Annotated in this window: 54 protein-coding genes and 1 tRNA gene (2 of these 55 only partly in view); 33 read left to right on the plus strand and 22 right to left on the minus strand. The window is 49.6% G+C overall.

The annotated features are described in order from the left end of the window. Positions 1-2,020 carry the 3' portion of a S9 family peptidase gene (locus Q1A54_RS09385; protein WP_299987025.1) on the plus strand. 179 nt of this gene lie to the left of the window's left edge, so only the last 2,020 of its 2,199 coding nucleotides appear in the window; the start codon falls outside the window, past its left edge; the stop codon is at positions 2,018-2,020. Between the two features lie 553 nt (positions 2,021-2,573). Here the strand turns inward: Q1A54_RS09385 and Q1A54_RS09390 are convergent. Beyond that, entirely contained in the window at positions 2,574-3,572 is a 999-nt protein-coding gene (locus tag Q1A54_RS09390; protein WP_299987026.1) for a zinc-binding dehydrogenase, read from the minus strand. Positions 3,573-3,700: 128 nt separating this feature from the next. Here Q1A54_RS09390 and Q1A54_RS09395 point away from each other — a divergent pair, with 128 nt between their 5' ends. Continuing rightward, positions 3,701-4,204 carry a GNAT family N-acetyltransferase gene (locus Q1A54_RS09395; protein ID WP_299987027.1) on the plus strand — a complete coding sequence of 168 codons (504 nt, stop codon included), beginning with the start codon at positions 3,701-3,703 and terminating at the stop codon, positions 4,202-4,204. Between the two features lie 57 nt (positions 4,205-4,261). Here the strand turns inward: Q1A54_RS09395 and Q1A54_RS09400 are convergent, their stop codons facing one another. Continuing rightward, entirely contained in the window at positions 4,262-5,494 is a 1,233-nt protein-coding gene (locus tag Q1A54_RS09400) for a S8 family serine peptidase (protein ID WP_299987029.1), read from the minus strand. A 418-nt stretch (positions 5,495-5,912) separates the two neighbouring features. Here Q1A54_RS09400 and Q1A54_RS09405 point away from each other — a divergent pair, with 418 nt between their 5' ends. After that, complete coding sequence (locus tag Q1A54_RS09405; RefSeq protein ID WP_299987031.1) at positions 5,913-6,680, plus strand: peptidylprolyl isomerase; 768 nt, start codon at positions 5,913-5,915, stop codon at positions 6,678-6,680. 84 nt (positions 6,681-6,764) lie between these two features. On the opposite strand, the gene Q1A54_RS09410 is transcribed toward Q1A54_RS09405, so the two are convergent. Further along, positions 6,765-9,236, minus strand: coding sequence for a prolyl oligopeptidase family serine peptidase (locus Q1A54_RS09410; RefSeq protein ID WP_299987033.1), 2,472 nt, complete (start codon positions 9,234-9,236; stop codon positions 6,765-6,767). Between the two features lie 281 nt (positions 9,237-9,517). On the opposite strand from Q1A54_RS09410, the gene Q1A54_RS09415 reads away from it, so the two are divergent. Continuing rightward, on the plus strand, positions 9,518-9,934 hold the full coding sequence (locus tag Q1A54_RS09415) for an STAS/SEC14 domain-containing protein (protein ID WP_299987035.1): 417 nt from the start codon (positions 9,518-9,520) through the stop codon (positions 9,932-9,934). Between the two features lie 79 nt (positions 9,935-10,013). Next, complete coding sequence (locus Q1A54_RS09420; protein ID WP_299987037.1) at positions 10,014-10,298, plus strand: (2Fe-2S) ferredoxin domain-containing protein; 285 nt, start codon at positions 10,014-10,016, stop codon at positions 10,296-10,298. Positions 10,299-10,455: 157 nt separating this feature from the next. On the opposite strand, the gene Q1A54_RS09425 is transcribed toward Q1A54_RS09420, so the two are convergent. Beyond that, a complete protein-coding gene (locus Q1A54_RS09425) occupies positions 10,456-10,992 on the minus strand; it encodes a ferritin (protein WP_196118466.1) in 537 nt (178 codons plus the stop codon). Positions 10,993-11,176: 184 nt separating this feature from the next. Continuing rightward, complete coding sequence (locus tag Q1A54_RS09430; RefSeq protein ID WP_299987039.1) at positions 11,177-11,560, minus strand: hypothetical protein; 384 nt, start codon at positions 11,558-11,560, stop codon at positions 11,177-11,179. A gap of 111 nt (positions 11,561-11,671) precedes the next feature. Here Q1A54_RS09430 and Q1A54_RS09435 point away from each other — a divergent pair, with 111 nt between their 5' ends. Next, the gene (locus Q1A54_RS09435; RefSeq protein ID WP_299987041.1) at positions 11,672-12,046 is read left to right on the plus strand and encodes a cupin domain-containing protein; all 375 of its coding nucleotides are present in this window, start codon (positions 11,672-11,674) and stop codon (positions 12,044-12,046) included. Between the two features lie 15 nt (positions 12,047-12,061). On the opposite strand, the gene Q1A54_RS09440 is transcribed toward Q1A54_RS09435, so the two are convergent. From Q1A54_RS09440 to Q1A54_RS09450, 3 genes are all read right to left on the minus strand, one after another. Further along, positions 12,062-13,096 carry a hypothetical protein gene (locus Q1A54_RS09440; RefSeq protein ID WP_299987043.1) on the minus strand — a complete coding sequence of 345 codons (1,035 nt, stop codon included), beginning with the start codon at positions 13,094-13,096 and terminating at the stop codon, positions 12,062-12,064. A 177-nt stretch (positions 13,097-13,273) separates the two neighbouring features. Next, positions 13,274-14,011, minus strand: coding sequence for a LytTR family DNA-binding domain-containing protein (locus Q1A54_RS09445; protein WP_299987045.1), 738 nt, complete (start codon positions 14,009-14,011; stop codon positions 13,274-13,276). Positions 14,012-14,121: 110 nt separating this feature from the next. Then, complete coding sequence (locus Q1A54_RS09450; protein ID WP_196118454.1) at positions 14,122-15,231, minus strand: histidine kinase; 1,110 nt, start codon at positions 15,229-15,231, stop codon at positions 14,122-14,124. 575 nt (positions 15,232-15,806) lie between these two features. Here Q1A54_RS09450 and Q1A54_RS09455 point away from each other — a divergent pair. The 4 genes from Q1A54_RS09455 (at position 15,807) to Q1A54_RS09470 (ending at position 18,447) form a co-directional block, all read left to right on the plus strand. After that, positions 15,807-16,310 carry a DUF2306 domain-containing protein gene (locus Q1A54_RS09455; RefSeq protein WP_299987048.1) on the plus strand — a complete coding sequence of 168 codons (504 nt, stop codon included), beginning with the start codon at positions 15,807-15,809 and terminating at the stop codon, positions 16,308-16,310. Between the two features lie 78 nt (positions 16,311-16,388). Next, positions 16,389-17,456: a DUF5700 domain-containing putative Zn-dependent protease gene (locus Q1A54_RS09460; RefSeq protein WP_299987050.1), complete on the plus strand. Its 1,068-nt coding sequence runs from the start codon at positions 16,389-16,391 to the stop codon at positions 17,454-17,456. Positions 17,457-17,464: 8 nt separating this feature from the next. Continuing rightward, positions 17,465-17,896 (plus strand): hypothetical protein, encoded by a 432-nt coding sequence (locus Q1A54_RS09465; RefSeq protein ID WP_299987052.1) that lies wholly within the window; start codon positions 17,465-17,467, stop codon positions 17,894-17,896. 17 nt (positions 17,897-17,913) lie between these two features. Next, complete coding sequence (locus Q1A54_RS09470; RefSeq protein ID WP_299987053.1) at positions 17,914-18,447, plus strand: hypothetical protein; 534 nt, start codon at positions 17,914-17,916, stop codon at positions 18,445-18,447. A gap of 83 nt (positions 18,448-18,530) precedes the next feature. Here Q1A54_RS09470 and Q1A54_RS09475 read toward each other — a convergent pair whose 3' ends face one another. Beyond that, a complete protein-coding gene (locus Q1A54_RS09475; RefSeq protein WP_196118439.1) occupies positions 18,531-18,866 on the minus strand; it encodes an MGMT family protein in 336 nt (111 codons plus the stop codon). A 214-nt stretch (positions 18,867-19,080) separates the two neighbouring features. Here Q1A54_RS09475 and Q1A54_RS09480 point away from each other — a divergent pair, with 214 nt between their 5' ends. The 4 genes from Q1A54_RS09480 to Q1A54_RS09495 all read left to right on the plus strand — a co-directional run bounded on the left by Q1A54_RS09480 (position 19,081) and on the right by Q1A54_RS09495 (position 26,128). Beyond that, a complete protein-coding gene (locus Q1A54_RS09480) occupies positions 19,081-20,169 on the plus strand; it encodes an efflux RND transporter periplasmic adaptor subunit (RefSeq protein WP_299987054.1) in 1,089 nt (362 codons plus the stop codon). Positions 20,170-20,248: 79 nt separating this feature from the next. Continuing rightward, complete coding sequence (locus tag Q1A54_RS09485; protein WP_196118434.1) at positions 20,249-23,365, plus strand: efflux RND transporter permease subunit; 3,117 nt, start codon at positions 20,249-20,251, stop codon at positions 23,363-23,365. A 53-nt stretch (positions 23,366-23,418) separates the two neighbouring features. Next, the gene (locus tag Q1A54_RS09490) at positions 23,419-24,753 is read left to right on the plus strand and encodes a TolC family protein (protein WP_196118432.1); all 1,335 of its coding nucleotides are present in this window, start codon (positions 23,419-23,421) and stop codon (positions 24,751-24,753) included. 115 nt (positions 24,754-24,868) lie between these two features. Then, positions 24,869-26,128 (plus strand): MgtC/SapB family protein, encoded by a 1,260-nt coding sequence (locus tag Q1A54_RS09495; RefSeq protein WP_196118430.1) that lies wholly within the window; start codon positions 24,869-24,871, stop codon positions 26,126-26,128. Here Q1A54_RS09495 and Q1A54_RS09500 read toward each other — a convergent pair. Both Q1A54_RS09500 and Q1A54_RS09505 read right to left on the minus strand, forming a co-directional pair. Beyond that, entirely contained in the window at positions 26,040-27,224 is a 1,185-nt protein-coding gene (locus tag Q1A54_RS09500) for a bifunctional 3-deoxy-7-phosphoheptulonate synthase/chorismate mutase type II (protein WP_299987057.1), read from the minus strand. The two genes, Q1A54_RS09495 and Q1A54_RS09500, sit on opposite strands and share 89 nt — an antisense overlap. 55 nt (positions 27,225-27,279) lie before the next feature. Further along, positions 27,280-28,098 carry a prephenate dehydratase domain-containing protein gene (locus Q1A54_RS09505; protein WP_196118428.1) on the minus strand — a complete coding sequence of 273 codons (819 nt, stop codon included), beginning with the start codon at positions 28,096-28,098 and terminating at the stop codon, positions 27,280-27,282. A gap of 589 nt (positions 28,099-28,687) precedes the next feature. On the opposite strand from Q1A54_RS09505, the gene Q1A54_RS09510 reads away from it, so the two are divergent. The 5 genes from Q1A54_RS09510 to Q1A54_RS09530 all read left to right on the plus strand — a co-directional run bounded on the left by Q1A54_RS09510 (position 28,688) and on the right by Q1A54_RS09530 (position 31,613). Continuing rightward, positions 28,688-28,879, plus strand: a complete 192-nt coding sequence (locus Q1A54_RS09510; RefSeq protein WP_076671102.1) for a cold-shock protein — start codon at positions 28,688-28,690, stop codon at positions 28,877-28,879. A gap of 136 nt (positions 28,880-29,015) precedes the next feature. Further along, on the plus strand, positions 29,016-29,243 hold the full coding sequence (locus Q1A54_RS09515; protein WP_007653367.1) for a hypothetical protein: 228 nt from the start codon (positions 29,016-29,018) through the stop codon (positions 29,241-29,243). Between the two features lie 52 nt (positions 29,244-29,295). Continuing rightward, positions 29,296-29,751: a cold-shock protein gene (locus Q1A54_RS09520; protein ID WP_196118426.1), complete on the plus strand. Its 456-nt coding sequence runs from the start codon at positions 29,296-29,298 to the stop codon at positions 29,749-29,751. 195 nt (positions 29,752-29,946) lie between these two features. Continuing rightward, complete coding sequence (locus Q1A54_RS09525; protein WP_196118424.1) at positions 29,947-30,558, plus strand: TetR/AcrR family transcriptional regulator; 612 nt, start codon at positions 29,947-29,949, stop codon at positions 30,556-30,558. A 764-nt stretch (positions 30,559-31,322) separates the two neighbouring features. Next, complete coding sequence (locus tag Q1A54_RS09530) at positions 31,323-31,613, plus strand: hypothetical protein (protein ID WP_299987062.1); 291 nt, start codon at positions 31,323-31,325, stop codon at positions 31,611-31,613. A 112-nt stretch (positions 31,614-31,725) separates the two neighbouring features. Here the strand turns inward: Q1A54_RS09530 and Q1A54_RS09535 are convergent. From Q1A54_RS09535 to mltG, 4 genes are all read right to left on the minus strand, one after another. After that, positions 31,726-31,810: transfer RNA gene (locus Q1A54_RS09535), tRNA-Ser, on the minus strand. Between the two features lie 174 nt (positions 31,811-31,984). Next, on the minus strand, positions 31,985-32,959 hold the full coding sequence (locus Q1A54_RS09540) for a YihY/virulence factor BrkB family protein (RefSeq protein ID WP_299987064.1): 975 nt from the start codon (positions 32,957-32,959) through the stop codon (positions 31,985-31,987). Beyond that, a complete protein-coding gene (locus Q1A54_RS09545) occupies positions 32,956-33,369 on the minus strand; it encodes a thioesterase family protein (protein ID WP_007653357.1) in 414 nt (137 codons plus the stop codon). The genes Q1A54_RS09540 and Q1A54_RS09545 overlap by 4 nt, the downstream gene beginning before the upstream one ends. 101 nt (positions 33,370-33,470) lie before the next feature. Beyond that, a complete protein-coding gene (mltG, locus tag Q1A54_RS09550) occupies positions 33,471-34,541 on the minus strand; it encodes an endolytic transglycosylase MltG (RefSeq protein WP_299987066.1) in 1,071 nt (356 codons plus the stop codon). Positions 34,542-34,750: 209 nt separating this feature from the next. Between mltG and Q1A54_RS09555 the strand changes: the two genes are divergently transcribed. Further along, positions 34,751-35,377, plus strand: a complete 627-nt coding sequence (locus tag Q1A54_RS09555; protein ID WP_196118245.1) for an L-threonylcarbamoyladenylate synthase — start codon at positions 34,751-34,753, stop codon at positions 35,375-35,377. Between the two features lie 151 nt (positions 35,378-35,528). Here the strand turns inward: Q1A54_RS09555 and Q1A54_RS09560 are convergent, their stop codons facing one another. After that, positions 35,529-36,419, minus strand: coding sequence for a lysophospholipid acyltransferase family protein (locus Q1A54_RS09560; protein ID WP_299987069.1), 891 nt, complete (start codon positions 36,417-36,419; stop codon positions 35,529-35,531). 162 nt (positions 36,420-36,581) lie between these two features. On the opposite strand from Q1A54_RS09560, the gene Q1A54_RS09565 reads away from it, so the two are divergent. From Q1A54_RS09565 to Q1A54_RS09585, 5 genes are all read left to right on the plus strand, one after another. Continuing rightward, on the plus strand, positions 36,582-37,166 hold the full coding sequence (locus tag Q1A54_RS09565; protein WP_196118235.1) for a WbqC family protein: 585 nt from the start codon (positions 36,582-36,584) through the stop codon (positions 37,164-37,166). Positions 37,167-37,282: 116 nt separating this feature from the next. Next, a complete protein-coding gene (locus tag Q1A54_RS09570; protein ID WP_196118233.1) occupies positions 37,283-39,886 on the plus strand; it encodes an ATP-dependent Clp protease ATP-binding subunit in 2,604 nt (867 codons plus the stop codon). A 183-nt stretch (positions 39,887-40,069) separates the two neighbouring features. Next, complete coding sequence (locus Q1A54_RS09575; RefSeq protein WP_299987071.1) at positions 40,070-41,629, plus strand: acyl-CoA carboxylase subunit beta; 1,560 nt, start codon at positions 40,070-40,072, stop codon at positions 41,627-41,629. 99 nt (positions 41,630-41,728) lie between these two features. Next, positions 41,729-42,799: a M42 family metallopeptidase gene (locus tag Q1A54_RS09580; protein WP_076422737.1), complete on the plus strand. Its 1,071-nt coding sequence runs from the start codon at positions 41,729-41,731 to the stop codon at positions 42,797-42,799. 92 nt (positions 42,800-42,891) lie between these two features. Beyond that, positions 42,892-43,686, plus strand: a complete 795-nt coding sequence (locus Q1A54_RS09585; protein WP_299987074.1) for an ABC transporter substrate-binding protein — start codon at positions 42,892-42,894, stop codon at positions 43,684-43,686. A gap of 177 nt (positions 43,687-43,863) precedes the next feature. Here Q1A54_RS09585 and Q1A54_RS09590 read toward each other — a convergent pair whose 3' ends face one another. The 4 genes from Q1A54_RS09590 to Q1A54_RS09605 all read right to left on the minus strand — a co-directional run bounded on the left by Q1A54_RS09590 (position 43,864) and on the right by Q1A54_RS09605 (position 47,960). Continuing rightward, on the minus strand, positions 43,864-44,385 hold the full coding sequence (locus tag Q1A54_RS09590; protein WP_299987076.1) for a hypothetical protein: 522 nt from the start codon (positions 44,383-44,385) through the stop codon (positions 43,864-43,866). A 13-nt stretch (positions 44,386-44,398) separates the two neighbouring features. Next, positions 44,399-45,628, minus strand: coding sequence for a 3-phosphoshikimate 1-carboxyvinyltransferase (locus Q1A54_RS09595; protein ID WP_299987078.1), 1,230 nt, complete (start codon positions 45,626-45,628; stop codon positions 44,399-44,401). Beyond that, the gene (gene aroB, locus Q1A54_RS09600; protein WP_299987079.1) at positions 45,625-46,662 is read right to left on the minus strand and encodes a 3-dehydroquinate synthase; all 1,038 of its coding nucleotides are present in this window, start codon (positions 46,660-46,662) and stop codon (positions 45,625-45,627) included. Before aroB ends, Q1A54_RS09595 begins: the two co-directional genes overlap by 4 nt. Positions 46,663-46,829: 167 nt before the next feature. After that, a complete protein-coding gene (locus Q1A54_RS09605) occupies positions 46,830-47,960 on the minus strand; it encodes a bifunctional 3-deoxy-7-phosphoheptulonate synthase/chorismate mutase type II (RefSeq protein ID WP_299987081.1) in 1,131 nt (376 codons plus the stop codon). 173 nt (positions 47,961-48,133) lie between these two features. On the opposite strand from Q1A54_RS09605, the gene Q1A54_RS09610 reads away from it, so the two are divergent. After that, positions 48,134-49,324: a proline dehydrogenase family protein gene (locus Q1A54_RS09610; protein WP_299987902.1), complete on the plus strand. Its 1,191-nt coding sequence runs from the start codon at positions 48,134-48,136 to the stop codon at positions 49,322-49,324. A 168-nt stretch (positions 49,325-49,492) separates the two neighbouring features. Here Q1A54_RS09610 and Q1A54_RS09615 read toward each other — a convergent pair whose 3' ends face one another. Beyond that, positions 49,493-49,732, minus strand: coding sequence for a hypothetical protein (locus Q1A54_RS09615; RefSeq protein ID WP_051017693.1), 240 nt, complete (start codon positions 49,730-49,732; stop codon positions 49,493-49,495). Between the two features lie 99 nt (positions 49,733-49,831). Here Q1A54_RS09615 and Q1A54_RS09620 point away from each other — a divergent pair, with 99 nt between their 5' ends. From Q1A54_RS09620 to Q1A54_RS09640, 5 genes are all read left to right on the plus strand, one after another. Continuing rightward, on the plus strand, positions 49,832-50,404 hold the full coding sequence (locus Q1A54_RS09620; RefSeq protein WP_299987085.1) for a sigma-70 family RNA polymerase sigma factor: 573 nt from the start codon (positions 49,832-49,834) through the stop codon (positions 50,402-50,404). A 52-nt stretch (positions 50,405-50,456) separates the two neighbouring features. After that, positions 50,457-51,554, plus strand: coding sequence for a serine protease (locus Q1A54_RS09625; RefSeq protein ID WP_299987087.1), 1,098 nt, complete (start codon positions 50,457-50,459; stop codon positions 51,552-51,554). A gap of 249 nt (positions 51,555-51,803) precedes the next feature. Further along, the gene (locus Q1A54_RS09630; RefSeq protein WP_299987089.1) at positions 51,804-52,400 is read left to right on the plus strand and encodes a fasciclin domain-containing protein; all 597 of its coding nucleotides are present in this window, start codon (positions 51,804-51,806) and stop codon (positions 52,398-52,400) included. A 206-nt stretch (positions 52,401-52,606) separates the two neighbouring features. Beyond that, entirely contained in the window at positions 52,607-53,143 is a 537-nt protein-coding gene (locus Q1A54_RS09635) for a hypothetical protein (RefSeq protein WP_007653261.1), read from the plus strand. Positions 53,144-53,339: 196 nt separating this feature from the next. Further along, positions 53,340-53,924, plus strand: a complete 585-nt coding sequence (locus Q1A54_RS09640; RefSeq protein ID WP_299987092.1) for a DUF4142 domain-containing protein — start codon at positions 53,340-53,342, stop codon at positions 53,922-53,924. A gap of 44 nt (positions 53,925-53,968) precedes the next feature. On the opposite strand, the gene Q1A54_RS09645 is transcribed toward Q1A54_RS09640, so the two are convergent. Further along, the gene (locus tag Q1A54_RS09645) at positions 53,969-54,532 is read right to left on the minus strand and encodes an arylesterase (protein ID WP_299987094.1); all 564 of its coding nucleotides are present in this window, start codon (positions 54,530-54,532) and stop codon (positions 53,969-53,971) included. Between the two features lie 329 nt (positions 54,533-54,861). Between Q1A54_RS09645 and Q1A54_RS09650 the strand changes: the two genes are divergently transcribed. Beyond that, a complete protein-coding gene (locus tag Q1A54_RS09650) occupies positions 54,862-56,973 on the plus strand; it encodes a carboxy terminal-processing peptidase (protein ID WP_196118217.1) in 2,112 nt (703 codons plus the stop codon). 241 nt (positions 56,974-57,214) lie between these two features. Further along, positions 57,215-57,671: the 5' end (the start) of a gamma-glutamyltransferase gene (ggt, locus tag Q1A54_RS09655; protein ID WP_299987905.1), read on the plus strand. Its footprint extends 1,133 nt past the window's final position; only the first 457 of its 1,590 coding nucleotides appear in the window; its start codon is at positions 57,215-57,217; the stop codon falls past the right edge of the window.

Here is a 57,671-nt window from a genome sequence, read left to right on the forward strand (position 1 = left end):
GCCGAAAGAGCTCACAGCACACGGCCACACCCGCATCGACAACTACTATTGGCTAAACGAGCGTGAAAATCCGGAAGTAATCGCCTACCTGAACGCAGAGAACGACTACACCAAGCAGGTGATGGCCGACACGGAAGCACTGCAGGAGAAACTCTTTAACGAGATTGTGGGGCGCATCAAGCAAACGGATGAGTCAGTGCCTTACAAAAAGAACGGCTACTTCTACTATACCCGATTCGAAGCTGGCAAAGAGTATCCGATTTACGCCCGCAAGAAGGGCAGCCTCGACGCCAAAGAGGAAATCATGATCAATGCCAATGAGCGTGCCGAGGGCAAGAGCTACTACTCAGCTGCCGGCATGAATGTAAGCCCTGATAATCGTCTGCTGGCTTTTGGCGAGGACACCGTGAGTCGCCGCCAGTATACCATCCGCTTTAAAAATCTGCAAACAGGCGAAATATTGCCTGACCGTATACCTAACACCACCGGTGGCGCTGTATGGGCCAACGATAACAAGACCGTGTTCTATACCATGAAAGATCCGGCACTCCGTTCTTTCAAAATCTTCCGCCATACCCTGGGCACACCTACCTCGCAGGACAAAGAGGTATACCACGAAGCCGACGAGACCTTCAGCACTTTTGTATATAAAACCAAATCCGAGAAATACATCATCATCGGCTCGGGCAGCACCCTGTCGCAGGAGTACCGTTTTGTGGACGCCGCCAACCCAACTGCCAGTTTCAAGATCATTCAGCCACGGGAGCGCGGACTGGAGTACAGTGTAGACCACTTCGGCGACAGCTTCTACATCCGCACCAACAAGGATGGCGCAACCAACTTTAAACTGATGAAGACACCGGTTGGCAAAACGACCAAGCAGAACTGGACAGAGGTGATCCCGCATCGCGCAGACACGTACCTGGAAGGCACCGAGATCTTCAAGGACTACCTAGTACTGCAGGAACGTAAGAATGGCCTGACCCAACTGCGCATCAAAAAATGGAATGACCCCAAAACAGACTACTATGTGGACTTCGGGGAAGAAGCCTACACTGCTGGTATCAGCATCAATCCTGATTTCGACAGCAAGGTACTGCGCTACGGCTATAGCTCCCTCACCACGCCGAGCTCCACCTTCGATTACAACATGGAGACAAAGCAGAAGACACTGCTAAAAGAACAGGAAGTGGTGGGTGATTTTGATAAGAACAATTACGAAGCCAAGCGCATCTACGCCACTGCCAAAGACGGCACCAAAATTCCGGTGTCGCTGGTTTACCGCAAAGGTCTGCAGCTCGACGGCAACAACCCAACTCTGCAGTACGCTTACGGCTCCTATGGCATCAGCATGAACCCCGGTTTCAGTTCTGTGCGCCTCAGCCTGCTCGACCGTGGTTTTGTGTATGCCATTGCGCACATCCGGGGTGGTCAGGAAATGGGCCGCCAGTGGTATGAAGACGGCAAGCTGATGAAAAAGAAAAACACTTTCACAGACTTTATTGATGTGTCAGAATACCTGATCGAGCAAGGCTATACCAACCCAGATAAGCTGTTCGCGCAGGGTGGTAGTGCCGGTGGTCTGCTGATGGGCGCTGTCGTGAACATGCGTCCGGATCTCTACAAAGGTGTACACGCAGCCGTACCGTTTGTGGATGTAGTTACCACCATGCTCGACACCAGCATCCCGCTCACCACCGGCGAGTTTGACGAGTGGGGAAATCCAGCAAATAAAGATGCCTATGACTACATGCTCTCTTACTCACCTTATGACAATGTGGAGGCTAAGGAGTATCCGAATATGCTCGTTACAACTGGTCTGCACGACTCGCAGGTACAGTATTTTGAACCGGCCAAGTGGGTTGCGAAGTTGAGAGAGATGAAGACAGATGATAACCTGCTCCTCCTCCAAACAAACATGGAGGCTGGTCACGGCGGCGCATCCGGTCGCTTCCAGCCATACCGCGAAACAGCCCTGCAATACGCTTTCTTCCTGAAGCTGGCGGGGGTTAATGAGTAATGAAAAGTGAGTAATGATTAATAAGAAATAAATAAAGAATTCAGATTTAAATAGAAAAGCCCGCTGCATTTAGCCTTGCAGCGGGCTTCTTGTTTTGTAGCTGTCATTTCGCCCTGGAGGTAGGGGCCACTACTGTTTGCAACCTGTGAAAGAAATGTTTTCTGGCTATTAAGGCTGAATACAGGAAGCAAAACTGTCCCCTTGAGGGGACCATAGGGGTGTAAAAGGCTGCTGTTTTGCTATTTGATTTCTGCTCTGAATGGTCTTCGGCCTATAAAACACTCCTGTTTACCTACAGTCCCAATCTTCGAACTCGCCTTTTCGTTTGTCCTTAAGGGGACAGTATTATTTGGCAAAATCTTGCTTTAAATCTTTGCAGACCCTTATTAGCATCTTTCGAACAATAGTGGGTAAGGGCCCTCTATTTGGGTGAAATCTGGAATAGTACTCCTATTCTGAAAAGATCCAGATCTCTCCTGTCGTCGAGATGACAGAAAAGTCGAGAGGATAGGTATAACTCAGCTGAAAGTGCGGTTGGTAATTGTGAAAAAAACTAACTCACCTTCACCACGATCTTACCGAACTGCTTGCCAGCTTCCATGTAGCGCATGGCCTGTTCGGTTTCTTCCAGCGGGAACACGATATCCACTACAGGTTTCACTTTCTTCTCTTCCACAAAAGCGATCATTTCAGCGAAGTCCTGGTTGGTGCCCATCGTGCTGCCGTGTATGGCAAGTTGCTTCCAGAATATTTCAGCTGGGTTTATCTGCCCGATCATGCCCGTGGTACCACCATAGATCCCGATGCGGCCACCTGGCTTGGCCAGCTTTACAAGTTGTACAAAGCCTTCGCCTGCAGCTCCGTCAATGCTCACGTCGAATCCACCTACTTCAGCCTTCAGCTCCTTGCCCCAATTCTCTTTTTTATAATTAATGCCGCCAGTCGCACCCAGCTCTTTGGCTTTTTCGATTTTCTCGTCGGATCCAGATGTCACCCATACCTCTGCTCCCGCCGCTACGGCAAACTGCATGGCAAACAACGCCACACCGCCACCTGCACCCGTGATCAGTACCCGCTCACCGGCTTTGAGTCCGCACTTGGTAAACATAGCACGATAGGCCGTCACACCTGCCAGCGGCAGCGCTGCCGCTTCCTCAAAACTCAGATGTGCTGGTTTGCGGTGCAGGTTTGAAGCTTTCACTTTCACGAAATCGGCAAAAGCGCCATCCTGTGGCATACCCAGCACTTGGTACTCCTTGCTGTGGACATGCGGGTTGTCGCCCCAGTCTGTTGAAGGGTCAATCACAACCTCTTGCCCTACCCAGCTTTGGTCCACACCCTCCCCTACTTCCGTCACGATACCGGCACCGTCCGATCCTAAGATGGCTGGGTATTCTTTGGTGAAATAACGGCCGTACTGTATCCAGACGTCGCGGTGGTTCAGAGCGGCGGCTTTCACCTGCACAATGGCTTCACCGGGACCGGCAATGGGCGTTTCTTTCTCTATCAGCACAAATGGACTGTTGATAGCTTCGAGGTAGATGGCTCTCATAGTATTTGGTTTAAGGTATATGTACAAAGTTAAAACTTCTGCTTTAAGCTGAAAACCTGCCGGGGCAGGCATTGGCTTTTTATACGGGAGCGCCTATCTTCGTTGTCCACACAGTAACATCACAGCGCATGAAAAGCAAGTTTAGTATACAGGAAGCAACCACTGCCGATATACCTACCATTCACCGTTTAGCCGAAGCCATCTGGGAGCCTACCTACCGGTCTATACTTTCGCGGGAGCAGATTGACTATATGTTTGGAGTGATCTATACCCATGAAGCCCTCGAGCGACAAATGAAGGAGAACCAGACCTTTATTATACTGTACGACGGTGCTGAACCTATAGGCTTTGCGGCATATTCCCTTAAGGAGTCCGATGGACCGGTTTACAAGCTCAACAAGATATACCTACTCCTATCCCGGCAGGGTGAGGGACTGGGCAAGCAGCTGCTTGATGCAGTAGAAGAGCGTGTCGGGAAAGCCGGCGCCCGCTACCTGGACCTGAATGTGAATAAATACAACAAAGCAAAAGCTTTTTATGAGCGTTGCGGCTACTACGTGCACCTCGAAGAAGACATTCCGATCGGCCCTTACTGGATGAATGATTATGTGATGCGTAAACAATTGCCATAAAAAAAACGGGCAGCCTCGCAGCTGCCCGTTTCAATTCACCTTAATTAACGATTCGGATTATTTGATCGCGATTGGATCTGGATTTCCGTCTGGGTCGTTTTTCACGGTGCCGCTAGTCTTAATTGGTCCGTGCAGCAAAAGACCCGCTACGTGCGGAGATGCCATAGAAGTACCACTGATCGTATTATAGCCACCACCTTTCCAGGTAGAGTTGATGCTCACACCAGGTGCGCATACGTCCACTGGCGGGTTGCCATAGTTAGAGAAGCTGGCCCATGAGTCAGAAGAGTTCATGGCAGACACCGTGTAGATGTTGGCATGGTTAGCACGGGCTGGAGATGAGTTGTTAGCGTGCGTAGACTCGTTACCGGCAGCAAGCGCAAACTTGATACCTCTGCTAGCCGCAGCTACTACTGCATCGTCAAGCGCCTGAGAAACCGGACCGCCCAAGCTCATGTTGGCTACGTCGCCGGACTTACCAGCAGATGCTACATAGTCAACACCGCCAATTACGCCAGAGTAAGAACCGCTACCACGCGAGTCAAGTACTTTCACGGCAACAACAGTGGCGCCGTGCGCTACACCGATCACACCAATTGAGTTATTAAGAGCAGCAATAGTACCAGCTACGTGCGTACCGTGGCCGTTGCCATCGTCAGCAGAGCTGGCATCTTTACCTGAAGTAAAGAAAGTTCTGCTGCGGTTAACATCTACGTTCAAGTCTGGGTGGTCTAAGTCGATACCAGAGTCAATTACCCAGGCAGTTTTTCCAGTAGCATCACCATAGCCTACACGTGCAATACCGTATGGTACAGTTTGGCCTGTAGAGCCACCGCCACCACCTGGTCCTTTACCTGAAGGAGGTGCCAGCATGACAATTCTGTCTGGCTCGATGTAAGCCACACGGCTATCGCGGCGAAGCGCATCCACCTGGTCATCGGTTAGTCTTGCAGCCATACCCAGGATCGCCTGGCCGTAAGCCTGCTCAATAGTTGCGTTGGCAATACCATTAGACGCAAGTAGCTCCTGCCCCATTTCGCGCACCGCGCCTACACGCTCAGCATAGATAGCAGTACCATCCAGACGCAGGTTGGCATCTTTCTTAAATACAACAATGTACTGTCCCTTGATAATAGCTCCATTCTGGGTAGAGGTCTGCAAATTCTCTGCTACTTCAGTGGCTTCAGGAGCCTCAGAGTCGCAAGAAGTGAATGAAACTGCGGCAGTAGAGAGAGCTGCCCCAAATAGTACAGAACGCAGTACGTTCTTAACGCGTAAGGTGTTTTTCATACTTGTAAAATAGTTAGGTTAGTTAAAGTTTTAAGGTTTATTATAAGGATAGTGAAAGCCAAACTATTAAATAGGAATTTTATATCCAAATAAAAGTATAATTTTTTTAAATGTTATTTTCTAAAATGCACTTGACACTATCTCCAGGCTGCACGTTGTTGCAACATCCAAATTGCACTGAAATCAGGGCCTAATTTCTTGTATACACAGCAATTTGAGCGCTTTTCAACAGATATAAGCTATTCGCTATTTTTGGAGGCGGCTTTATACGCAACTCTAAATACAAGGTTTAAATTCACGAAGCACTATCTTTAAAAAGTTTAATTTTAATAGATTTTTAACAACAATACAGTACAATTTTATTTGCACTTTATAACAGCGTTTCGCTATATTAACAGAAGCACTAACCCTATCCCTTATGAAATACTCAAAAAAAGCATTCATCTCCTCACCTCTCCTGTGGGTGATCGCATTTTTTATGGGAATGGCAGCTTGCCAACCCAAAACAGAAGAGCAGGCTACTGCTGAAGAACGTGAAACCACCACAGAGTCGAAGCTCGAACCGCTCACATCAGAAAATGTGGTGGAGGTACTGACAGCTTATGAAAAAGAGCACCCTGACAGCCTGATTCTCATCAGCACCCGCCACGGTGATATTAAGTTGCGCCTATATCCTGAGACGCCACTGCACCGCGCCAACTTTGTTCGTCTCACCAAAGCGGGCTTCTATGACCAGGGAGAGTTCTACCGTGTCGTCAAAGGCTTTGCTGTGCAGGGCGGCGACTCCGACAACCGCACCATGAAACAGGGCGCCTACAAGATTCCACAAGAGTTCAACCCGAACTACATCCACAAGCGTGGCGCCTTAGCCATGGCACGTTACGGCGACGAACGCAACCCGGATAAGGAGTCTTCCTCACACAACTTTTATATCACATTGGGAGAGCCCAGAACGCTACAGGAACTACGGGCCTATGAGGCGCAGCATAATATGAAGTATACACCGCAGCAGGTGGAGCTCTATACTACCATCGGCGGTGAGCCGGCGCTGGACCAGGAGTACACGGTGTTTGGGGAAGTGATAGAGGGTATGGATGTGATTGACAAAATAGCCGAAGAGCCGGTAGACGGACAAAAATGGCCACTTACCATTGTTCCGCATAAGATCAAGACAATAAACCAATAGGCTATACCTGCCCCAGGTATAAAGAAAATGCCCCGACCTGTATGGCCGGGGCATTTTCTTTTATAATACAGGCATGGCTATACCTTACTGTATCTGACGGTTCTTCACGTAAGTATTCAGCCAGGTATCCATTTCCCACAGCATGTGCAGAATCGATTCACGGGCTGCGTAACCATGGCTTTCGTGCGGCAGGAACACCAGACGCGTGGTGGCGCCGTGGCCTTTGAGGGCATTGTAGAATCGCTCACTCTGGATCGGGAAGGTACCGGAATTGTTATCGGCCTCACCGTGGATCAACAGGATCGGGGTTTTTACTTTGTGTGCGGCAGAGAATGGCGACATACGGTTGTATACCTCCGGGGCCTGCCAGTAAGTACGTTCTTCCTGCTGGAAACCAAACGGCGTCAGCGTACGGTTGTAAGCGCCGCTTCTGGCTATACCTGCGGCAAACAGATCAGAGTGCGCCAGCAAATTACCGGTCATGAAGGCACCGTACGAGTGACCACCTACGGCAATGCGCTTCGGATCAGCCACACCCATGCTCACCGTTTTATCAATAGCGGCTTTGGCGCTGGCCACCAGTTGCTCTACATAGGTGTCGTTTGGCTGGGCATCTCCTTCGCCCACAATCGGGAAGTCCGTGCGATCCAGTACGGCATAGCCTTGCGTTACCCAGAACAGCGGCGAACCAGAACTGATGCGGGTAAACTCGTAAGGAGAGCTCTTCACCTGACCGGCAGCCGCTGCGTTCTTAAACTCACGCGGGTATGCCCACATCAGCATCGGCAGTGGGCCATCGCCCTTCTTGTAATCCTTCGGCAGGTATAGCACGGCTGTCAGCTTCACGCCGTCGTTGCGCTCATACTGCAGCAATTCTTTCTGCACACCTTCCAGCTGCGGATATGGGTGCGGAAATTTCGTCACTTGCGTCAGATGCTTCTTGTTCAGGTCACGCACAAAGTAATTCGGCACCTCCTGCTCTGACTCGCGGCGGGTGATGATGCGCTTGCTGTTCAGGTCGATGATATCAACTGGACGCTCATAATAAGGAGCCTCGGAGCGGAACAGGATCTTCGCTTTTTTAGATTTCAGGTTGAACTCACTCAGGAACGGACGGTTGCCTTCCGGAGACCCACCTTCACTGATCATGTAAATGTTGTCACCTTTCTTGTCGGTCAGCAGCACACTGCGGCCATACTGGTTTTTGGTATACACAGGGCTGCCCGGATCACTGTAGCCGTCCTCGTAAGAACGCTCAATCAACACCGTGCCAGCCTGCGAAGGCTTAGCAGGGTTCACGCGCACGACACGCTCGGTGCGGGTCTTCCAGAGGCGTTCGTTTACCAGGGCCAGGTCATTGTTGCCCCACTGCACGCCACGGTAGCGGTATTTGGTACCAGCTAGTTTAGCGGGCTTCCCGGAGAACGGTGCATCCAGCATGAACACAATGTCACGCTCCGCCACTTCTTTGGTAGCATCGCCACCATCCTGCGCTTCTACCCAGTATAAAGTAGCAGCCTTGTCAGGTCGCCAGTTGTAGCTACGCGGGCCCTTGGCTACGTTATCAAAGCCGATTGGAATGTCTTCAGCCAGCGGCAGTTGGGCCAGTTGCTTCACCACTTTCCCATCACGGCCCCATACCTCCACATTGTAAGGGAAATAGTAGTGCGGCACCAGGTATGAGTAGGGCTTCTGGATGGTTTCTACGAGCAGGTACTGTCCGTCTGGCGACACATCGGCGCTCTTGATAATGCCGGCTTGTCCCACATTCTGCTGCTTTCCGTCCAGACTCACCAGTTTCAGTTGGGTCTGCATGTAATAGTCGAACAGGTGCTCGTCATACTTGTTCTTGAGCAGATCCTGGTAAGTACGCGAAGGGTTCGCCTTACCGATGTTCTCCTGGATGTTCGGCCCGCTTGGCACCAGGTTAGCTTTAGGCATTTCGCCGCGCTTCTCGTCCACAAACTTCACGAGCAAGGACTTGCTATCCGGCATCCACGAAAACGGACGGCCGCTGTACGCGTCGTTGAGCTGTGCTTCGGTTATGTTGCGTGCCTGGCGGTCGGCTATACCTGCCACCCACAGCTCGATGCCGTTGGCCTTGGTGATAGTAAAGGCAATCTGCTTTTCGTCGGGCGACCAGGTCACATAGGAGATCTGAGCGTTTTGCGGAATCCCGCTTACCTCGAACTCCTGCCCGCCATTCACCTGCTTCAGCTTGATGTTGTTGATAAACGAAGCGCGGCTCTGGCCATTTGTGGCGGGGTTGATGCGGAGGCCAGCCAGACGGCTTTCGGGCTGTGCCAGTTCTTCAATGCTAGGGTAACCGGCCCGCTCGAGCAGCAGCATCCAGTCGCCTTTTGAGTTGATACTCACACCCGGCGTGGATGGTGCGTCGATGATAGAGGCGATGGCCTCAGGTGGTCGCTGATAGCCGGTGGTGGCTTGGTTGCCGCCCTGCGCCAAAGCGACAGGAGCCGGGGAGCCTGCCAATAGCAACAGGCTCAGCAGCGAAGCAGCCAGTCGCTTCGAGGTTCTCAGAGTCTTGATGTGCATGTTTCTTTTAAGGTTAAGATAGGTTAGATGTGCGATTAGACAATAAGTGTATCCGAAGGTTTAACTTACTACTGTTATCAGAGAAACACTACTGTTTGATTCTTTTTTTGCTCACGCGCAGGCGCGCACTTTCCCTGCACCCCTATCATAGCCTGAAGTACTCCCGTATGAAAATAGTAGCCGTTCTATATACTTTCTCGATTTCGGACTCCAGGAAGACTACTCCTTGAGTTGTTTTGATTATATTGCATCTGGCTATACCTGGACAAAGCTATCTACACATGAAATTACAGGAGCTTAAATCTTTTACAGGCAAGACTTATCTGACCATCCACTACGATGAGCAAAACAAGTGGGTCTACAATGATTGGATCGGCTACGTAACCCCTGAAAACGTGAAGCAGGGTAGCCTTGCCGTGCTGGAAGCTATAAAGCAGCACAGCGCCGCCTGCGGACTGAATGATAACCGTCACCTGGTGGGGCGCTGGGATGATTCTGTAGAATGGATTGAGGATGTGTGGATACCTGCCGCCGCTGAAGCCGGCCTGCAGTACTATGCGCACGTAGCAAATGAAGATGCTTTTGCAGCCGCCTCTTCATCGAATATGCTAAGCCGGGTGCAAGGCCGGTTTGAGATGCGTATATTTGGGGGTATCAAAGAGGCACGCGATTGGCTTACAGCCTGCCAACAAAAATGAACGGAAGGTATACAGCTTCACGTACATGAACTATTTCACAGCTATTCCTCTTTAAGAGGAAGACAATTCACACGTATACATGAGCAAAGGATTCAACGTACCAGACAAGGTGATTTACGTCTGCACGGGTAGTAAATGCAAGAAAAAGGGTGGCAAAGATATTGGCAAGACGCTGCGCAACATGATCAAGGAGATGGGACTCAAAGGCCAAGTGGAAGTGGTGAAGACCGAATGCACTGACCGCTGCGACTTTGCCCCTGTCATGAGCTTTCAGCCTGACAACGTATGGCTGCACCACACCACGGAAGAGCAGGCTATTCAAACATTCAAGGAGCATACTCTGAAGTCAGACAAACAGGCATAGGGGATTTTAAAGCCTACAGAATACTCGACAATAGGTATGCGCAACAGGTATAACTGCCGGAAATTGCGACTCCTGTTGACTTTTCAGGTATAGAGCATATCAACAAAAAAGCCTTTGGAGCGAATCCAAAGGCTTTTGCTTTTTATAGCGAAGTTCATTAATCCTCGTAAGTGTCTTCGTACGTGATCTTCGGCACACGCTTGTCGATTTCGTACTGGCCTGTACCCTCCTCGCCTATCACATCGAAAAGCTCGAGCGCACGACGGGCCACATATTCTTCCTCGATCTGCTCTTTCAGGAACCACTGCAGGAACGTGAAGGTCACAAAGTCCTTTGACTTCATGCACTTGTCAGCCATGCGGTTGAATGACTGCGTTACGGCGATCTCCTGCTGCAGGGCTTGCTCAAACACGCTTCTGAAAGAGTCGAATTCGATTTGTATACCGGAGATGTCCGGAGATACGGCACGACCGCCCATGTCAGACACGTACTTGAAGAGGCGCAGCATGTGCTCACGCTCTTCGTCAGACTGCTTCTTAAAGTAGCCTGCACTGAAGTCGAAGCCATTGCGGTCGCACCAGGCCGACATGGCCAGGTACATAGACGAAGCCTCAGCTTCCATTTTGATCTGTTCGTTGAGTACTCTCTCTATTTCTTCGGTCAGCGAAGTTCTTAGCCTTAGTAAATCCTTCATAGGTATAGGGGTGTTTTCGTTCTAAATCCGGGGCAAACTCATGTAGAGCCTGCGTCCTTTATTTCTACCATTAAGGTAAGTATAATGTTCTGAAAATGGGTGTACGGAATGAAATATGGAAGAAGTCTAAATAAAAAAAGCACAGCTTGGGGCTGTGCTTACAGGTATAGCTCGTGTTGTGGTGCTAGGCTTCGAGTGGCGTGAGGCACTCGTGCAGCATGCGGTTCAGCTCCAGGCTAAACTTGGCACCTTCCAGCAGGTCGCGCAGGGCGTACAGCTCGGTCAGCGACAGGATAAAGCAGCGCTCACAGCCGCACACCGATACGATCTCGTAATCGGAGGAGCGGGATGGGTTGGCGGCCATCTGCTCCAGGTCAATGCTGGCAACAGCTTGCTTCAAACGTAGAAAAGTGTCTACCTTGAGCACGTTTAGCGCACCGGCGAAGTACAGCATCAGGCGGTTTCTGCGATCGCACTGGAATACGGCTCCGGCTTCGTTTGCATAGATTTCGACCATTTCAGTGGCTGCTGTCATCATCTCCCCGGGCTTTGCTGTAGCTGCTATCATGGTAGTGGCGCTTGTTGTCTTATTTTGAATGACACAAAGGTAAGCCCTATTTAGAATCAGTCCAAATAAATTTAAATGATATTCGTCAACTCTATCTAAAACAGGTATAGCATGAACCAGAAAATAGAAAAAGTAAACCTGGCAGAGAAGTTCGCCCTGATACCCGACCATTGGAATCCGCGCATTGCCGGAGAGCTAAACGGACAGCAGGTGAAGCTGGCCAAGTTCAAGGGCGCTTTTGACTGGCACCACCACGAGCACGAAGACGAGCTGTTTCTGGTCGTGAAAGGAAGTTTCGATATGGAGTTCCGGGACAGGACAATTACGGTGCAGCCCGGCGAGTTTCTGATCGTGCCCCGTGGCGTAGAGCATCGGCCAGTAGCGCATGACGAAGCAGAAGTGCTGCTCTTTGAGCCCGCCTCCACAGTCAATACCGGCAACCTGACCGATAGCGAGCGCACCCGCACTGACCTGGAGCGACTATAGTGCCAGGTATAGCCCCTACCTGATCTTCGCCTTTTTCATAATGGTTTTGAGGTTGAGCCGCACCAGGTCGCCCATGCCCTCGCATTTAAGAAACTCGTCTGAGTTATGATGCTGGGCCAGTTCCTGCTTCAGCTGCTCTATCTTTTCAGGTGTGGAAATAGTATCACCGCGCATACAGTCGATCAGGTCTTTGAGGCGGTAGCGGGCCGTGCGCAGACGCCGGAAAATAAGCGTGCGCTCCTCGTTCTGGTACTGCTTGATCACATCCGGTTTCAGCAGCGTGAGTACCAGGTCCACGATCACGTTATTGTCTTTAAAGAATTGGGGCAGGTACATTGACTTGCGCCCTTCGTAAGATTGCTGGTCAAAGTCGATGGGGCGCACGCGGTACTGCTCATCCTCAAAATCAGGCGTGATATCCACTACATAATTATAAGAGCGCATGTCGCCGAGCAAGCGTACGAAGCATCGTTCGTTAAACTTCACAAACTCCTTGGCAATCCGCACCTTGTTCGTGCCCTTCCTGTTCAGGTACTCCTTTATAAAGAGGTCGCCCGGTATACCTGCAATGTGCTCTTCAATCAGTGTATCGCCATCCACAAGGTAGTTGATGCGGTTTGGTGACAGAATATACTCCAGCTCCAGGCCATAAATGCGGGAGGCATCGGCACGCTTCACATAAAAGTAGTCGTAGTTGTCGTTGAGTTGGTTCATGATCTGCACCCGGAATGGATTGGAATTGCCAAAGGTGCAGTAATCGACCCGCGACACGTACAGGTGCTCCATCACCGACATATCGCCATCGGTTTTGAGCAGGGCGTAGATCTGTGTGAGTCCCTTGCTTAACTCCGCCTGCTCCTGCTGGTCAAACATGATTGTTTCCCAGAGTGTGTCGTGCCCCTTCTTGTCATAGTAAGGGAAAGAGTCGGTGTAGTGGATCAGGTCTTCGTAACGCACCGGCAGTTTCGTCTCCCGGTCGTATTCGTGCAGGTAGTTGCGCAGGCAAGTAGCAATCGGATAAAACTGCTTCTTTTTGGAGATGGAGTTCAAAATGAATGAATAATGAATAGTGAGTAATGAATGATTGGGGAAGAAGGCAGTTATACCTTGGAGACTTATACCTTAAACCTGCTATTCAAGTTTATGATGCAAAGCAGGAATAAATTTTCTTCTTCATCACCCCTTCTAATTATTCATAATTCATTCCTGATTATTCATCATCAGAATCTAGGATTCCAGCAGGTTGTTTTGTCCGAGCACCTGCAGCACTTCATTTTTGTAGAGGCGGCCAATCGGGATTTCGGCTTTACCTACATCGACGGTAGTGGGGGAGAAGGCCTGCACCTTGTCAAGGGAGATGATAAAAGAGCGGTGAATGCGCAGGAACTTGTCCGTCGGCAGCTTCTCCTCCAGAAACGAGATCTTCTGGTACGAGATGATTTCTTTTGTGTCGGTCTTTACCCGGATGTAGTCTTTCAGGCTCTCGATGTAGAGTATATCCGCCAGCATCACCTTCACCATTTTTTTGTCGGCCTTTAAATAGATAAAAGCGTCCCTGAAATCCGGCTCTGCGTGGCTTACCGCTGCGGGTAGGCCTGCTATACCTTTAGGCTCAGCGGGCGTCACCTTGGCTACGGCTTTCAGGAAGCGGTCGAAGGCGATGGGCTTGAGCAGGTAATCCACGGCGTTGAGCTCATAGCTGTCGAGGGCGTAGTCGCGGTAGGCGGTCGTGAAGATCACCTTGGGCGGGTTGGGTATGGACTTCAGAAAATCTATACCTGTGAGCTTAGGCATCTGGATATCGAGAAATATCAGGTCGATGTGCTCGGTTTGCAGGCAATTGTAGGCTTCCACGGCATTGCTGCAGCGGCACACCAGCTCCAGGTTGTCGAGGCGTTCCACAAAAGTCTCCAGCACATCCAGCGCCAGGGGCTCGTCGTCTACTATCAGGCAGCGTAGTTTCATGTTCTATTCAGGTATGGCTTATTCATATTGTGTGTTAGACCGGGCTGATGTGTTGGTTTATACGTTAGCCAGTCACTCCCACATGGGCAGGGCTGTTAAGTTCAAACTATTTACCCCTGTCTCAAGTCCAGCTCCAGGCGCACGGCGTAGCTCTCTGGCTCGTCCTCTACTTCCAGGCTATACCTGTTTTCGTAAAGCAGCTCCAGTCTGCGTCGCACGTTTTTCAGACCTATACCTGATGCAAAATCCCGGTTGCTCTCACTCGCTTTTTCACCGCATTTGCAGTTCTCAACCAGCACAGCCAGTGTATTTCCCTGCACTTTCACGTCTATCCGTATCCAGGCATTCTCTGTCTCGGTGCTCACGCCGTGCTTAAAGGCATTCTCCACAAAAGGCAGCAGCATCATAGGGGCAATCTGCTTGCCAGCTATACCTCCCGACTCGGAATAGGTGATATCCACACGGTCACCGTAGCGAATGCGCTCCAGGGCGATGTAGTTTTGGATGTAGTTCAGTTCCTTTTCCAGCGGCACCTTTGCAGCTGCGGCGTCATAGAGCATATAGTCCATCAGACCCGACAACTTCAGCACCACCTCCGGCGCATTTTCGGACTTACGAAGCGTGAGCGAGTACAGACTATTGAGGGTGTTGAATAGGAAATGTGGGTGGATCTGTCCTTTCAGGAACTTGAGTTCAGCCTCGAGCTTGTCCTGTGCCAGTGACTGCGTGGCCTGCTGATCGCGGTACCAATTTTTGAGCAGGTAAATCGTCGCCGAGATCGATACGAGGTAACCCAGGTTCACGGTATTGCGCACAAAACGGTAGAGCGTCAGGTTGTCGTTGGTGCAGGTGGTGGGGCAGATGAGCGGGTGAATGAGTAATGGCATCAGCACAAACTGCATCAGGATGCCGATGGCCCCCATCATCAGGAGCAGGTATACGAAAAACTCTAGGTAACGCTTCTGCAGCAGGTACTGCGGCATCAGGAAGTACATATTGAAGTAAACCAGCAGCATCTTGAACGGCAGCTCAATGAGTTCGATCATGAAGGCATTGTAGTAGTCGTCGATATAGCTGCCATAGAGCAGGCCGAAAAAACAGACGTATACTGCCCAGAAAAGCAGGTGCAGCAGCAGCCTGTTTTGAGTAATATTACGCACATCGGGCAGACTCCACTCCTTTACCTCCAGTTCGCGCGCTGCGTTCATTTTTACTTCCATGCTGCAAAGTTACGTTTTCTGCGCATCAAGTCCCTAACCGACAGGCGCTTTTAGACGAGCGGCTATACCTGCCACCCGAAGTGCAGCCATCATACCGTGTACAGCCTGCGGGGTGCTATACCTGCTGTAAAGGCATCCGAAACGGTCGCTTGTCTAAAAGTCAGAATTGTGAGTGAAGCAGTGCCTATACTTGCATCACTATCGGGGAATACAGAAGCCCCTTAGTGCTGCATAGAGATTTCTGTAGGCTGTAATAAGGCCGTTGTCAGCAGTGTAGCCTCCGGGCTCATGCCGACAGTGATTTGTTAGAGTGGTAAAAGGCGCTGCCGGTATGGTAGCGCCTTTTTCATTTCCGAGGTATATGATACATCAGAATTATCCATATATTAGTGAAGTGGTATACAGTTTGGATCGGTAACGCTGTAAATATCACTGAAATACACCCTACAAAGTGCAGCGAGTGGGAATAGGTATAGCTGCTTGCAGATAGTTGGCAGCAATGCTAATTAATAGTAACACAGAATTTTAATTATCCAGTCGAGCTTAAAATAGGTAATAACTAAAACTTATCGAAAATGTATGGCTTTGTAAATTCCAATTTAGGCTGGTTCCATTTGGCTGTTGCCTTATTGGCTATGATAGCTGGTGCTTTTGTTCTAGCTGCTAATAAAGGTACAGTACAGCATAAAAGGGTAGGCTATGTTTATATTTTTGCCATGGTTTTAGTTTGTGGGTCTGCACTTGGTATCTACAATTTGACTGGAAGATTTGGGGTGTTTCATATAATGGCTATTGTTAGCTCCCTGACATTGGCATTGGGAATGGCACCCTTGTTTCTTAGGAATCTCCCAAGAAAGTATAAAGCTGTTCATGTTTGGTTTATGTATTATTCAGTCCTAGGGCTCTATGCAGCATTTGCATCAGAGTTAAGTGTGCGGATACCAGATAAGCCTTTCTTTGCCATGGTTGGAATTGCAACTGCCACAATCTTCGGAGTAGGAACTGCTTTTATCCTGAAAAAAGAAAAGATCTGGACCAAATACTTTGAGCAGAAGCTCTACTGCCAACAAAGTGCATAATACACACTTCGGCTACGCCTTACCCACATTATAGCACGAGACGAGACGTTACCCAACACAATCACCTAATCCTTTCACATGAAAACACTCTTTACTCTACTAATCCTACTCACCTGCAGCTGTATCGCTAAGGCCCAGAAGATAGACGCCGAGGCGGCAACACGCTACTTCGAACTGACAGACAGCCTCCGTCAAGGCAGAACTGTAAGCGACGAGCTTTGGAAAAACTTTCTGAGCTTAGAGGGAAACAATCAGTATATCCGGAACCAAGGCTATAACGATAAGTACCTCAACCGCTTCCGCAAGGACATGGAAGTGGTATACATGCCACAGCACGACAGTCTGTTGCAGGAGCGACTGCAAGATCCGCAGCAACACTACAACACGTACCTGATTCACTTTAACAAAGCCAACGAGCCGCAGTTGCGGGAGTACCTGCAAAAGATACTCCATGACCAGGAGGCTTACCTTGCCTCGCTGTATGCGAAGACCTACTCGATGCTGCCAAAGCGCATGCACCACACAAGACCGGAGCTTACGCTATACTTTAACGCATTGGGCAACGACGCAGTGGCCAATCATGGCAATGTAGTCCTGACCCTGTGGGGAACCTATGTGTATGATCGGGAGAATTACGGTATCCTGGGCGGCCATGAACTCCACCACGCAGTCAGAAGCCAAAAGAAATATGCCGTGGCAGAGAAAGACGAAAACCTGCTCCTGATGCTGCAATTGCTGCTGAACGAAGGTGCCCCCGACTTGATCGACAAACACTTTACCATGTCTGAAAACATGCCGGAAGACATGAGATGGGGCAACTATCTATTGCAGCTCGGCGAGACTCAACTGCCAAAGGTAGACGAAGCGATTCGTGAGATGGCGGCAGGCACCAAAGCCTATACCAGCCAGCAAATAAAACAGCAGGTGATCGGCATGAGCGGTCATATACCTGGCTTCTACATGGCCGATGTGATCGCACGCAATGGGTTGAAGAAGAAGCTTATCTCCAACATCGACAATCCCTTTCAGTTTATTTACCTGTACAACAGGGCTGCAAAAAAGGATAAGGCAAAACCGGTGCAGTTCTCAAAGGAGTCGATTGCGTACCTGAAAGAAGTAGAGTCAAGCGCAAAACAGCTTAACTAACCCTAACTATGAAACAGTTTAACTTATTTCTCCTCATGCTCCTCCCCTTTCTGTTCGCCTGTAAAGATGAATGCGAAGGAATAGACTGCCTCTCAGATGAAGCTTTTGCTTTTACGATCAAGTCTGCTGAAAGTGGAGAGGATCTGCTGTTTGGCAGCGACGCGCAGCTTGACTTGGATGATGTGGAGGTATACTATATGCAAAACGGTGCCAGGCAGCCTGTACAGTTTAGAGCTGAGGCCAATTATGTGGTAGTGGCTTTGGCCCCGGAAGTGACGGAATACTACATCACCGCGCTAGACCAGACAGATACGATCAGACTCGCTATATCCAGCATCGGCCCGTCGGAGTGTTGTCCACGCACGCAAAAGGTTGAAGACCTCACTGTCAATAACCAGCCTCCAAATGAAGATAGCTGGGTAATCACACTACAGCGGTAGATTCTCTAATTGCATCCATGTCTAAGTACCTGAGCACTTTCTTAATTTCTCTGATTTCGGTCGGCACGATCGTGGTAGTCGCCTATCTGCTGGGCGTTACTTCCTTTTCATTTGCCTGGGTTTTGAATTTTATGCTGATGATGAGCGTGTCGTCGCTTATGCAAACATTTAAACCTAAGCTGACAGCTACTTATTATAAGCACAAAAACTGGGAAAAGCATGGTGAGGTATACAGCTGGTTAGGCGTCAACACCTTCCGGAAGCTACTGGTATGGGTTGGGTGGGAAAAGCTCCACAAGGCAGCCAACCCCGTTAAGAAAGACCTGCAAGCATTAGAGAAACTCGAATACAATACCCGACAATCAGAATGCGGGCACCTGATCATCTTCTTCATCGTCCTTGGATGCTCTGTATGGGTGGCATTCGACTACGGATTAAAGCAGTCGCTATGGTTGATTGCGTTGAATGTGGTTCTGAACGTATACCCCATCCTGGTGCAGCGTTATAACCGTCCCCGGCTGCAAAGAGCGATCAAAGTACGTGAAAGGTAATTGAGTACCGCCGCAGATACGAATGTTATGCAATAGTATGAACTAACGAAGCATACCCACCAAACAAGGCTTGCCTCCTAAACTCACATCAGCTCCCTGGCCGGGTCCCAAAACAGCTTTTCAAACTCCACCACCTGGTCATTCTCCACTTTCACCCCCTCCTGCTCCAGGCGCTCCTGCATGGCATTGGAAGCTTCGAAATGCTGCTTGCCTGTGAGCATGCCTACCCTGTTGACAACCCGGTGCGCAGGTATGGCGGTGAAAGGCTGTGAGGCGATCAGTGCCCAGCCCACCATGCGGGCTGATCCCTTTGAACCCAGGTAGCTGGCAATGGCCCCATAGGAGGTTACCCGCCCCTCAGGGATCAGCTTAACTACCTCATAGACATCCTCAAAAAAGTTTTTCTTGCTGTCACTCATACCTTTGTACAATTTCTTTTTTTCGTTTTTAAACCTCTGAAGCTGCCGTTTGTCTTACAATAGTGTCTGTTGGTAGAGTTCGTCTACCGCATGCTTTATTATACCATGATAAGCATGTAAATTTAGTCGTTTTTCGATATTGTCTATACGTTAAATACAAACCTTAATTTTATACCTTTGAGGTAAGATCACCTTAATCGAAGTTTAAACTTAAATGAACAAAACTGTCAAAACAATCCTACTCCTGGTAGTTGCCGCTGTTGTTGGTTACCTGCTGTACAATAAAGTGTTTTCTGGTAACGAAACAGCAACAGCAAGCGGGCCTACAGGTGGTCCAATGGCCCAGAAAGTAGCCGTGGATGTATTTGTAGTATCACCTACAGCCTTCCAGAACAAGATCACCTCTACCGGCTCCGTTATACCTAACGAGGACGTGGAGCTGCGCAGCGAAATATCTGGCCGTGTTACCAATATCAATTTCAAAGAAGGTAGCCAGGTAAAAAAAGGACAGTTGCTCATGACAGTGAACGACGCAGACCTGCGTGCTCAGTTAGCCAAGCTACAGTCGAACCAGAAGCTGTACCAGGACATGGAAGAGCGCCAGCGCACCCTGCTCGAAAAAGAATACATCAGCCGCCAGGAGTATGACCAGGTAAGCAACCAGCTGGCAACTGCAACAGCCGATATCCAGGCACTGAAGGCAACACTGGACAAAGCCTATGTACGCGCTCCCTTTGATGGCGTGATTGGTCTGCGTCAGGTGAGTGAGGGCAGCTATGTAACCCCAACCTCCCCTGTTGCCCGCATTGTGGATATCAGCCCTGTTAAAATTGACTTTTCTATACCTGGCCGCTATAGCCAGTCCGTAAAGGTAGGTGACAAGATCACGTTCACCTCCGAAGGCAGCGCAGAGCAGTATGAGGCCCGCGTTTATGCCATACAGCCTAATATCGACCCAGCTACACGCACCCTGCAGCTGCGTGCCCTCTACGAAAACAAGAACCAGGAAATCAAGCCTGGTGCTTTCGTAAAGGTGAGCCTTAGCCTGGAAGATATGGACGAGGCCATTCTTATCCCAACAGAGTCCATCATACCAGAAGCAACGGGCCACAAGATATTCCTGGCTAAGAACGGGAAGGCCCAGCCCAAAATGGTAAAGATTGGCCAACGCTCCGAAACGCTGATTCAGATCATTGAAGGAGTAGAGCCCGGCGACACCATTATCAGCTCGGGTATTTTGCAGACACGCCCCGGTTCTGATTTGAATATCAGAAGAGTAGTAACATCTGGAGATGCACAATAACGTCTGTTGCAGCGTTAGCATGAGTGAGGAGCACATGAACCTTTGTTCTGTCTCCTGGTCTGTATAGTAAAAGAAATTTATGGCAAGTTTATCAAATATAAGTATTAAGCGCCCGGTACTCGCCATCGTGATGAGCATCACGATCATCGTATTCGGTATCATCGGTATCACCTACCTGGGCGTGCGCGAGTATCCAAGCGTGGACCCGCCGATCGTGAACGTATCGACCAGTTATGCCGGTGCCAATGCCGAAACGATCGAGTCGGAGATCACAGAGCCGCTTGAGGAGTCCATCAACGGTATTGCCGGTATACGCACGCTTACATCTTCGAGTAGCGAGGGCAACAGTAACATTACCGTAGAGTTTGACCTGGGCATAGACCTGGAGGCAGCCGCCAACGACGTGCGCGACCGCGTATCGAGAGCGCAGCGCCGCCTGCCAGAGGATGCTGAGCCACCTACTGTATCCAAAGCCGATGCGGATGCCAACCCAATCATTTTCCTGGGTATACGCAGCGAGACACGCTCTTTGCTGGACCTTTCTGATATTGGTCAGAACGTGTTCAAAGAGCAGTTGCAGACAATACCGGGTGTGAGTGCCATCAACATCTGGGGTGACAAGCGCTATTCCATGCGCCTCTGGATGGACCCTGACAAGCTTTCTGCTCTGCAGGTTACTCCGCTGGAAGTACGCGACGCACTGGCCCGCCAGAACGTGGAGCTGCCATCAGGTAGTATCGAAGGCGCTACAACAGAGCTTTCAGTGAGAACCATGGGCCGTATCTCTACGCCTGAAGAATTCAACAACTTAGTAGTGCGTGAAGACGCCAACCGCCTGATCCGCTTCCGCGACATCGGCTACGCACAGCTGTCCCCTGAAAACGAGAAGACGGTACTGCGCTACAATGGCGTACCTATGATCGGTGTCGTGATCATTCCGCAGCCGGGCACAAACCAGGTAGAAATCGCTGACGAGTTCTACCGCCGACTGGAATTCATCAAAAAAGACATTCCGGAAGATCTGGAGCTCACCATTGGCTTTGACAACTCGAAATATGTAAGAGCTTCCATTGCGGAGGTGAAGGAAACCATTTTCATCGCCTTCGGTCTGGTAGTGGTGATCATCTTCCTCTTCCTGCGTGACTGGCGCTCTACCATCATTCCGGTAGTGGCTATACCTGTTTCGCTGATCGGTGCCTTCTTTATCATGTACCTGATGAACTTCTCCATCAACGTGCTCACTTTGCTGGGTATCGTACTGGCCATTGGTCTGGTAGTGGATGATGCCATCGTAATGCTCGAGAACATCTACTCCCGTATAGAGGACGGGCAGGAACCGATGAAGGCGGCCAAGAAAGGGGCCGGGGAAATATACTTTGCCATTATCTCCACTACCATTGCGCTGGCGGCGGTATTTATGCCGGTTGCCTTCCTCGAAGACACGACCGGTCGTCTCTTCCGCGAGTTTGGTATCGTGGTGGCAGGTTCTGTTATCATTTCCTCCTTCGTCTCGCTCACGCTAACGCCGATGATGTCATCGCGCATGCTGAAGCGCCGCGATAGGCCAAACTGGTTCTACCGCAAAACGGAGCCTTTCTTTGCAGGATTGACGAATGCCTACAGAAGCAGTCTGAATAGCTTCCTGACCTACCGCTGGGTGGCCTTTGTGCTGGTCATCTTATCGGCTGGCATTATCTGGTGGCAGTTCTCCACCATGCGCTCAGAGTTGACGCCAGATGAAGACAGAAGTGGTCTTCGTATTCAAACCACTGGTCCTGAAGGAGCTTCCTTCGAGTTTATGGACAGGTATATGAACGAGCTTTCGGCCCTTGTAAACGACTCGGTACAGGGCATTAGCAGTATGACCACCATGACGCGTAACTCCAACTCAGGTTTCATACGCCTGCGCCTGGTAGACCCACAAGACCGTGATAAATCGCAGCAGCAGATTGTAGAGGAGCTTCCCGCCCTGCTCAACCAGATACCAGGTGCCCGTGCTTTCGCTGCTGGTGACAAAGGCCTTGGTGGTGGACGTGGTGCTGGACAGCCGGTATCGTATGTGGTGCAGGCCCAGAGTATGGCCAAGCTGCGTGAGATCATCCCTCCATTCCTGGAGGCAGCCCGCCAGAGTCCGGAGTTTAACTTTGTGGATGTAAACCTGAAGTTCAACAAGCCTGAACTGCGTGTAGAGATTGACCGCGAGAAAGCCCTGTCGATGGGTGTAAGCGTACGCGACGTGGCCCAAACCATGCAGCTTGGCCTGAGCGGTCAGCGCTTCGGCTATTTTGTGCGCGGCGGCAAGCAGTACCAGATCCTGGGACAGGTAGCCCGTGAGAACCGCAGTGAGCCGCTTGACCTGCGTAGCCTCTACGTGAAGAACAATGCAGGTGAACTAATCCAGCTAGACAACCTGATCGAGCTAAAAGAAGAAAGCTCTTCGCCTCAGATCTACCGCTTCAACCGTTTTGCCGCAGCCACCTTCAGTGCCACCCTTAATAAGGGCTATACCATTGGTGATGGTATAGAGGCCATGGACGTTATCGCCAAAGATGTGCTGGACGAGACATTCCAGACTTCCCTTACCGGGCAGTCCAGAGACTTCCAGGAAAGTTCGGGCAGCTTGATGTTCGCCTTCCTGCTCGCCCTCGGTCTGATATACCTGGCCCTGGCAGCACAGTTCGAAAGCTTCCGCGACCCGATCATTATCATGTTCACGGTGCCTCTGGCCCTGGCGGGTGCTATGCTGAGCTTGTGGTACTTCGACCAGACACTCAACATCTTCAGCCAGATTGGTATGATCATGCTGGTAGGTCTCGTAACCAAGAACGGTATCCTGCTGGTGGAATTTGCCAACCAGAAAAAGGAACAGGGACTGACCAAGCTGGAAGCAGCCCGTGAAGCCGCTGTATCCCGTTTCCGCCCTATCCTGATGACGAGTTTGTCCACGATCCTGGGTACTTTGCCAATCGCATTGGCCTTGGGTGCTGGTTCTGAGAGCCGTGTTTCGATGGGTATAGCCGTGGTGGGTGGTTTGATCTTCGCCACCGGTCTGACACTGTACATCATTCCAGCTATCTACTCGTTCTTCTCATCTGCTGAAGCAAACCTTGCCCTGATGTCAGACAAAGACGAGGAGGAAGAGCTGGAACGCAGAAAAGAGCGCAAGCAGGAAAGAGAGCCTGTTCTAAGCAAATAATATCTGAAATCTAATCTTTGACGCTAAGATTTAAACTTTTGCATTCTAATATAATGTCCCCACTTAGAGTTGCAGCACTGTTCCTACTCGGAGTAGTGCTGCTCTTCCCTAACAAACTTGCCGCGCAGGAGCAGCTTTCGCTGCAAGATGCCGTTCGCATTGGGCTTCAAAACAACTACGACATCCAGATTGCCACCCGACAGGAGGCCATTGCCGAAAACAACGTGACCCGTGGCAATGCTGGCTTTCTTCCGAATGTGGACGCTCGTGGAGGCCGTACCTTTAGTGAGAACAACTCCCGCCAGTCCTTTCAGACAGGCCCGGACCGTACACGTAACGGTGCCAGCTCCAACAACATCAACGGAAGCATCAACCTGAACTGGACCATCTTCGACGGTATGGGTATGTTTATCAACTATGAACGTCTGAAAGCACTCGAGAAGTCCGGCATCTTGTTTACCCGCGAGACAGTGCAAAACACACTTGCCGCTATTTCTGACAACTATTTTGAGGTGGTGCGCCAGTCAGAAAAGATGCAGGCCATTGAAGACGCTATTGCCATCTCGCAGGCGCGGGTGGACATAGCCCAGGCACAGTACGAAGTGGGCGTGAGCGCCAAGGTGGAGATCTTGCGCGCGCAGGTAGATTTTAACACAGACCGCTCAGAGCTACTGGTGCAGCAGGAAGCGCTGCAGAATGCAAAGATCAACCTGAACCAACTGCTCAGCCGTGACCCGGATATCGATTTTGTTGTGATAGACTCGATCGTAGTAGACCCGAACCTGAGCTATAAGAATACGGATGCAGGTATGCTGGCTAACAACCCACTTCTGGAGCGTCTGAAAATTAACCGGGAGATTGCCAACTTGGATATCAAAGCCGTTCGCGCCAGCCGCTTCCCTGTGATCGGTGTGGTAGGCGCCTATAACTTCAACCGCTCAGAGAACGAGCCCCTGAATGAATTCTCGCCCCTGTTTAACCAGAACCGTGGTTATAACTATGGCCTGAGTGTTAGCCTGCCTATCTTCAACGGGCTTAACATTAACCGGATGGCACAGAATGCCCGCATAAACCTGGAATCGGCCAACCTGGAGTACCAGCGTCAGCAGAACCTGCTGGATGCCGCATTGGCAAGGGCGTATAGCCAGTACAGCAACCGCCTGCAGCTGCTGCAACTAGAGGAAACAAACCTGAAATTGGCACAGGAGAATGCCGCCATTGCCCTGGAGCGCTATCGTCTGGGTCTTTTGACGGCTATTGAGCTACGGGAAGCGCAGCGTAACCAACTTGTAGCAGAAAACCGCCTGATCGATATCCAGTTCCAGGCAAAGGCTGCTGAAACAGAACTGAAACGCATCAGCAGCACACTGCTGCAGGACAGTAATTAACCACCATACCATTAGGTATATATTGTAACCATCAGATAAAAGTATAGCCCAGGCTATACTTTTATCATTTAGGGCAGTATCTTAGCACTACACCCACTGTCACCACACCGCCTGCATGGAACAGGAACTCTTCCAAGTACTTGCTATTTCACTGGGATTAGGCCTGTTGGTAGGCCTTCAGCGCCAGCATGATAATGCACAGATTGCCGGTATACGTACCTTCCCCCTCATTACACTTTTTGGTAGCCTTACAGCCTTAATGGCTCAGCAACTTGGTGGCTGGATCGTGGGGGCCGGACTATTGGCTACTGCGGCCATTGTGGTAGCGGCTAATCTGCTGAAAAAGAGGGAGCCTATACCTGATATAGGTCAGACAACAGAGGCTGCTCTCCTGCTGATGTATGTAATCGGCGCATACCTGGTGTTCGGCAGCAAAACAGTAGCCGTAGCCCTGGGTGCCACCGTAGCGGTATTGCTACACCTGAAAGCTACCCTGCACGGAATCGTGGCCCGCATCGGCCAGCAGGACCTGACAGCCATCATGCAGTTTGTCGTGATCTCCCTTGTCATCCTGCCGATACTCCCGAATACAGAATATGGACCTTACCAGGTACTGAACCCGCACAACATCTGGCTGATGGTAGTACTGATTGTTGGCATCGGTCTGCTGGGCTATTTTGTCTATAAAATATTCGGTAACAGAGCAGGCACCTTTCTGGGTGGTGTGCTCGGTGGACTTATTTCCAGCACAGCTACCACCGTAAGCTACGCCCGCCGAACCAAAAATGCGAAGGGCAGTGGGCAAATGGCTGCGATTGTTATTTTCATCGCCTCCACAGTTTCCTTCATCCGCATTCTGACGGAGGTTGTCATTGTAGCGCCAACTACCCTGCCTGCGGTAGCTCCTCCCCTACTAGCGGTTATTGCGCTCATGGTCGTGACAGGCCTGGTAGCTTACTTCGCTAACAAGGAGGAAAGCGACCAGATGCCTGAGCAGGAAAACCCGGCGCAGCTTAAGGCAGCCCTTGTCTTCGGCGCTGTCTACGGACTCGTAATCCTGGCGACTGCTGCCGCTGCAGACTACCTGGGGGACAGCGGTCTTTACATTGTCGCCATCATTTCGGGCCTGACCGATGTAGATGCCATTACTCTCTCTACTTCCAGACTGATGAACCTGGGCAACCTGTCCCCTGAAAGTGGCTGGCGCGTGATCCTGGTGGCCGGACTTTCCAACATTGCCTTCAAAGGTGCCCTGGTTGGCTTTTTAGGAAACAAAGGATTGCTCGCTAAAATATCGCTCTTGTTTGGCATTGTGCTGCTGGGCGGACTTCTGGTGCTGTGGTGGTGGCCTGAAGGCTATACCCTGCAGGTATAAGCGGCAGCACCCCATGCTGCCTCCTCACCGACTCCTGATGGATGCGGTCGAACAGCTGCGTGATAAACTCCTCATTGAGATTCTTGCTCGAGGCAAGGCTGGCGTGCTTTTCCAGGAGCTCTGCCCATCTTTCTTCCTGGAGCACAGCCATGCCATGCTGCATTTTATACAGGCCTATTTCAGCGGCAACCTGCATGCGGTAGCTCAGCAGGTCAATTAGTTGCTCATCAATGTAATCAATGGAGTGGCGCATGTCGCTCAGATCAGCAGCCGATCTGGTATTAGCGTCCAGTGGACGACCGCGCAGCTTCGCCAGTAGTTCTGTGAGCGCCTGTGGGCTTATCTGCTGAGCAGCATCACTCCAGGCAGCTTCCGGCTTTATGTGCGTTTCTATCATCAGGCCGTCCATGTGCAGCGCCAGTGCTGTTTCGGCTATACCTGCCAGCAATTGACGGTTACCGGCAATGTGGCTGGGGTCGTTGATCAGCATCAGGTCAGGGCGCAGCTCCTTCAGAGTCATGGGCATGTTCCACTCTGGATTGTTGCGGTACACGGATTTGCCCAGCGGCGAGATGCCCCGGTGTATGGCACCAATCTGACTTATACCTGCTTTCTCCAATCGTTCTATGGCTCCCAGCCACAGTTGCACATCCGGGTTAACAGGATTTTTGACCAACACTGGTATATCCACCCCTTTCAGGGCATCTGCAATTTCCTGCACGGCAAATGGATTGGCCGTGGTGCGTGCACCAACCCACAGCACATCAATGCCATGCTGCAGACACTGCTCTACATGCAAGGTATTGGCTACTTCTGTTGCTACACGCAAGCCCGTCTCCTGTTGCACCCGCTTCAGCCAGGCAAGCCCGGGCGTACCTACTCCCTCAAAAGAGCCCGGGCGTGTTCTTGGTTTCCAGATGCCAGCCCTGAAAATACTTACTCCTGCGTCCTTCAGCTGGTGGGCGGTGGCCAGCACCTGCTCTTCTGTTTCAGCGCTGCAAGGTCCCGCTATAATGAGCGGCTGTTCGTGGGTGTTTAGTTTACCTACAGATTTCATATTCATATTAGTTTGAGCGATCGTAATTCCGTCTTTCATAGCTTTCGTTCCGGAGCTTTGGATGCGTGTTGATGGATTGAACATAATCATTCAGTTATAGCGTATGCGCTGTGTATTTCCCCAGCAATTGAATGGATACAGCAAGTGCTTCGATGTCAGAGAGCAGTTTATCCAGCTGCCCTACTTCTTCAAAGCGCAGGTCCAGATAGTAGCGATAATGCCATGGCTGACCAGGTATAGTCACCGACTCGATTTTAGCAAGATGTATGTGCCGCTCGTGCAGCAGTGTCATGGCTTGTGTAAAAGCCTCTGGATCCGATTTCAACACCAGGCAGATAGAAGCCTTATTGCAGGCAGTGACCGTCTGCGGTAACCTGTCCAATATTAAAAAGCGGGTATAGTTTTGCTTGCTCGCTTCGATCTCTTTGCCGAGCACGATCAGGCCGTTTCGGGCGATGGCCAGCGCGCTGCCGATGGCCGCTATCTCTGTGGAGCCTGTTATGGCCACATCCCGTATGCTCAGCGCCGTGTCCTCCGACTCGATCAGCTCAACCTCGGGGTAAGCTTCGAAGAAGGGCCGACACTGGTTAAGGGCCATGTAGTGGGAGTATACCTTGCGGATGCTCTGAAGCGACGATCCGGGCACCCCGCCCAGATGCTGGCGAATACGCATGATCACTTCGTCGCTGATCCAAAGTTGCTGCTCCCTGATCAGTTCCAGGTTAGGTTGTATAGTGCCTGAGATGGTATTCTCTATTGCCATGATGCCTTTGTCAGCCAAGCCGGAGGCAACTGCTGCTGTCAGTTCCCGGAAAGTAAGGCAAGGCACTATCTCGATAGGTTCGTGGCTGAACCGAAGTCTGGCAGCCTCTTCATGAAATGCTCCCGCTATACCTTGAATTGCGATTTTCATATGAATCAAAAAAAAAAGCGCCCCGAAGAAATACTCCGAGGCGCTGGTGATAACTTACTTTAAAGTATAATCAATACAGCCCCGGGCGTTTACCAAAAAAGTAAAAGCTAAAACCAAAGCCGCTATAGAAATTTTGTTGTGTAAGATGCATCTCTCGTGCTAGTCTAAAATAAAAAAGGCCCCGCTTGCTGCGGGGCCTCTGTATGGTTACATATACCTTTTCCCGCTTCAGTCCTTTGGAGGAAAAAAGTAAAAAAAGAAGGTATAAGATTTCTGTTGCTTGTTCATTTCAACCGCCAATATAGAGACTTTTCACAGAACGCCAATTTATTTTCGCTTCTTTTTGGCGAATGCAGGTCTTCTTAAGTAATTATATTTCAGAATATTTCTTCAGCCACCGCATCATATATCTGCTTTTAAAGCTTGCAGACGCACTTTATCTGATTCACAAAGATCAACAGTGTCTACAGACCCGTCTATAAAACGGATACGGCCTCGCAATTGTAAAATTTTTATCGTACATTGTAAAAAAATAAATGAACCTATATGCCTTCCACTATGTAGTAGGTATATAATTAAACAACACAGAATGAATAACGGAACAGTAAAATTCTTTAATGACCTGAAAGGTTTTGGTTTTATTAAGGAAGACAACACAGATCAGGAGTACTTTGTACACGTGACTGGCCTGGTACATGAAATCCAGGAAAACGACAAAGTGACTTTTGACCTGCAAGAAGGAAGAAAAGGACTAAACGCGGTTAACGTTAAGCGTGCTTAGTTTTCAGATATAAGTCATTTCGAAAAAAGCCTTACCTGCGGGTGAGGCTTTTTTTCATTTCGTTGTGCATGTTTTGCACCACTCCCCCGTTATTATAATGCCGCCCTGGCAATGTTTCACCTAACCCCTCCTTACGATGAATAGAAGATACCTGGTAGACACTACCACTCGCGAGTACATCTGCGTAGCCCTCCAGAAAGGACAGGACTGGACCCCAAACAATCAGGATTCCCTCCCAAAGTTCATGAACTCTCGTACAAACAAAGACCAACCCGACTTCGAGCTTGTAACCGGCGAATATAACGACAATTCATTTTTTGAAAAGTGGATTCGCAACGGCACAAATTTCCTGTTCAGGTACTAAAAAAGCCTGCATACCAGCATACCATCATTTTATAGATCATTTAACAGCATATATGGGTAGATCACAAGAAACCTTCAGTAAAAAAGAAAAAGAGAAGAAGAGACTTAAGAAAAGACAAGACAAAGAGCAGAAGCGCGAGGAGCGCAAGGCTAATTCTGACAAGGGCAAAGACGTAGAGGAAATGTTCGCCTACGTGGATGAGTTCGGCAATATCACTGATACGCCGCCAGACCCTACAAAGAAGAAAAAAGACATCAAACAGGAAGACATCCAGATCGGTGTGGCCAAGCAGGCCGAGATCGACCCGGCTGACTTGATCCGTAAAGGCACCGTTTCTTTTTTCAACGAGTCGAAAGGCTATGGCTTTATACAGGACCACGTGACCCAAGAGCGTGTCTTTGTGCATCAGAATGGCTTGGTGAATACGATCAAGGAAAATGATCGTGTAACTTTTGAGGTTGAGAAAGGCCCGAAAGGATTGAATGCTGTTAACGTTAAACTGGCGTAATCCCCTCTGGCTCAAAAGCTTCAAAATGTAGCTTAAGCCAACCGGTTTAACTTAGGTGATTATAATCTGAAAATCTCCTGCTATTGTCAGCCATTATGCTGACTGCAGGAGATTTTTTTGTCGTATACAGTTTCCCGGCCTCTGCTCTTTATAACTTTGCAGCAAGACCGGCGAAAATAAAGCACACCCTAATAAATGGATACGATAAACACCCCGAAGGCCTTGATTTTACAGGAGGCTCAGCAACAGTTTTTCAACCAAGGCTACAGTAAAGTATTGATGGCTGACCTGGCAAAACAGCTGGGCATGAGCAAAAAAACACTGTACCAGTATTTCAGAGGAAAAGAAGAGTTGCTCCATGCCGTCATCAAAAACTATTTGGAAGAACTGCAGCGTGATGTAGAAAACCTGCTTCAACAGGAAGCGTCCAACTTTGTCAGTAAGGCTGAGCAGGTGTTTCGCACGGTCGGGCAGCGCTTCGCCCGTATCAATGGGCAGTTACTCACCGACATCCGGAAGCACACCCCAAAAACCTGGCAACTACTGCAGCAGTACCGCGCCGAAGCAGCTTTTAAAAGATTCAAAACTTTGTTGGATGAGGGCAACCAAAAAGGCTTTATCCGGAAGGACGCAAACATCTCACTAGCCGTGCTGCTCTACGCCAGTGCACTGGAGAAAATCCTGGATCCTGAGTTTATCAGCCAGGTACCGCCAGAACTGATGCAGGATATTAACTATACCCCTTCTGCCGTGTATGAGGGCCTGGCAAACCTCATTTTCCATGGTTTGCTGGAGAAAAACCAATGATAGTTTACACTCGTCAATAGCAGTTGTACTCACAGCTATACCTAAACAGATTGATAACCAGCTAAAAAACAGCCTGTTCTCTTGCCACTAATTAAAATATAACTATATTTAGTAAAGTTTTTTCATTTCTCTAAAACTGCAGACTATCAGATTTAAAGCTTTATTCCTGCTCCCCCTCCTAGCCGTACTGGCCTCCTGCTCTAAAAGCGAGGAAGAAATCAAGAAGTTATACCCGCAAAAGGTGGTGATCGGCAGCACGACCCACGACTTCTACTATGACCAAGGCAGGGTCTACAGCGTTACGACTAATCGTCCTAACTTTTATGAGGAGGTGACCTACACTTATTACGATGAATATTTCAAGAAACCGGACCATCGTTTTAAAGACGAGATAGTGCAGGTTACTACTCTGCCTGACGTTGGCCCAATTGGCTGGGACAGTAGTGACTCTATCGTAAGAAAGATGAATTACATGTGGTCCCGGTCAGAAGATGGCCTCATACCTAGAGAACTGCAGTCGGTGTACCTGCATGGACGTTCGCTGCGCGATAACATTGCACATCAATACAACTCTGATAAGAGATTGACCTCTTCTGTTTACCATTACAACAACGCAAACAAGAAACATACACAAATATATGACGCTGACCCAAGGTATATCCACAAAAAGATTGTCTATACCTATGATAAACAGGGCAAGCTGCAAAAAGCCTCTTTCCTTGCCCCTAGTTCAGAGACTCCCTATTTGACTATTGAACTGGAGTTTGACGACAAGCCAGGCTATCTGCGAACCCTTCCCCCTCGAAGCCCGGTTCATGCCGCTGGAACTTCCCTACCGCAACCACAACATCACCAGGTATACAGTAAAAGACCGAGAGGGCAATATCCGGAAAGACCTCTCCTATACCTGCAGCTATAAATACAACCGGGACGGCTACCCTATCAAAATCAAAAGAACTATGCTGGATGGGCAGGAACTGGAAGGGTATATCGTGTATAAGGCTTCCATAGGAAAATCAGAGGTAGCAGAGGCCAGCTTGAACGCAGAGAAATAAACATACCTCAAGAAAAACATCCTGAAGCAAGTTAAAAGTCTTGAACAGGGCCTAAAACAAAAAGCCCATCAATCGATGATTGATGGGCTTTGCTCTTTGGTATCGCTACCAGCAGAGAGTGAGGGATTCGAACCCCCGGACCTGTTACAGTCAACGGTTTTCAAGACCGCCGCATTCGACCACTCTGCCAACTCTCTGTAATTAATCTTGCACAAAAGTATAGTGCTGCGGTGAATTTTCAAAACTATACGCAATTATTTTTCGCTTGTTTGGTCATTTCAGGTATAAGCGATTGATTTTGAAGCGGTAAATTTTTCGCTGCTTTTGGCTTATACCTTGCTTTGAGTAATGCCTTACCCCGTCCGCATCATTTAGGCTGCAGCAGAAGCGGCTTTCTCAGCAGTTTGGGCTGTCTTGCGGGTAAGTCGCTTCGTCACCGTATCAATGCTTACATTGATCTCGAACCCTAGGATCAGGATCATAGACACAAAATCAAGCCAGATCATTAAACCAATGAGGGCCCCGATGGAGCCGTAAAATTTGTTGTAAGTATCGAACGCACTGATGTAAAGCGAGAAGATCATCGATACCACAAAAATAAGGATGGTTGCTACCACGGCGCCTGCCGAGAAGAAAGGCCACTTATCCTGTATGGCAGGCACATAGTAGTAGATGAGCGAGGTTGCCAGCAGAAAGAGTAGTATAATCGCCACGTACTTCAGCATCACGATCAGGGTATAGGTATAGCTCTCCGTCACGACCTCGTAAAACACCAACACATCTAAGATCCACTGCCCAAAGAAGATCGCCGCCACTGCCAGAAACAGGATAGATGAAAGCGCTACGGTAAGCACCGTGGCAATCACCCGCTTTTTCAGGTATGGCCGCTTATAGAAGGTATGGTATTTTTTGTCGAAGGCATCCATTAGCGACATAATACCATTTGTGGACAGAATCAGGGCGAAGAGAAAACCGAAAGAGAGTAGTCCCCCACGTGGCTTGTTCACAATGTCGTCGATGGTGCCGTAGGCCACGGTATACATCTCTTCGGGCAGGAAGTCTGCCAGGAAGTTTAGTATGCTCTCGCCCAGGTCCAGCGACAATATACTGGGCATGTAAGGGATGAGCGTGAACAAAAAGATGATGGTCGGGAAGATGGCCAGCGTGAAGTTAAAGGCCATGTATGAGGCACGCTTGGTAATGGAATCCAGCCTGAGTTCGCCCAGCAACACATCGGCCACATCGTATACCGAAGACTGGCCATTGTTAAAGCGCCATCTCTTCAGGAACACGATGAATTTGCGATACGCTCTGCGGCGCTTCAGATATTGCTGGTTCAGCCTCATTCGCTATAGTATCCGTCCAACTTCTGGTGTATGAGTGCAGGTATAGCCGTCGGGCGACCTGACTTCATGTCTACAAACACCATGGTGGTCTCGCCCACATTCAGCAGCGTTTGTTCCTCGTTATACACCTCGTACTCAAACTTTATACGCGAGCCATGCGGCTTGTGCTTAAGAAAGAGCTTGATCGTGAGCAGATCGTCGTACTTAGCCGGACGGATATACTTGCACTTGAGCTCCAGCACAGGCATCATGGTGCCTGTCGCTTCCATCTCCTTATAGTGTATACCTAACCTTCTGAACACTTCCGTACGGGCCACTTCATAGTAAGCAGCATAGTTGCCATAATAGACATAGCCCATCTGGTCGGTTTCGGCGTAGCGTACGCGTATCTGTACTTCTGATTCAAACATGAATTTAATGGTTGAATGGCTAAATTGTTAAATGGTTGATCTTCTGCAGGCATTTATTACACCTGAGAATCAACAATTTAACAATACAGCAATTAAACAATTTACTTTAAAATATTCCGCTGCGTCAGTGCTCGCTGATAGCGGCGGGCATTGGCGATGTGCTCGGCATGAGTCACGGCGAAGCTGTGGTAGCCTGAGAAGTCTTCCTTGGCGCAGAAGTAAATGTACTTATGCTGTTCCGGGTTTAGCACCGCATCGATGCTGGAGATATCCGGCACATTAATCGGGCCCGGAGGCAAGCCTGCATAGCGGTAGGTATTGTAAGGCGAGTCGTGCTGCAGGTGTACGTTAAGCACGCGACGAATCGTGAAATCACGTACGGCATAAACTACGGTTGGATCAGCCTCGAGCTTCATGCCTTTCTGCAGACGGTTCAGGTATACGCCAGCTACACGTGGCTTCTCATCATTCTTGATGGTCTCGGCCTGCACTATCGAAGCCAAGGTAGAAACTTCCTTTGGAGAGAGTCCCATCTTCTCGGCCTTGGCCTTGCGTTCGGCAGTCCAGAAGCGGTCGTACTCGGTCTTCATACGCTGCATGAGTTCCGGTGCCGTGATGGTCCAGTATACCTCGTAGGTATTCGGTATGAACATACTCACTACTGTGGTGGTGTCGAAACCGAGTGTCTGCAAATACTCCTGATCGTTGAGCAGGCTGTCGATCTCTTCGGCGGATGGTTCTACAGCGGCGGCCAGTTTCTCGGCCAGCTGACTGCGCAGCCGGATATTGTTGAAGGTGAGCTTTAGCGGGGACTGCTCTCCCAGTCGCAGCACACCGATGAGCTGCCGGTTACCCCAGCCGTTCTCGATCTTATACCTGCCTGGCTTCACCAGTTCGTCGTAGTCCATGAGCTTAGCCATGAAGCGCAGCGACAGACGGTCGATGATCACACCGGTAGCCTCCACTGAGTCGAGGGCTTGTGTGTAGTCAGCGCCAGATGGGATGTATACATAGGTGTCTTGCCCTTTGGTGTCTACGTTGGCCGTATACACAATCTGGTAGGCATAGTAGGAAAAGCTCACAAACAGGAACAGCACCAGTACAATGATGCCGGGTATCCACATGCTTTTCTCTTTTTTGACGCGTCTGCGTGGAGTGACTTCGTTAGCCATAATGTAATTAAAAGTCCCGGATAAGGATGTAGGTTCCGGGCCCGTTTAGTTTAGGCTACAAAAATAACACTAATCTTGCTTATCTGACTAATTTTGAGCCAGCATCTGTCCTAAAGTCTCTATTTACCAACCTCAAAGGCTATACCTGCAACGCAGACGGCTTTTATGCAGTATGCCTTACTTAATGCACCAACAAGCAAAATAAAACTATGGCCAACGCTGTTTTCCTCCAGATACACCCGGACAATCCACAGCCCAAAAAAATACAGGAAGCCGTCGAGATCCTCCGTAACGGCGGCATCATCATCTATCCGACCGACACTATTTACGGCCTCGGCTGCGACATTCACAACACAAGAGCAGTGGAGCGTGTCTGTCAACTGAAAGGGATAAAGCCAGACAAAGCGAACCTTTCGTTTATTTGCTCGGACCTGACACACATCTCCGACTACGCCAAGATCGACACCCCTACTTACAAGGTGATGAAAAAAGCGCTGCCCGGACCATTTACCTTTGTACTTGACGCTAGCAGTCGCGTGCCGCGCTATGCCGGCAGCAAAAAGAAAACGGTAGGTATACGCGTGCCCGACAACAAAATTGCCCTGGCGCTGGTGCAGGAACTCGGCAACCCAATCCTCTCCACCTCCATCCGCGACGAAGACGAAGTGATCGAGTACAGCACCGATCCTGAGTTGATCTATGAGAAGTACCGCAACTTAGTAGATGGTGTGATAGACGGTGGCCCCGGCAACAACGTAGCCTCTACTGTGGTAGATGCTGCCAACAATTTCGAAGTGCTGCGGGAAGGCGCAGGGGATATTGAGGAATACCTTTAAGTTTAGGAGATTGGGAGTTTAAGAGTTCGGAAAGCAAGAGTTAAGAGGTATTAGGAATCGGCCCTAAAGGTCTGAATCTAAGCTAGAGAGGTGAATAGAAAATCGGTTCTCTCAAAATTCACACTTCCTAAACTCCCAAAATCTTTAACGTCTAAACTCTCTTATGTTTCCACCGCTTATGCGTCCAGAGATAATTCGCGGGGTTGCGGCGGATGGCGGCTTCCAGTTTGCGGGCGAAGGCTTCGGTGATGGGAAAGGTGCCTTCCTCAGGTTTGGTGGTGCCATCGGATAGCACATCAAAAGTAAGGCGATAATAGCCTCGTTTTTCTCGCGCCACATCCAGGAACAGCACCGGGCAGCCAAAGGTATGCGCCAGCTTTTCGGCGCCGACAAAGAAGGGTGTGTCCTGATTTAAAAAAGTAGTCCAGAACTGAATCTCTCCGTAAGGGGGGGTTTGGTCTGAGAGCATAGCTACCACACGCGGAGTCTTTCTGTTTCGCACAAAGTCACGCATGGTGTCTTTCATTTCGATCAAGCGAGCACCGAGCCGCCCGCGCAGGTATAGCATGAACTCCTCGAAGAAGGGATTCTTGATCCGCTTGTATACCCCTTCAGCCGGAAAGCCAAACTGCACCGCTCCAGCAGAAAGAATCCATTCCCAGTTGCCGGAGTGAGAGCCCATGGTGATGACCGTCTTACCTTGCTGCACAAAATTATCGAGCACCTCCTGGTTAGAAAACACAATGCGACGGCGCATCTCAGCTTCGTCCATCGAGGCCAGCTTCAGGATCTCCACGATCAGGTCCGGGAACTGCCGGTAAAAGGCCCTGGCTATACCTTGTATCTCCTGTTCAGATTTTTCAGGAAAGGAGTTGCGCAGGTTTTGGAGTACGACCTTTTTGCGGTATCCTACCACGTAATACACCAACACAAACAAAAAGTCGGCTAACAGGTATAGTACAGGCAGCGGCAGCAAAGACAGGCCTTTGAGCAACCACCACAGCGGGTAATAAAGTACAGGTATATTTGGAGATTTTTTCACGAAGTATAATCGCCTGCAAAGGTACGACCTATACTTGCATTATGAAATTAAAGAAATCGTGCTTATTTCGCATCTTATCCTAGGCATAGGATACACCCCTACAAACTTCAAACTTTCTAACTCCCAAACTTTCTGACTGATTTGCTCCTCCTCACCGAAATAATGTACCATCCACCCATTCAGTTTTTTGCTGCACTGCTTAAGTCTGATGGTATGCTGCTAGAAAAACACGAGAACTATATAAAGCAGAGCTACCGCAACCGCTGCCACGTGCTCACCGCGCAAGGCATGGTGCCCTTGAGTGTGCCAGTGCTGCGGGGCAACAGTAAAGACAAGATTTCGATTGCCGAAATAGAGATTGACTACAGCCAGAAATGGTACAACGTACATTGGCGTACGATACAGGCAGCCTACGGCCGTGCGCCTTATTTTGAATTTTACAGTGACTACATTCGGGAGGTGTATGAACGGCAACCGAAATATTTATTTGACCTGAACGTTGATTTATTGCGGCTTTATCTTAAATTTCTGAAACTGGATCGGCGAATCGGATTCACAGACAGCTATCAGACAGAGCAACCGGAGGGGGTGCTCGACCTCAGAAATAGGATACATCCTAAAATCATTCCTGACAACTTGTACGTACAACCCTATACGCAAGTATTTGGCAAACAATTTGTACAAGACCTTAGTATAATTGACTTGTTGTTTACACAGGGTCCGAAGTCGCTTTCCTACTTACAATAATGCCCCGGCAAAACTAAACCTTTGTGGAGTTGGGCTTGTTTAAATCAGGGGCTTTTCCTGTTAGCCTCAACGAGTTACAACATTTTTAGACCTTTACATTTTTTTATAGAGTATACATGGAAGCTAAATTCTCAAACAGAGTGAAAGAGGTTATCTCACTCAGCCGCGAGGAAGCTATCCGCCTTGGGCATGACTACATTGGCACCGAACACCTGGTGCTGGGCATGATCCGGGAAGGAGAAGGTACTGCCATCGCCTTACTGAAGAAGCTGGGCGTTTCGATAGATGAACTGAAGTACGCTTTAGAGCAGGCTACACGAAACACCGCATCTCAGAACAGCAACATCACTGGTAGTATTCCGCTTACCAAGCAAACTGAGAAGGTGCTTAAGATTACTTATCTGGAGGCCAAAATCTTCAAAAGTGATATAATAGGTACTGAACACCTCTTATTATCCATCCTCCGGGATGAAGACAACATTTCTTCTCAAATCTTAGCGAAATTCAACGTGAACTACGAAGCAATAAGAGACTCCCTGGATTATCATAGCAATAATCCACTGGCATCGTCTGACACGGACGATTCTGATGATTCTGACAAGTTATTCGGCTCTTCTTCACGCGCTGGCAGCAGCTCGAGCAAGAAGCCTGGCGAAAAATCGCGCACTCCAGTGCTTGATAATTTTGGTCGCGACCTGACCAAACTGGCAGAAGACGACAAACTCGACCCTATTGTAGGACGCGAGAAGGAAATCGAGCGTGTAGCCCAGGTACTGAGCCGCCGCAAGAAGAACAACCCGATCCTGATTGGTGAGCCTGGCGTAGGTAAAACAGCTATTGCTGAAGGACTTGCGCTGCGCATCGTGCAGAAAAAGGTAAGCCGCGTGCTTTTCAACAAGCGTGTGGTAACCCTTGACTTGGCATCCCTTGTAGCTGGCACGAAGTACCGTGGTCAGTTTGAGGAGCGTATGAAAGCCGTAATGAACGAGCTCGAGAAGTCTCCGGACGTGATCCTATTTATTGACGAGCTGCACACGATCGTGGGTGCTGGTGGCGCTTCCGGTTCGCTGGATGCCTCCAACATGTTCAAGCCGGCTTTGGCTCGTGGCGAAATCCAATGCATTGGCGCGACTACGCTCGACGAGTACCGTCAGTACATTGAGAAAGATGGTGCGTTGGCCCGTCGTTTCCAGATTGTGATGGTAGACCCTACCACACCGGAGGAGACCATGGAAATCCTGCACAACATTAAAGACAAGTACCAGGATCACCACCACGTAAACTATACCGATAAAGCAATCGAGGCCTGCGTGAAGCTTTCGGACCGCTACATGAGCGACCGTTTCCTTCCGGATAAGGCGATCGATATCTTGGATGAAGCTGGTGCGCGCGTGCACATCAATAACATCATTGTGCCGGATGACATTCTGAAGCTTGAAGAGCAGATTGAGAACATCAAGGTAGAGAAAAACCGCGTGGTGAAGAGCCAGAAATATGAAGAGGCTGCCCAGCTGCGCGATAAAGAGAAAAAACTGATTGACCAACTCGAATCAGCGAAGAAAAGCTGGGAAGAGGAGACCAAGAAGAAGCGCTACACGGTAAAAGAGGAAAATGTGGCAGAGGTTATTGCCATGATGACAGGTATACCGGTGAAGCGTATCGCGCAGAACGAAGGTGTGAAACTTTTGAACATGGGCGAAGAGCTCAAGGGCAAAGTAATCGGCCAGGACAAAGCGATTGGTCAGTTAGTGAAAGCCATCCAGCGTACACGCGTTGGTCTGAAAGATCCGAAGAAGCCGATCGGTTCATTTGTATTCCTGGGTCCGACTGGTGTAGGTAAAACGGAGCTTGCTAAAGTGCTGGCGACATACCTGTTCGACAAAGACGATGCGCTGGTGCGTATCGACATGAGTGAGTACATGGAGAAATTCAGCGTATCTCGCTTGGTGGGAGCGCCTCCGGGTTACGTGGGTTACGAAGAAGGTGGTCAGCTGACGGAGAAAATCCGCCGCAAGCCATACTCTGTGGTACTGCTCGACGAGATCGAGAAAGCGCACCCAGACGTGTATAACCTGCTCTTGCAAGTACTGGATGATGGTATCCTGACGGATGGTCTTGGCCGCAAGGTTGACTTCCGTAACACGATTATCATCATGACCTCCAACATCGGTGCACGTGATCTGCAGGACTTCGGTGCCGGTATCGGCTTCATGTCGAAGAGCAAGCAGGAGAACGTGGATGATATCATGAAGGGTACGATTGCCAGTGCGTTGAAGAAGACCTTCTCGCCTGAGTTCCTGAACCGTCTGGATGATGTGATCGTGTTCAACTCACTTGGTCGTGAAGACATGCACAAGATCATCGAGCTGTCGCTTGGCAAGCTGTTCAAGCGCATTGAGGCCTTGGGTTACAAGATCGAGCTTACCGACAAAGCCAAGGATTTTGTGGCCGAGAAAGGTTACGATCCGAAGTATGGTGCCCGTCCGCTGAACCGTGCTATTCAGAAGTATATCGAAGACCCGATTGCGGAGGAGATACTGAAAGCCGAGATCGCACAAGGTGACACCATGATGGTAGACTTCAAGGAAGGCGAAGAAAAGCTGACTTTCGCTTCTAAAAAGAGCAATGGCAAGAAGCCGAAAGGTATAGCCAATGACGGAGAAGAGGAAGAGACTGAGCCAACCAAGTCGTCTGGTGACGGTGAGAAATCTGACAAATAAGGTTTAAGACCTACTATATAAGGGCTGTTCCTAACGGGACAGCCCTTATTTTTTGACTTTATCGGAAAGATATACACTGGTAAGGAGCCAAATTTTGCTTTTAGTATAGCTGATTTCGGCTGATAGTTTTTAAATTTGACAATTATTCAATCGATATTCCATAAAACAGATATACCCTATTTCATGGCAGGAGACATCAGACAGAGCCAGATAGAAACGCTGGAGCGCAAAAACGCCGAAGCCTTGCTAGGCGGCGGACAGGACAGAATAGAAGCACAGCATAAAAAAGGCAAACTGACAGCCCGTGAGCGCATTCACCTTTTGATGGATGAGAACTCTTTCGAGGAGATCGGCAAGTTTGTGATGCACCGCTCCAAAGACTTCGGTCTGGACAAGCAATACTACCTCGGCGATGGCGTGGTAACCGGCTACGGCACCATCAATGGCCGCCTGGTGTACGTTTTCTCACAGGACTTCACGGTACTGGGCGGTTCACTTTCTGAGACACACGCCGAGAAGATCGTGAAGATCATGGAACTGGCCATGAAAAACGGTGCGCCGGTGATTGGCTTGAACGACTCCGGTGGTGCCCGTATCCAGGAAGGTGTGGTGTCGCTGGGCGGCTATGCCGATATCTTCTACCGCAACACACTCGCCTCTGGGGTTATCCCACAGATTTCGGCTATCATGGGACCATGTGCGGGTGGTGCAGTATACTCCCCTGCCATCACCGATTTTATCATGATGGTGGAAGACACGTCCTATATGTTCGTGACCGGCCCGAACGTGGTAAAAACGGTAACGCACGAGAACGTTACGTCGGAGGAACTGGGCGGTGCCAGCACGCACAGCACCAAGAGCGGTGTGACACATTTCTCCTGCGCTAACGAAGTGGAGTGCATCAACTACATCAAAAACCTGTTGAGCTATATCCCGCAGAACTGTGAGGAATTGCCACCATCTGTACCTTACGAGGAAGCGGCGGACGAAACACGCACTGTACTTGACACCATTATACCTGAAAACCCGAACCAGCCTTACGACATGCGTGAGGTGATCGAGGGCATTATCGATGCAGACTCTTTCTTTGAAGTGCACAAGAACTTCGGCGAGAACATCGTGGTTGGCTTTGCCCGCTTGGGTGGTCGCAGCATCGGCATCGTGGGTAACCAACCTGCCGTACTAGCCGGTGTACTCGACATTAATGCCAGTACCAAAGCTGCTCGCTTCGTGCGCTTCTGTGATAGCTTCAATGTGCCTTTGCTGGTACTCGAAGACGTACCGGGCTTCCTGCCAGGCACTGATCAGGAGTGGCGCGGCATCATCACCAACGGTGCCAAGTTGCTTTACGCTTTCTGCGAGGCGACTGTACCACGTATCACCGTGATTACCCGCAAAGCCTACGGCGGTGCTTACGACGTAATGAATTCCAAGCACATCGGTGCCGACATGAACTACGCCTGGCCAACTGCCGAAATCGCGGTAATGGGTGCTCAGGGTGCTGCCGAGATCATCTTCAAGCGTGAGATTGCCGAAGCCGAAGATCCGGCTGCAAAGCTTGCTGAAAAGGTGCAGGAGTACAAGGACAAGTTTGCTACGCCATACCGTGCCGCGCACCGTGGCTTCATTGATGAGGTGATTATGCCAAGCGAAACACGCGCTAAGCTGATCAAGGCCTTCAAGATGCTGGAAAACAAGGCCGTGAGCCTGCCTCGCAAGAAGCACGGCAACATCCCGCTTTAACTGCATTGAGTAACGAGCATGTACAGTCACAGAACATCTGGCTGTACATGCTCGTTATGTTTAACAACCATTGTCTATACACTACTGAAAACGACCCTGATGAGAAAAGAATCTTTCGAGTTCCTTGAGAAATATCTAAACAACTCCTCTCCTACCGGCTTCGAGTCTGAAGGACAGAAACTGTGGCTGGAGTATGTCAAGCCATACATTGAAGATTACTTTGTGGATACTTACGGCACCGTAGTAGGTGTGATCAACCCGGAAGCGGAGTACAAAGTAGTGATCGAGGCGCATGCCGATGAGATATCCTGGTTTGTGAACTACATCACACCGGAAGGCTACATCTACCTGAAGCGCAATGGTGGTTCCGACGCACTGATCGCTCCATCAAAAAGAGTGAACATCTATACCTCCAAAGGCATCGTAAAGGCTGTTTTCGGTTGGCCGGCTATACACGTGCGCAAAGTTGAGAATGACAAGGCTCCTACTATTGAGACGGTGTTTTTGGACTGCGGGGCCAGCAACCGCGAGGAAGTAGAGAAAATGGGTATACACGTAGGTTGCGTGGCTACCTTTGAAGACGAGTTTACGGTGATGAACGACAAGTTCTACGTAGGCCGTGCACTCGATAACCGCGTGGGCGGTTTTATGATCGCTGAAGTGGCCCGTATGATCCACGAGCGCAAGCACAAACTGCCATTCGGTCTGTACATCGTGAATGCGGTGCAGGAAGAAATTGGTCTGCGTGGTGCAGAAATGATCGCGCACCGCATTAAGCCGGACGTAGCCATCATCACCGACGTGACGCACGATACGCAGTCCCCGATGTACGACAAGAAGAATAGCGGCGACATCCACTGCGGCAAGGGCCCTGTTATCGCCTACGGCCCAGCCGTGCAGAACAACCTGCGTGATCTGATCATCAATACGGCACAGGAAAAAGAGATTCCTTTCCAGCGTTCTGCCGTTTCACGTGCAACCGGAACCGACACTGATGCGTTTGCATACTCTAACGCGGGTGTAGCCTCGGCTTTGATCTCATTGCCACTGAAGTACATGCACACAACAGTGGAGACTGTGCATAAAGACGACGTAGAGAACGTTACGAAACTGATATACGAGACACTGCTAAAAATCGAAGACAACCAGGACTTCCGTTACCTGAAATAGAAATCGCTTTTAGCCCTAGAGAACCACACAGCGCCTGACTGGCTTGTGTGGTTTTTTGTTTTACCACCATCCCAAATTGCTTACTTTTGAACATGCGCTTCCCCTATACCTTCACCGACCAGATGGGCCACCAGATTACGCTGCCACACTTGCCGCAGCATATCGTTTCGCTCGTGCCTTCCCAAACAGAGTTGCTTTTTGACTTAGGACTGGAAGACCGCATTGTGGGCCTGACCAAGTTCTGCATTCACCCCAAAGATAAAGTAAAACAGAAGAGCATTATCGGGGGCACGAAGAACTTTAAGTTGGAAGTGATTGACGAGCTGAAGCCGGATTTGATTATCGGAAACAAGGAGGAGAACTACGAAAAAGGTATAGCAGCATTGCAGGAAAAGTACCCCGTCTGGATGAGCGACATCTATACCTTGGAAGACTCGTTGGAGATGATCAGTCAAATTGGGAAACTGACAGGTACTGAAGTTAAAGCACAGAAACTAGTACAAGGTATAGCCCTTGGTTTCGAGAAGCTGAGACCGGCGCAGCCCGCTATACCTACGGCTTACTTTATCTGGCGCAAACCTTATATGGCGGTGGGCAGCGACAACTTCATCGACCACATGCTGCAGCGTTACGGTCTCAGCAATATTTTCGCCGATCAGCCCCGTTATCCGGAAATATCGCCTGAGCAACTGCAGGCAGCCAATCCACAACTGATCCTGCTGTCATCAGAGCCCTACCCTTTCCAGGAAAAGCATTTTGCTGAGTTCCGAGAACTATGCCCGCAAGCGAAGATAAAAGTAGTGGATGGGGAAATATTCAGCTGGTATGGGAGCAGGTTGCTGAAAGCTCCAGAGTATTTGCAAGGTGTAATTGCAGAGGTCAAATAAGGTATAGCGCCAATGACATCAACTTAAGTATTTTTTGTCATTTCGACCTGGAGCCCTCGTTTCTGGAGAAATCAGAAATATTGCTATTCTTTTGAGACAAACCAGATGACTATATTCTTTCGAGATGACAACCGGGGGCAATAGCTCCCCGAATAACGGCATTGGGTATAGCGCCCCTTAAGCTCCTAATTGCTTTAACAAACGCTCTGCCCGTTCGGCTATACCTTGAAAATAAGCAGCGTCTTCCTGCACTTGCGTTGCCGTTCTACCTATGACTTTTCGCTTGTTCATCGGGTCAGTCAGATTGGAAAACTTGACGATCTTAAAAACCCGCTCTGCCTGTATGGTGGTTCCTTCAACTGCCTGTTCCAATTTCCCGATTAGCAATTGCCTGAAATCCTTTTTTTCAATCGCCTCTTCATCGAGCAAGCGCAACACGGCAGCAACCGCTTCGTCTTCAAAATCGGAGTTGATGGCAATGTCGATCAGCTTATCGGTAGATGGTGCGGGGAGGCGCAGCAGGGTAAGGTAGCCTCCGCCTTGCTTGGCTGCAGTGGCGTAGTACTTCAGCCAAAATGAATTGGTGAGCGGATCTTTGTAAACGGCAGCGTAGCCACCTTCGGCAGTCTCCATCAGTTCGAACTGCGGCAGCAACACCTCAATCAGGCTGGCATCCCCGTACAAATAGCGCTTTCCCATCAATCATTAATCACTATTCATTCACTGTTACTTCAAAGCCCATTTTCTCAAGATCTTCCCAAAACCGAGGGTAGGACTTACGCACCACATGCGGTTCCTGAATCTGGATAGGCTGCAACAAGGCGATCGGAGCAAAAGCCATAGCCATACGGTGATCTTCGTAGGTCCTGAAATTCAACTCCCGATTGGTCAATAGGGTTGGGTTCATCTGGAAGACCCCAGGGGTTCTCTCTTCCAATGAGGCACCCATACTCAGCACCTCAATCTGCAACGCCTGAATGCGGTCTGTTTCTTTGATGCGAAGGCTCTCCAATCCGGTCATCTCTACGGCTATACCTAAGGCTGCACACAGCGCCACAACAGTCTGCGCCAGATCAGGGCAATTGCTAAAATCGAAGGTTACTCTTTTCTCGGCATGCTTTTTTGTGAGACGCACTCCTTCTTGCTTGAACTCGGTATGAACGCCTAGTCTGCGCATGATGTCCACAATGGCTTTGTCGCCCTGGTGGGAGTCTTCACGCAAACCCAGTAGCGTTACATCTGCCTCTTTGGCCAAGGCCACCATGCTATACCAGTAGCTGGCCGCTGACCAGTCTGATTCCACGGCGAAAGTAGCGGGATTATATTTTTGGTTCGGCACCCTGATCATGTTTTCCTCAAAGCTGGCCTCTACTCCGAAGTGCTGCATCAGGGCCAGGGTCATTTCGATGTAAGGGCGTGAACTGATCTTCCCTTCCAGCTCCAGCTCCAGCCCATCGGGCAACAATGGCGCCACCATGATCAAAGCGGAAATGTACTGGCTGCTGATATCGCTGCGAACTTTCAACTGCTTTTTGCCGCTGCCTTTAAAGCCGCTGATCTGGAGGGGCGGATAACCTTCTTCGCCCAGGTATGCTATACCTGCGCCCAGTTCCTGCAAGGCCTCTACCAGCACTTTGATCGGACGCTGGCACATGCGATCAGTTCCAGTAAGTGTTTTTTGCTGACCTGTCACGGCATAGTAGGCCGTTAAGAAGCGCATCACCGTACCCGCGTCTTCGGCGTCGATGGTATCCGAGTCACTTTTCAGGAGTCTTTGCAGGAGTTGGGTATCATTGGCCTCGGAGAGGTTCTCCAATTTGGATTCTCCCCCAGCCAAGGCTGCGATAATTAAAGCACGGTTTGCCTCGCTTTTGGAGGCTGGTAATTGCACACGACCTTTCAGTATACCTGTAGGGTGCGAAAGAGTAACGGTTTTCGTCATAGTAGCTGGTAATAGCGCAATGCTTCCTGTATTTCTGCCACGGTCATAGGCTGGTCCCAAACGGCCTTGCCTATACCTTGCAACAGCGTACAGTTGATAGTAGAATGGGTATTTTTCTTGTCCTGCAAGGCCAGTTTGGCCATCGCCTGAACATCTTCTTCGGTGAGTTTCACCTTTTCGTAGATCGACACCAGAAACGTCTCGATCTGATCCAGTTCCCGCTTCGTGAGCAAGTCTTTCTTCATGGACAGGTATGCCTCACACAGCATCCCGACCGCAATGGCCTCGCCATGCAACAGTTCACGACCGGGCTGCTCCATCAGGTAACTTTCTACGGCGTGGCCCACGGTATGGCCGAAGTTGAGCACTTTGCGGTAGCCGCCCTCCAACGGATCGGCCTCCACCACAGCCGATTTTATACCTACCGAGTGCCGGATCAGTGCGTCCCAGTCTTCGGTAAAAAGGCCGATGTGGCGCTGCTCTTCGAAGGCAGCAGCGTCGGCGATTAGCCAATGCTTGATGATCTCGGCATAACCTGACTTGAGCTGGCGCTGTGGAAGCGTGTTCAGAAAAGAGGGATCAATGATGACGGCCTTAGGCTCTTTGTATACCCCGATGTGGTTTTTGAGTCCGTGGAAGTCTATACCTGTTTTGCCGCCCACGCTGGCGTCGACCTGGGCAAGTAACGTAGTAGGCACCTGCACAAAGTACATCCCGCGTTTGAACGTAGCCGCACAGAAACCACCCATATCCCCGATCACACCGCCACCTAGATTCACCAACACCGACCAGCGGTCCAGATTAAGCTCCGTCATGCGCTGCCAGATATGCTCGCAGGTCTGCAGGGTTTTGTTTTCCTCACCGCTCTTTATCTGGATGATATCATGCTCGGGCAGGTAGGGCTTTACCTGAGGATAGCAATGGTGCAAGGTGTTCTCGTCTACCAGTACTGCTACTTTCGAGAAGGCAAGATTTTTAAGCACCGTTTGCAGCTGTGGCAGCACGTCTCGCCCAATGTATATGCTTTCAGTCACGCGGATTAGGTTTTGATAGATATATCCAAGGGAATAGCGTCTTCACTAGCCTGCGCTAAGCGCTTCCCATATTCGATTCTTTGAAACAAATTTCTGTTGCTCAAATGAGAAGAGCTCAACTTCACAAAACTTCTAACTTCTAATTCGACGCAGCACTAGGTATATGTTTACGAAGCTTGTTCCGGCTTAGTGTCAGGCTTTACTTCCGGATTTCCAGCCTGCATGATCATGGTTTGCTTTCGGATAGACTCCACATGAATCAACTTATAGAGTTCTTCCACAAAAGCAGGGTTTATACCTGCTTCGGTTGCCCAGTCGGCACGGGTTTGGAAAATTTCTTTCCAGCGCTCGAGCTGTAGCACCTGCACGTTGTTCTGTTTTTTATACTCCCCGATCTGTTCTACTAAGGCCATGCGCCTCGCCAAAGCTCCAATTAAGTCGTGGTCGGCCGCATCAATCTTCAGCCGCAATTCCTCCGCCCGGTTCACCAGTTCGGCGTCATCATAATTTGTTTTGCGTACCTGGAGCTTGGCCAGGATATCGGCTAACGCCGCTGGCGTCACCTGCTGCTCCGGGTCGCTTAGGGCTTCTGCTGGATTTGGATGAGTTTCAATCATCACGCCGTCATAGCCCATGTCAAGTGCCCGTTGCGACAAGGGGTGAATCAGTTCGCGGGTACCACCAATGTGGCTCGGGTCTACGATCACAGGTAAACCCTGAAAACGGGCCTTCAGCTCGATCGGGATCTGCCATACCGGCAAGTTGCGGTACTTAGACTGCTGGTACGAGGAAAAACCACGGTGAATAGCGGCCAGATCTGTTATACCTGACTGGTAGATGCGCTCGATCGCTCCGATCCAAAGTGCAAGGTCCGGGTTCACGGGGTTTTTCACCATCACAGGCACTTGCACGCCCCTCAGCGCATCGGCTATCTCCTGCACGGCAAAAGGGTTCACGGTGGTGCGGGCACCGATCCAGAGCACGTCTATACCTTGCTTTAGGGCTTCTTCCACATGCCGACCAGTAGCTACCTCAGTCGTCACACGCATACCCAGCTCCCGCTTCACGCGGCCCAGCCACTCCAGTCCCTGCAGGCCTATACCCTCAAATGTGTTGGGTCTGGAACGCGGCTTCCAGATACCGGCCCGGAACAGGTGCACATTCAACTTTTTCAGAGCCTCCGCCGTCTCCATCACCTGCTGTTCGCTCTCAGCGCTGCAGGGTCCGGCAATGACTAGCGGACTACCCCGCTCAGCTAGTAAATCAGAGAAATATGTGTCTTTATTCTTGAAGTTCATGCGTGTCAATTGTCCATACAAAGGTACGACAATTACAACAGTTATGTAGCGGATCTAGTTTAAGGGTGTACTTGCACTGAAAAACAGTACAAAAATATACCTTAAGTACCAGGTGCCCATAGTGTATAACTATAACGCATACACTATCTTTGCGCCGATTAACACGCTATTACATGAACCCGGTTACCAACGTTTCTTTCGACGATACAGCTGTCGCTTTTTCATCCAAGTCTGACGCTGAGCTTTATAAAATGTACCTGCTGTTCAAGTCCATGAACAGCAACAAATTTGTTAAACTGGGTGGCAATCTGCTAAACACAGCTATCAAGCTGCACTTGCCGGTTAAATTTATCATCAAACCGACCATTTTCAATCACTTCTGCGGCGGCGAAACAATTGAGGAATCGGAGCGCGCCATCCGCGAGTTGGCCAAATATAATATCGGTACCATCCTGGACTATTCGGTAGAGGGTGAAGGCGTAGACAGAAGTTTTGATGAAACACGCGATGAGATCCTGCGCACGGTAGAGCGGGCACTGGGAAATAAGCACATCCCCTTCTCGGTTTTTAAAGTAACCGGCCTGATGCGTACCGACCTGTTAGAGAAAGTGCAGGCAGGCGAAAAGATGACGGCTGATGAGCAAGCCGCTTTTGAGCGTGGCCGCCAGCGTGTGAATGATATCTGCAAGCGTTGCTACGAAGCGGATGTGCGTGTATTTGTGGACGCTGAGGAAAGCTGGTTCCAGGAAACGATCGATAACCTGGCCTATGAAATGATGGAACTCTACAACAAGAAGAAGGCTATCGTTTACAACACATACCAACTTTACCGTCACGATCGCCTCGACGCACTGGTGCGCGATTACGAAAACGCCGTAGCCAAAGACTATATACTGGGTGCAAAGCCTGTGCGTGGTGCCTACATGGAAAAAGAGCGTAAGCGTGCCGAAGAGCAAGGATACCCGAGCCCAATCAACCCAACCAAAGAGGCTTCTGACAAATTATACAACGACGGACTACGCTTCTGCATCGACCACATAGACCGCATTTCGCTCTGCGCCGGTACGCACAACGAAGACAGCTGCTACCTGCTCATGGAAATGATGGACGAGAAAGGTATAGCGCCAAACGACGAACGTGTGTTCTTTGCCCAGCTTTACGGCATGAGCGACAACCTGTCGTACAACCTGGCCAATGCGGGTTACAATGTAGCCAAGTACGTGCCTTACGGTCCGGTGGAGTCGGTGATGCCTTACTTGCTGCGTCGTGCCAACGAGAACACAGCTATTGCCGGCCAGAGCAGCCGTGAGTTCGGACTGATCAGCAAAGAGATGGAGCGCCGCAAAACGGTGAAGCGTTTCTAAGCTAGACCGGGTGCTTTTGCTCGAAGTGGTCTGCTTATAAATGGTATGTTGCCATACCCCGAACTGCTTTGAGTCTGAACAGCCATAAAAATAAGAAGGCCCTGCATTGCTGCAGGGCCTTCTTATGTGTTTAGAACTATAAGGTATACTCTGTAGTTCTGCTATTAATTACTGTACAGTTACAGTAGTGTCAGCTTCAACTTCAACAGTAGTGTCAGCTTCAACTTCTTCAGTAACAACTTCTTCAGTCTCAACAACCTCAGTTTCTACAGCTTCAGTTTCAGTTGCAGTTTCTTCAGTGTTGCATGCTGTGAAAGCTACCAGGGCGAACGCTACGAAAGCGAATTTGAACAAATTTTTCATTTTGTGTTTGTGATTAAGTGTTTTGGTTTCGAATTTGAACTTCATACCGGAAACCCGGATAGGTAACCCGGTATTTTTTATTTTTTTAAAATATTTTTTTGTTGGGTTACAAAAAGCGGCCTGGCGTATTAAAAATAGAACGGCATGAGGAAGAGTTTGTATGAGACGGATGAGGCGATCATGGAGGGGATTCGGAATGACGATGACCGCGCACTCGCACATCTTTATAAGCTGCACTTCCCAATGATATCGCACTTCATCATTAGTAACAGTGGAACTGATGATGAGGCAAAAGACATTTACCAGGAAGGCGTAATCGTCTTCTACGAGAAGATAAAGGGAAACAGCCTGGAGCTTAGCTGCCAGATCAAGACCTACCTCTACTCTGTGTGCCGCAGGCTGTGGCTGAAGCGCCTGGCCGAAAAGGGCCGCTACGCCAACCGAATTGAGGACTCTGAGAATTACCTGAGCCTGGAAGAGGATGTGCCGCAGCACGAAGAGAATGAGCGTCAGTTCAGCATGATGGCGGAGGCTTTGGAGCAGCTCGGTGAACCTTGCCGCACTTTATTGGAGGACTTTTACATCCGGTCACAGGGCATGCAGAACATTGTAGAGAAGTTTGGCTATACAAACACCGACACTGCCAAAAACCAGAAGTATAAGTGCCTGCAACGCCTTAAAAAACTGTTTTTCACCTCTTATAAACCAGAGGCATAGGATAGACCAGAATGAATTTTAGCACCTTATAAGAAGGTATTTTTATAAAACCATGTTTGACTACCGCATATACGAGCAAATAGAGCGCTACCTGGCCGGCACCATGCCTGCTGAGGAGAAAGCTGCCTTTGAGGCGCTGTTGCTCTCCGACCTGCGGCTTGCCGACCAGGTACAGGAGCACCGACAAGTATTGCAGGCAATGCAGCAGTATGGCCAGCGCCAGCAGCTGCGCCATAAGCTCAGCAGCATCCACACAGAAATGGAAGCTGATTCGCACGGCATTAACAGTGAACTCACTGCCTGGAAAGTTTTCTTTAAGAAGCATGCCCAGACCATGGCGGTTGCCGCCAGCGTTTCTCTGTTGTCAGTATTTGGTACGCTTTGGAGTGTACAGCAAATAAAAGAACCTGTACAGCAGCAGACCGCCCGCTACATTGAACTTCGCCGTGAAGTAGAGAAGATCAAAAAAGAACAGCGTGCCATCATCAACGGTATTGCCAGCGCGGACGCGACAACCCCAGCCCCACGTACAGCCCGCTTTAGCGGCACTGGTTTCGCCATCAGCCCGGATGGGTATGTCGTTACCAGCTCACACGTTATCCAAGGTGCTGACTCTATCCTGATTGAAAACAAGGCTGGCCTTAAGTTTAAGGTAACCGAAGTGCACCGCAACACAGATTATGACCTGTCTATTCTGAAAGTAGAGGATCCGGCCTTCGCTGGTTTCAGCAAGCTACCTTATACTTTCAAAACAGCTTCTTCTGATCTGGGTGAGCGCGTCTATACGCTTGGTTTCCCGCGTGAAGACATTGTGTTTGGCGAGGGTTCGCTGAGCTCAGCCTCCGGCTTCGAGGGCGACACCACTTCCTATCAGATCTCTATACCGCTCAACCCGGGTAACAGTGGCGGACCACTGCTTGATGACAAAGGCAACATCATTGGTGTGATCAATGGTAAGCAGGCAGGTCAGGAAGGTGCCGCTTTCGCTGTCAAGTCATCCTACCTGCTTCAGATGGTGAACGAAATGAAAGAGCGTGAAGCCGGCCTGGCAGTTAGCCTTCCACAGCAAAACAACCTGAATGGTACTTCCCGCACACAGCAACTTAAGAAACTTCAGGACTATATCTTCGTTGTAAAAGTTTATAATTAAGACACATTAATATTGTTTTATTACAACACCAAGAAGGACTATCTGCAACTCAGACGCAGATAGTCCTTCTTTTTTATAACTTTTTTAAAAAGATACAGTTAAATAAACAATGTACATCCCGACCAAAGGGGTACAATTTGTTAAATCGTGAACTATAAAAAAATAACTATGAAAATGCGAATGCTAAAACCTTTTGCTGCTGTTTTTGCGACAGGCTTTTTATTTAGCTGCGCCAGCAGTAATGATACAATGGACACAACCGCCATGGACGAAACAACAACCATGAGCGAAACTACCACCATGGCCGGTAATGATGCCACCATGGATACAGAAGTAACTACTGATGCCACTACCGGTACTACAAACATGGAGGCTTCCGCTACCATGGATGCCAATGCCGAAACCAGCTCGATGGCTATACTTGATGCAGCCAGAACCAGAAGCGACATTTCTACTTTTATGGAACTGGTACAGTCTGCTAATATTTCAAGAGCTTTTGAGCAGGAAGGTGAGTTTACCATCTTCGCTCCGAACAACGAGGCCTTTGAGCAACTTCCTGCTGGTCAGTTAGATTATCTGAAGAAACCTGAGAACAGAAATGAGTTGATCCAGATTCTGCAGGCCCACATTATTGCTGGTAAGGTAACGACCGCTCAACTGGAAACAAACCAGCGTATTCAGGTAGGTCAGGATGACTACATCGAGATCGGTACTGCCGGTGCCAACCCGAATGCCTTTACCATTGGCGGAGCCAACATCGTAGAGTCTAACATTGAGGCTAACAACGGTGTAATTCACGTAGTTGACCGTGTACTTGTAACTGCTGATCGTGTATCAGAAGAATAATTAACACCATAATATACAAATAAGAAAGCCTTCCAACACGGAGGGCTTTCTTATTTGTAAGCACTTAAAATTATCTCAATTATACTTATATACGTGATGCATGGCCCTATTCCGTAACCATAGAGTTGAGCAGCCGTTACTATAAACTAGTCTGCAAAAAGAGCAGGCATTCATTATCATACTAATATAAACTAAATAAATAAGCTATGAACAGACAAGACAACGCGAACATGATGACAGCTATGTTCCGGGACCGTGACAGCGCAGAACGCGCTTATGAAGAACTACGTGCACGCGGTTATGACAAGGATGATATCAATGTGGTGATGTCGGACGAGGGTCGTAAGCGTCACTTCAGTGATGACGTGGACCGTGATGGTGACACCGAACTGGGAAATAAATCACTGGAGGGCGCCGGAGCCGGTTCAGCAATCGGTGGTACACTTGGTGCCATCGTGGGTGCTGTGGCAGCCATTGGTACTTCAGTGGCTATACCTGGCCTGGGTCTGGTTGTGGCTGGTCCGTTGGCGGCTGGTCTGGCCGGTGCCGGAGCGGGCGGTCTGACGGGTGGCCTGCTGGGTGCGCTGGTAGGTGCCGGTATACCTGAAGAACGCGCGAAGGTATATGAAGAAGGCGTGAAGGAAGGTAATATCGTATTGGGCTTTAACCCACGTTCGCCAGAAGACGCACGCTACTTCGAAGATCACTTCCAGAAGAACCGCGGAGAGCATATTTATTACTAAGGTTTCATACCTTACATAAAACAAAGGCTTGGCTTTTCCCTTGTGGCGAAGTCGAGCCTTTGTCTTTTCTATACCTTATCCTGCTGTGCAATTTCGCCTGCAAATGCCATGCTGCGGAATAATCCGAACATACAATCACTGTTTTTCCGTATGCCCTTAAAAACATGTAGAAATAACAAAAAGCAAAAATAAGACTATGAAAAACCTATGGATGGCAGCCACCCTCACATTGGGCGCGCTCGCCTTTGCATCCTGTAGCTCTGACACACAGGAAACAGACACCACCGCAAACGTAGACACGGAACTGAATACAACTGCCGCAGCCGACACCACCCTGAATGAAGACAAGCGGGAGTTTATGAGCAAGGCGCACAGCATCAGCACACAACAGGTGGAGCTGGGCAAACTGGCAGCCGAAAGAGGGGTGAATACGCAGGTGCGTGAGTATGGGCAGCAAATGGTAGACCTTTATTCCAAGAAACTGGAAGAGCTACAGGATATGTCCAGGCAGTACAGCACAACACTGCCTCAGCAAATGGAAGAAGACCATGCAGGACGTGTGCAGGAGCTGCGTGACAAAAACACTGATGAGTTTGATCAGTCCTACTGGGATACCGTGGTGGACGCGCATAAAGATGCCCTCAGTGAATTTGAGGACAATGTGAAAGACATTGAGGAAACAGACAATACAACCTTCAACCTGTGGGCCCGCAATACCACAAAAGAGATCCGGGCACAGATGGAAAATGCCATGCGTTTCAGGCAGGATTACAGAAACTAAGTCAACAGAGAGACAGGCGGTGCATCATGCATCGCCTGTTTTGTTTAAATACTTTGCTTTATGATACCCTCCAGCACTGTCCAGGTATGGCGGGCCAGGATCTTTTGGCCCTCTGCATTGGGATGCACGCCATCCGGCAGGTTAAGATGCCGCATACCGGCTACGCCTTCAAGTAAGAAAGGGACAAAGGTCACATTATTCCTGATAGCCAATTCTCTGAAAAGCTTTCTGAACTCTGCTGCGTAGCGCCCTGGCACAATGTCAGGAAACTCCATACCTGACAAAATAATCTGCGCCTCCGGGTGTTTGTGCTTTACCTTGTCAATGATCTGCTGCAAATTTTGAGAGGTTTCCCGGGCAGGTATACCCCGCAGTCCGTCATTGGCGCCAAGAGCCAGCACAAAAATATCGATTGGAGCAGCCAGCCAGCGATCGAGCCGGTATAGGCCGCTGGAAGTGGTGTCGCCGCTGATGCCTGCATTGATCACTGTATAGTCGTCATACTCTTCTTCTTTCAGCTTTTCCTGTATCAGCGACGGGTAGGCCTGTGCTGTGGGCAACCCATATCCCGCTGTCAGGCTGTCTCCGAAAAAAAGAATTGTCTTCATAGTCATTTAATTTTGGCTATACCTGCACCAGCACATGCTTTCCTGGTTATCAGGCTGTATGATGCGACTGCAACCGTTACGTTCCGGATACAATTTTCCGGGCCTGGGCATGCTCCGGAAACGAAAAAAAAGAGATAACAGTTATATAAAGAAGAGAGGCTTTCCGTAAAACAAGAAGGCGGTCTCCTTGTTTTATCATTAGCGGAAGCGCTGCTTTGCGATAAAGCTATATTTATACTACATTAGGACTCGCCTTAAAGAATTGCTCGTGGCCTCATCTACGGCACTACTTTTGCGTAGAGAATATGTGGTCCAACAAACTAAATTAGATGCTATCCTTGACAACCAGATTAAAAATATTTCTTTCTGTACTGGCCGTGATCTTACTTACGGGTTCTTTTATCCTGTACAGCAAAAACAGTACACCTGCCGGTAAAAACGAAATTCTGATCAAAGCTCTGATGCAGGGCTTGAGCACTATGCACTATAAGCCGGAGAAGGTAGACGATAACTTTTCTAAAAAAGCCTTTAAGCTATACCTGGATCGTCTGGACTTCAACAAGAAGTTCCTGCTCGAGTCAGATGTGGCTATGCTGCGCCAGTACGAAACCCAGTTGGATGACCAGTTGCGTGCCGGTTCTTTTGAGTTCTTCGACCTTTCGGCTGACCTGATCGAGAAGCGTACCAAAGAGTCTGAGGCCTTCTACAAGGAGATTCTGGCCAAGCCGTTTGATTTTTCGAAGGATGAGAACATTGAGCTGGACGGTAAGAAACTGAAATATGCCAAAGACAAAAATGAGCTGAAAGAAGCCTGGAGAAAGCAGCTGAAGTACCAGACACTGGTGCGCCTGGCTGAAATGCAGAAGCAGCAGGAAAAAGCCACAGCTAGCGCTGACAGCAAAGAAACCCGTAAAACGCCGGAGCAATTGGAAGCTGAAGCCCGAGACAAAGTGATGACAGCTTACAACGAGCTTTACAAGCGTTTGGCGCAGGTTACGCGCGACGATCGCCGTTCCACTTACATCAATGCAGTGGCCAACGTGTACGACCCTCATACAGGCTACTTCCCTCCAAAAGCTAAGAAAGACTTTGATATTGAATTTACCGGCCGACTGGAAGGTATAGGTGCCTCTCTTCAAGAGAAAGACGGTCAGATAAAAGTACTTGAAATCGTACCGGGAAGCCCATCTTACCTGCAAGGTGACTTGAAGCCGGGTGATGCGATCCAGAAAGTAGCACAGGGCAGCGGTGATCCGGTACTGATAGAAGGCATGCGCATCGACGATGCCATTCAGCTGATCCGTGGTAAAAAAGGAACTGAAGTTCGCCTGACAGTACGCAAGCCGGATGGCAGCACCCGTATTATCCCAATTGTGCGTGACGTGATTGTGTTTGAAGAGACTTATGCCCAGAGTGCTATGATCGATGACAAGCAGAAGATCGGTTATATCAAGCTCCCTGGCTTCTATGCTGACTTTGAGCGTAATGGTGGCCGTAACAGTGGTGCCGACGTGAAGGCTGAGATCGAAAAATTGAAAGCAGCAGGTATGCAAGGCCTCGTGCTGGACCTGCGTAACAACGGTGGTGGTTCTCTAGCCGATGCCGTTGAGATGGCTGGCTTGTTCATTGAGCAGGGTCCGATCGTACAGGTTCGTACCTCTTCTGGTAAGACTGTTGTGCTGGATGACCGTGACCCGGAAGTACAGTATACTGGTCCACTGGTGATCATGGTGAACTCTAACAGTGCTTCGGCTTCTGAAATTCTGGCAGCGGCCATGCAGGACTACAAGCGTGCTGTTATTGTAGGTACACCTACTTTTGGTAAAGGTACTGTGCAGCAATTCGTTGAGATTGACGAAGCCCTGCCATCGCAGTTTGACCCGTACAAGCCTTTTGGTGCGCTGAAGCTGACGATCCAGAAGTTCTACCGTATCAACGGTGGTACTACGCAGCTGCGTGGTGTAACGCCTGACGTTATTCTGCCAGACGCTTACAGCTACCTCGAGTTTGGTGAGAAAGAGCAGGATTATGCGCTGCCGTTTGACGAGATTTCACCGGCCCGCTACAAGCCCTGGACCCGCACTAAGCTAAATATCCCGACCATACAGTCGAACAGCAAGAGCCGTATTGCAGGAAACGAGAGCTTCAAAGTAATTCAGCAGAGTGGCGAAAGACTCAAAAAACAGTCTGATATCACAACCCGCTCACTGAGCATGAAGAAGTACATGGAAGAAGAGAGAAAGAGCGAAGCTGCAAACAAACAGCTTGAAGAAGCTCAGAAAAATGTTCCGGTGCTGAACGTGTCACGTTTGAAAACAGATCTGCAGGCTATCTCAGGTGACACTGCCAAGATGGCCCGTAACAAAGACTTCCTGAAGTCGCTGCAGAAGGACGTGTATGTAGAAGAATCCGTGGCGATCATTAAAAATGATTTGAAGTAATTGCCTTCAATTGGTAATAAGGAGAAAGCCGGCTATGCAGATAGCCGGCTTTTTTTTATTTTGCATCTTCGCCTCAACTAGAACAATATTCATGAAACACCTCAACCTGCTTCAGGGCTCCCGATCGAAACGTTACACCCTTACATGTTTTACAGCAGTCCTCCTCTCCTTCTCAGCTTGCGCACCCCGTCCTCAAACACAGCCAGAGGCCGCTAAGCGAGGCGTAGTTGCTGACAAAGCCATGGTGGTTTCCGCTCACCCGGATGCTTCTAACATCGGTTTAGAGATTTTGCGCAAAGGCGGCAATGCCTATGACGCAGCCATCGCCACACAGTTTGCTCTGGCCGTTTGCTATCCGGTAGCCGGCAACATCGGTGGAGGGGGCTTTCTGGTATACCGCCATCATACTGGCGAAACCGGCGCACTTGACTTCAGAGAGAAAGCTCCCGCAGCTGCGCATCGCGATATGTACCTAGACTCACTGGGCAATGTGATTCCTGACCTCAGCCTAATGGGCCACCTGGCAGCAGGCGTACCAGGTTCTGTCGATGGTATGATCAAGCTGCATGAAAAGCTTGGTTCGATGTCATTTGCCGAATTAGTGCAGCCTTCAATCGACCTGGCTCGCCGCGGTGTGGTGCTCACTGAGCGTGAGGCACGCATGCTGAACAATGCCAGAGAACGGATGATCAGGTATA

Source organism: uncultured Pontibacter sp. (assembly GCF_947502515.1).
GTDB lineage: Bacteria > Bacteroidota > Bacteroidia > Cytophagales > Hymenobacteraceae > Pontibacter.

Coding starts and splice junctions, on each gene's coding strand:
- Q1A54_RS09390 (WP_299987026.1), bottom strand. CDS start 3,572: ATGAGAGCCATCTACCTCGAAGCTATCAACAGTCCATTTGTGCTGATA.
- Q1A54_RS09395 (WP_299987027.1), top strand. CDS start 3,701: ATGAAAAGCAAGTTTAGTATACAGGAAGCAACCACTGCCGATATACCT.
- Q1A54_RS09400 (WP_299987029.1), bottom strand. CDS start 5,494: ATGAAAAACACCTTACGCGTTAAGAACGTACTGCGTTCTGTACTATTT.
- Q1A54_RS09405 (WP_299987031.1), top strand. CDS start 5,913: ATGAAATACTCAAAAAAAGCATTCATCTCCTCACCTCTCCTGTGGGTG.
- Q1A54_RS09410 (WP_299987033.1), bottom strand. CDS start 9,236: ATGCACATCAAGACTCTGAGAACCTCGAAGCGACTGGCTGCTTCGCTG.
- Q1A54_RS09415 (WP_299987035.1), top strand. CDS start 9,518: ATGAAATTACAGGAGCTTAAATCTTTTACAGGCAAGACTTATCTGACC.
- Q1A54_RS09420 (WP_299987037.1), top strand. CDS start 10,014: ATGAGCAAAGGATTCAACGTACCAGACAAGGTGATTTACGTCTGCACG.
- Q1A54_RS09425 (WP_196118466.1), bottom strand. CDS start 10,992: ATGAAGGATTTACTAAGGCTAAGAACTTCGCTGACCGAAGAAATAGAG.
- Q1A54_RS09430 (WP_299987039.1), bottom strand. CDS start 11,560: ATGATAGCAGCTACAGCAAAGCCCGGGGAGATGATGACAGCAGCCACT.
- Q1A54_RS09435 (WP_299987041.1), top strand. CDS start 11,672: ATGAACCAGAAAATAGAAAAAGTAAACCTGGCAGAGAAGTTCGCCCTG.
- Q1A54_RS09445 (WP_299987045.1), bottom strand. CDS start 14,011: ATGAAACTACGCTGCCTGATAGTAGACGACGAGCCCCTGGCGCTGGAT.
- Q1A54_RS09450 (WP_196118454.1), bottom strand. CDS start 15,231: ATGGAAGTAAAAATGAACGCAGCGCGCGAACTGGAGGTAAAGGAGTGG.
- Q1A54_RS09455 (WP_299987048.1), top strand. CDS start 15,807: ATGTATGGCTTTGTAAATTCCAATTTAGGCTGGTTCCATTTGGCTGTT.
- Q1A54_RS09460 (WP_299987050.1), top strand. CDS start 16,389: ATGAAAACACTCTTTACTCTACTAATCCTACTCACCTGCAGCTGTATC.
- Q1A54_RS09465 (WP_299987052.1), top strand. CDS start 17,465: ATGAAACAGTTTAACTTATTTCTCCTCATGCTCCTCCCCTTTCTGTTC.
- Q1A54_RS09470 (WP_299987053.1), top strand. CDS start 17,914: ATGTCTAAGTACCTGAGCACTTTCTTAATTTCTCTGATTTCGGTCGGC.
- Q1A54_RS09475 (WP_196118439.1), bottom strand. CDS start 18,866: ATGAGTGACAGCAAGAAAAACTTTTTTGAGGATGTCTATGAGGTAGTT.
- Q1A54_RS09480 (WP_299987054.1), top strand. CDS start 19,081: ATGAACAAAACTGTCAAAACAATCCTACTCCTGGTAGTTGCCGCTGTT.
- Q1A54_RS09485 (WP_196118434.1), top strand. CDS start 20,249: ATGGCAAGTTTATCAAATATAAGTATTAAGCGCCCGGTACTCGCCATC.
- Q1A54_RS09490 (WP_196118432.1), top strand. CDS start 23,419: ATGTCCCCACTTAGAGTTGCAGCACTGTTCCTACTCGGAGTAGTGCTG.
- Q1A54_RS09495 (WP_196118430.1), top strand. CDS start 24,869: ATGGAACAGGAACTCTTCCAAGTACTTGCTATTTCACTGGGATTAGGC.
- Q1A54_RS09500 (WP_299987057.1), bottom strand. CDS start 27,224: ATGAAAGACGGAATTACGATCGCTCAAACTAATATGAATATGAAATCT.
- Q1A54_RS09505 (WP_196118428.1), bottom strand. CDS start 28,098: ATGAAAATCGCAATTCAAGGTATAGCGGGAGCATTTCATGAAGAGGCT.
- Q1A54_RS09510 (WP_076671102.1), top strand. CDS start 28,688: ATGAATAACGGAACAGTAAAATTCTTTAATGACCTGAAAGGTTTTGGT.
- Q1A54_RS09515 (WP_007653367.1), top strand. CDS start 29,016: ATGAATAGAAGATACCTGGTAGACACTACCACTCGCGAGTACATCTGC.
- Q1A54_RS09520 (WP_196118426.1), top strand. CDS start 29,296: ATGGGTAGATCACAAGAAACCTTCAGTAAAAAAGAAAAAGAGAAGAAG.
- Q1A54_RS09525 (WP_196118424.1), top strand. CDS start 29,947: ATGGATACGATAAACACCCCGAAGGCCTTGATTTTACAGGAGGCTCAG.
- Q1A54_RS09540 (WP_299987064.1), bottom strand. CDS start 32,959: ATGAGGCTGAACCAGCAATATCTGAAGCGCCGCAGAGCGTATCGCAAA.
- Q1A54_RS09545 (WP_007653357.1), bottom strand. CDS start 33,369: ATGTTTGAATCAGAAGTACAGATACGCGTACGCTACGCCGAAACCGAC.
- mltG (WP_299987066.1), bottom strand. CDS start 34,541: ATGGCTAACGAAGTCACTCCACGCAGACGCGTCAAAAAAGAGAAAAGC.
- Q1A54_RS09555 (WP_196118245.1), top strand. CDS start 34,751: ATGGCCAACGCTGTTTTCCTCCAGATACACCCGGACAATCCACAGCCC.
- Q1A54_RS09565 (WP_196118235.1), top strand. CDS start 36,582: ATGTACCATCCACCCATTCAGTTTTTTGCTGCACTGCTTAAGTCTGAT.
- Q1A54_RS09570 (WP_196118233.1), top strand. CDS start 37,283: ATGGAAGCTAAATTCTCAAACAGAGTGAAAGAGGTTATCTCACTCAGC.
- Q1A54_RS09575 (WP_299987071.1), top strand. CDS start 40,070: ATGGCAGGAGACATCAGACAGAGCCAGATAGAAACGCTGGAGCGCAAA.
- Q1A54_RS09580 (WP_076422737.1), top strand. CDS start 41,729: ATGAGAAAAGAATCTTTCGAGTTCCTTGAGAAATATCTAAACAACTCC.
- Q1A54_RS09585 (WP_299987074.1), top strand. CDS start 42,892: ATGCGCTTCCCCTATACCTTCACCGACCAGATGGGCCACCAGATTACG.
- Q1A54_RS09590 (WP_299987076.1), bottom strand. CDS start 44,385: ATGGGAAAGCGCTATTTGTACGGGGATGCCAGCCTGATTGAGGTGTTG.
- Q1A54_RS09595 (WP_299987078.1), bottom strand. CDS start 45,628: ATGACGAAAACCGTTACTCTTTCGCACCCTACAGGTATACTGAAAGGT.
- Q1A54_RS09605 (WP_299987081.1), bottom strand. CDS start 47,960: ATGAACTTCAAGAATAAAGACACATATTTCTCTGATTTACTAGCTGAG.
- Q1A54_RS09610 (WP_299987902.1), top strand. CDS start 48,134: ATGAACCCGGTTACCAACGTTTCTTTCGACGATACAGCTGTCGCTTTT.
- Q1A54_RS09615 (WP_051017693.1), bottom strand. CDS start 49,732: ATGAAGTTCAAATTCGAAACCAAAACACTTAATCACAAACACAAAATG.
- Q1A54_RS09620 (WP_299987085.1), top strand. CDS start 49,832: ATGAGGAAGAGTTTGTATGAGACGGATGAGGCGATCATGGAGGGGATT.
- Q1A54_RS09625 (WP_299987087.1), top strand. CDS start 50,457: ATGTTTGACTACCGCATATACGAGCAAATAGAGCGCTACCTGGCCGGC.
- Q1A54_RS09630 (WP_299987089.1), top strand. CDS start 51,804: ATGGACACAACCGCCATGGACGAAACAACAACCATGAGCGAAACTACC.
- Q1A54_RS09635 (WP_007653261.1), top strand. CDS start 52,607: ATGAACAGACAAGACAACGCGAACATGATGACAGCTATGTTCCGGGAC.
- Q1A54_RS09640 (WP_299987092.1), top strand. CDS start 53,340: ATGAAAAACCTATGGATGGCAGCCACCCTCACATTGGGCGCGCTCGCC.
- Q1A54_RS09645 (WP_299987094.1), bottom strand. CDS start 54,532: ATGAAGACAATTCTTTTTTTCGGAGACAGCCTGACAGCGGGATATGGG.
- Q1A54_RS09650 (WP_196118217.1), top strand. CDS start 54,862: ATGCTATCCTTGACAACCAGATTAAAAATATTTCTTTCTGTACTGGCC.